The organism is Cronobacter sp. HA18006, assembly GCF_011605445.1.
Classification (GTDB): Bacteria; Pseudomonadota; Gammaproteobacteria; order Enterobacterales; family Enterobacteriaceae; genus Cronobacter; species Cronobacter sakazakii.
In genome coordinates this window covers 1-56,727 of record NZ_JAANQB010000003.1, presented here as the reverse complement: position 1 = coordinate 56,727, position 56,727 = coordinate 1, and the positions used below count along the sequence as shown (strand labels likewise).

Genomic DNA, 56,727 nt, shown 5'->3' with positions numbered 1-56,727 from the left:
TTGATAAGGTTGATGAAAACATTGACGTTATGAAAAGTCTGACGTTGACCGGTGAGGAGCAACGCATATTTGCCAAGGCCGCGCTTGAATATCGTTATGGCGATGAACATAAACCAGTTACCGTTGATCAGGTTCTCGACTGGCGCCGCCGCGACGACAATAAACCAGATATGTGGTCCACAATGAACCGTGTTCAGGAAAATATGATTAAGGGCGGTTTATCGGGTAAATCCAAAAGCGGTAAGCGTACCCGTACACGAGCCATAAACGGAATAGATGGTGACGTGAAACTTAACCGGGCACTCTGGTCCCTTAGCGAAGAAATGATAAAGCTGAAAGCCTGAAAATTTAAAACCCGCCGGATGGCGGGTTTTTTGCTTTCTAACGCTTACTGGTTCCCAAATTTATTATTTCATTTCTCAACGGGTAAGGGCGCTGGCGTGATGGCCGCTGCCGTTCGCTGGCTTTCCGCTCCAGCCTGTTTATCCGCAATGATTTTTCTCGCCAGCAGAACACGGTAAATATTTTTAATGTCCTTCGCGTAGGCGCGCCGTCGCTTGATGAGATTTGGTGAAGCGCCAGTATTATACATTCCTACGCTGTCCCAATTTTTTCCGTAACTTTTAAAGTTTTTGGCCAGCACCCATGCACCCGTGTAAACGCATATACAGGGGTCGGAAAGCAAGTCAGCCCTGCTGATATTAAAAGCTTTTAGCTTACCGTAATGGGAGCTGTTGATTTGCATCCCGCAAACATCTTCCGTTCCGTTGCTGTTGCTCCCGTTGATGGCCGCCGGATTGAGCCTGGACTCTTTTATTGAAATAGCAGTAAGTAGAAGCGGATCGATACCATAATCGCGCCCGGCCTGGTTAAAACACATTTCAGGAGCGGCGCGCGCCGATAATGTCGCGGCCAGAAAAAGTAGCAATAGTTTTCTCATTTTAGGCGATACCATTATAAGAGGGTTCAGAAGCATTATGACGCGCTGGCGTAAAAATACCCTTGCCGATCCCCATTATCAAGAAATTCCTTACAAACGCGCAGGAAGCGCTCCTGATGCAGGCTTTAATGCATACCACGAATAACATACTCAAGGGGTAACGCCCGTATATCAGGCCGCTCTTTACCTAACCCTTAAAACATCACACCCCACGCAAGACGTTGTCTTGCAGATTAAATCTTTAATTTCATCTACATATGGTGAAAAAGTTTCGTCTGTTGGTAGGTTTAAGCTAAAACCATCACACAATCCGACACTAAAAGTTAACACAATCCTGATACCTGTTGGTGTCGATATGTCTCACCTCTATCACACAAAGGTAGATGACTAGAATTTTCATTGAGATGGTTGTCGCATGGTGTCACACTGTCGCACATCACAGAGCCGGATTGTACTACTGTATAAGATGCCAAAGTGTTGGATTGTGCGATACTGGCAGCCTGACTCCAGAAAGAACTTACACAACCAGTTAGCTTTATGTAGTGTCGGTTTCGACACCACCTTACCTGAGAAGAAAATATGGGACGACTTGGTATTTACCTTAAAGATAAAATTGAACGAGAAGTGCGTGATATTGTTGCTAAAGATATTCAGAATGGCGCCTCTCCGGGAGAGGCAAACATCTCAGCAACCTGCAATGAATTAATTCGCCTCGGCCTTCTTGTTTATAAAAATCGCGAGAACGGAGAGGATAAGTTTGACCTGGAAGGCTACCGGCGTGACCTGCTAAGAAAAGCAGCGGGCTCACGAGAGGGCGTGGTGCTCATATCAACACTGGTCGCAGAAATGTATGTGAAGATGATGGGCAAAGAAGGGGAGGGCCGCCTTGAAGATACGCTGGATTTATTGCTGAGCGGAATCAACACAGCAGAGGATGAAGCAGAACAACATCATTTTGTGAAAGGCGAAAGCTAACCCGTTACGGCCGGAACTACCCGGCCGTTAAATTCCGTCAGGCGTCTTTGCTGTCCCACGGCAAAGACCCCTTCTCCGCCTCACTGATTTTTTCAGTCAGATAATCTTCAAACAGAATCGTTAATGCCTTAAGCGCCTGAACATCCTCAGTATGGTCCAGCAGGCGCTCCGTTAAATAACCCAGAGAATCCATTAACCGGGTCAGCATTTCATCATTCAGGCTGCGTTTGTGTAGTCTGGCCATAACGCGAATTTCCTCGGCCAGATTTTCCGGAATTCGCATACTGTAGCCCGATGTTTTACCGGGAATAAAAACACGCTCACCCCTGCGCCACATCCACGCCTCCTCACGGGCGGGTATTTTACCTGCCTGAACCTTCTCCGATATATCCGCGTTCGGCATCAGCGTATCGAGCCACTCTTCAAAACGGGAAGCCAGTGCGATTAATTTTTCTCCTTCAACCGTTTTTATTATCGGGCGCTCCGGCTGGTAATTAAGAGAAATCATCAGACGGGAAATTATTTCATCATTGATGCTTCGCCTACCCACCCTGGCGCATATCCTCAGCTCCATAAGCAAATTGTCAGGGGCACGAAGCCGCCATTCCACAGCCTCACCAGGTCGAAACTTGCGCGGCCTTCCTCGCCGCTCCCACATATTCTCTTTTACTTTCATGACTATAGATCCCGCAAAGGACAGAACGTACTCCTGCCAGACACAGGGTACAGTTCGGATATATTCAGATATTTCTGAATAACTGCTAAAAACGTGACATGGATCACAGTTTTTTTTTTTTAGGGTTATGAGACACTTACGCCTGCGTAAACAGTCACTTACGCAACATCATCTTTGTTTACAAATCCGGAGTAACAACATGGTTCACAAAGGCAATGCTCTTAATGCCAGAAAGGGATGGGCGGTAGCGTCTTTATTTCATAAGGCAAAAGTGGCGGCATTTTCTGTAAGGTCGCGAATATCCAAGCCGAAAAACTTTAAGTTCGCGCTGGCTAATGGCGGGCTGCTTGCCGCACTTATTATTGCTACGCACCCCTCTTTCGCCGGTAGTACTGATTTACTGTCCTCACAGGATGCTACCGTGAGCGGAACATTTGGCCACGGCTCTTCGCTGGAAAAATACTTCTATTACGGTGAAATCATTATGGCCGCATTCACCTATATCAAGGTACGTTCCCCGCTGGTATTTGTTGGCCTGATTATGCTTTTGGTCTTTACCCGCCTCGGCTTTTCTCTGGCAGGTTAAAAATGACCAGGGAAGAAGATAAATATAACTTCCCGGAAACGCTCAACCAACAATCCCGCTTCATTGGTCTCCCACTTGATGAGATTATTATCGTTGCACCCCTCGTGATTCTGGGTGTCATCTATAACATGTCGACAGTGCTTTCCTGTATCGCGGGGTTGTTGTGGTGGCTGGTCAGGTATCTTAAAAAAGGTCAAGGCTCTTACTGGTTGCTTAATTTTTGCTACTGGCATCTTCCTTCCCTTATTTTTCGAATCACCTTCCGCCAGATACCTGATTCCAGTTTCCGGCACTGGAGAGCCTGACCCCAATGAAACTTTCCATAAAAAGCAACCGGGATAAAATCACTGCAATTGTGTTTATATGCCTCCTTGCTTACTCGGCACTGAGTTCTGTCACAAACGTCATCGTCGGTTCTCTGGCGTGGAAATTCTATTTCACCCAGAAAACCATCACGACCCCGATGATGTTTAACCGACCGTTCTCATCCGACAGTCGCAGTGGTGATAGCTCAGCAATGGCTATGTTTGCAAACTCCTTTGCTTATCTTCGCCTGACGGTGAGCCCCGAAACCATCGACAGCCAGCAAAAAACCTTATTGATGTACGTTCCTGCAGAGTCGCGGGACAGCCTTAAAAAACCAATGGACGTTGAGGCGGAGCGCATCAAAAAAAGCGGCATTACTACGCGCTTTGAAGTTAGCGAGATTCGCGAGGTGGAACCTGGTGTGATGGATGTAAGTGGGAAGCTTTCCTCCTCTACAACCAATGGCAACATCAGCACACCTATGAAGGACCTCCAGAAAACCTACCGGATAGAAATGAGTTATGAGAATGGCCTGATAAGCCTTCACAACTTTACAGAACTCATGCCTTCCACCACTCCATAACAAGGTACTGCCAATGAAAACCCGCTTTTCTCTGGCAGCTGCTGCTGTGTTAGTTGTGACCGCGCTACACGCCGGCGGCTTGCGGGCCGCACCCGCACCCGCCGGCATTCCGTTTGAAAACGATGCGTCGTTTACGGTCACGCTCAGCAATACCAACCCCAACAAAATCGTTATTGATGGGGAGCTGATAACCAGCATCAGTGGGCCAGCTGGCGCATACGAAAAGGACACCACTCCTGACGGCGCCCTGTTTATATCACCACTTGTCGGACAGAACTTCACCGTGTTTATCAATACCGCTAACGGTGCCTCTGTCAGTCTGAACGTTCAACCAAAACCCGGCTCTGGCCGCACATTGCGCCTCACCCCTGTTTCGCCGCCGACCCGCCATAATGCCGACGCGAAAGCATGGGAAGAAGCGCAGAGCTACGAGAAAACACTCGTGGGATTATCCCGCGCTATCGTGCAGGGGCAAGCCCCGGAAGATTTCAGTGAATACCCGGTCAGTCGCATGACCAACTATTCACCCTCTGTATCTGTTCAGCTCACGCCTGAGCGACAGTTTGTTGGTACGCACCTGCGCGTAGTCCGGTTCCGCCTCAAAAATTCGGGCTATGTCACTGTTTCACTGCGGGAGCGGGATTTCTGGCAAAAAGACGTCCGCGCCGTGACGCTTTCCACCCGGCAGCTTTACGCTGGCGGAGAGGGTTATGCCTGGGTCATCTTCGCTGCGAATGGAGCGTCATAGCCATGAGCTTCAACATCAATGTGAGCACGCGTCGCAAGCAACTCGCTATCCTGGTTGGCATCATCATTGTCGGCAGCGCCGTAACCACGGGCGTGGTGATGTGGGGTGATGAAAGCAACAATGCCAAGTCGAAACCGCCAGCTCCCACACCGAGCATGGTAGGTGTCGTTACCGCGGCGTTTGATGAACAGGTCAGTCAGGCCGCACTTCAGCAGCAGCAGGCAAAAACCTCGGCGCTTGAGAGTCAGATGAACCAGCTGACTCAGGCGGTAAGCCAAAACAAGCTCGATTTTGAAAGTAAGCTGCAAAAGAAGGATGAAGAAATTCAGCGACTCACTGAACAGCTGAACGCGACTAAAGGCACAGCCCCTGCTCCGGCCGCACCGCAAGGCACCGAAGGTACGCCACTACCTGGTCCGGTTGCGGCCGGGCAAACGAGACCGCCTCAGTACAACGTTATGCCTGCAGGCAGCGCGCAGTATCAGGGTGGCAATATTAACCCGGGACAGGGCGGTGCTTTCTATCCTGCAGGTAGCGGTCGCCAGCTGTCGGGTGGAATGGAAACGTCGACATTTACCTACGCCAACCTCAAAAAGAAACCCACGAAGCTGCCCTGGATACCGACGGGCTCGTTCTCCGATGCCGTCATGATTGAGGGCGCTGATGCCAACGCCAGTGTGACCGGCAATCAGCAGACCACGCCTGTGACATTCCGCCTGCAGGGGAAAGTGCAGATGCCGAACAACCATGAATATGACATGGATGGCTGTTTTGTCAGCGGTGAAATCTGGGGTGACATCTCCAGCGAGCGCGGTGATGTCCGCACCAGTGCTATCAGCTGCATTCTCAAAAACGGCCGTCATGTCGATATGCCGTTTAAGGGACATGTGAGCTACCAGGGTAAAGGCGGAATTAAAGGCAAGCCTGTGATGCGTAACGGCAAAATCATTGGCTACGCTGGGGCAGCTGGTTTCCTTTCAGGTATTGGTGAGGGCGTTAAGTCTGCGGCAACACCCAGCGTAGGGCTGGGCGCTACTGCATCGGTCAGCGGCCTCGATGTACTCAAGCAGGGGTTTGGCGGCGGCTCTGAGAAAGCGGCTGACACACTCAGCCAGTACTGGATAAAGCGTGCCGAGCAATACCACCCGGTGCTCGATATCGGCGCAGGAAACCGCGTGACGGTGGTGTTCCAGGAAGGTTTCCGTCTGGAAACAATAGAGGACGCTGAAGAGAACAAGCTGAGTGCGGAGGTGCAGAAAGCCAGTAACAGCGCACAGAGTGCAACGGAAGGCACAACTGCCACATCATCAACTGCACCGGCAACATCGGGCGGTGTACTCAATCCAGACGAGGTTTTAAAGCAAGCTCGTCAGTTACAGCTCGGGGACACAATCAACTGAGGACTTATGAAAAATAAAGAGGAACAAAACCGAAAAAGAGTGCCTGTTAGTAGCTCTCCTTATTTTGAGCTCATTGCCGGAGCTCTATTCGTTGCCGCAATTGTAGGCGTTTTTTTACTGGCCAAATTCATAACTTACGAGATTAGTTTATCTCTGAAGTGACCCTCTTTTAGAGGACATTTATCCCCTTCCGAATTCACCCGGAGATTCCCATGAATAAAAGCATTATCGGCATGCTGCTTTGCAGCGTGCTGACGGGCTGCGCAGGTATGAATGACGAATTCGACTGCAACAAGACCGCGACGGACCAGTGTTTGACTATGACCGAGGCAAATCGGCTGGCAGCGCAGGGCAAAAGCCTTGATGAAATCGATAAAGCCGTAAAAAAGCCTGCGGGTGAAACCCTGCCGGCACTGAGCAACAGCGCGCCGGTGGTTAACCCCGCCCGGCCGCTGTCTGTATCAGCAACCGGACCGACGGCAGCGAAGCATATCGCGCCCCGGCCCATTTATGCCGCGACGACGGGAAACAACTTCATAACGACCCATGCTCCTAAGCAGACGACTACGCCAGGGGCACAAACTATCCGCTCAGTTTCGGATGCTGGTCAGGTATCCGCACAGCGCGTTCCTGACGCCACGCAAAGATTATGGATAGCGCCCTGGGTCGACACCGATGACAATTTTCATCAGCCGTCTGTCGTGGAATTTGTGAAAAACAAAGCTCACTGGGAAGAGGGCTTTCGCGTTATCAGCGAGGGGGAGGAGTAATGACCACAGCCAGCAGAGCCCGGACTGACCGGGACCCAACTTACTGGCAGGGTGGGCGTCTGCTGTTGACCGGTGAAAAGCCGGCCACCCCGGATGATAACCATGCCCTGCAGGTGCTGATTTTGGATGACGCCGCAGATTGGGATACACGCCGCGGTTTCGATACAAACAGCGAGGCCGGCCTGCGCCGCCTTGCCCTTATTCGTGAAGCGGCCGAGCGCGCGCGCCAGGTTCGCAAAGGAGTACGCCAGTGAGTCAGACCTTCATCGACAGCCTGATGGGGCTCGTGAAAAGCAGCCGTGAAAAGGACGGTGCGCGTACAGCGCGCGCCAACCTGCAGCAGGCATGGGATTACCCCTCAATTACAGCCGCGCTGCCGTGGCGTTACTATGATGACGTTAACGATCTGTTCATCAATGAAGGCTCGGCAGGCTTCATTCTTGAGGCGGCGCCGCTGCCGGGCGCGAACGAACAGGTGGTGGCCGCACTTGACGATATGCTACGTAAAAAACTGGCCCGCAAAATCCCACTTACGGTGATCCTCACCGCAAGTAAATGCGTCGGTGAGCGTATCGAGCAGGGGGTCAGTACAGATATGTGGAAAGGCAAGATGGCTGGCCACCTCAACAAAATCACCCGCTCTTTCTGGGAACGCTCGGCCCTGAAAGGGTTTCATAACAAGCGTGAGTATCCGCTGTATCTGCGAAATTACCGGGTCTTTATCGTTTACGGTCGCCCGGCGAAACGCTTTACGCAGCGTATGACGGATGAACTTATTCAAATCCGCAATACCATCCGCGTATCACTGGAAGCCGCCCGGATAGATAGTATTAATACCGGTGTAAATGAGTTCCTGTCTGTGATGCGCGAGCTGATTAACTACCGTGGCGAGCAGGTGATGCCCTCATCGCGTAGTTATAACGAAGTGGAACACCTTAATAGACAGGTGGTCGATCCCGGCATTGATATAAAAGTGCGGCCAAACCATATTCGTCTGTCTCTTCCAGCTGAACGAGGCGCTGAGCATGAAGAAACGGCCTGCCGCGTTGTTAATATGCAATTGACCAAAAACCCCACCCGCTTTGCGCTATGGCAGGGCGCGGACAATCTGCAGAACCTGCGCTTCCCCGACCTCGGGATTCCGTGTCCGTTTATGCTTACCTGGACTGTGGAGCTTGAGGAGCAGACAAAGAGCCAGGGCGAGGCGCTGCGTAAAGATATGGACCTGTCCAAAAAAGCCAACTCCGCTTACGGACAGCTGTTCCCCGGTACGCGCCGCGCCGCCGATGAATGGCGCCGGATGCGCGAATCGCTTTCCACTAACGAAGCCGCGCTCTGTCGCTTCTACATGAACCTGACGCTGTTCACTCCCGACAACAATACTGATATGCAGACGTGTGAGCTGGCTGCCATTAACGTGTTTCGTAAAAACGAACTGGAAATGGCGACCATTCAGTATCAGCAGATGCGTAACTGGCTGGCCGGAATGCCCTTTGTGATGCAGGAGGGTATGTGGGAAGACATGAAAGCCACCGGAGCCACACTACGTGCTAAAAGCTTTAATGCGGTGAACCTGATGCCTGTGGTGGGGGAGCGGCAGCTTTCTTACCGGGGTATGCCGCTGCCGACCTACCGTAATCAGATCGCCTTCTTTGATATGTTCGGAGAAGAGAACGGTGCCACCAACTTTAACATTGCAGTTACCGGGACATCTGGTGCAGGGAAGTCATTTCTGACGCAGGGTATCCTTCGCGATGTGTTGAATGCCGGCGGCTTCGCCTGGGTCATTGATATGGGGGACAGTTATAAGAACTACTGTCATCAGGCTGGCGGCGTTTACCTCGATGGCGCGATGCTGCGCTTCAATCCGTTTGCAAACGTTAAGGACATAAACCAGTCCGCAGAGGGAATAGTCCGGCTCCTGACGGTACTGGCCAGCCCCACAGATCCCCTCGATGCGGTGTGTGAGGCCATTCTGCAGAAAGCAGTAATGTATGCCTGGGAGCAGCGACAGAACAGAGCGCGCATCGATGAAGTTCACAATTTCCTGACCAGTGAGGAAGTCAATAAGGCATTTGAAGATAAGCCGACCATCATTTCACGTCTCGCAGAACTGGCGATGCTGCTGGAAACGTACTGTACCTGGGGGCCCGACGGCGATTACTTCAACGCCGATAAGCCTACACTCGATGGCGAAACCCGCTTTGCCGTGCTGGAGCTGCTGAGTCTGGAGAACAAACCGAAGCTGCTCAGCGCCATCCTGTTCTCACTGATTCTGGCGATTCAGGAAAAGATGTACCACAGCCCGCGCAGCCTGAAAAAAGTCTGCATTGTCGACGAGGCCTGGAGACTGCTGGGTGGCTCCAACCCGCACGCGGCGAAGTTCATCGAAACCGGCTACCGCACGGTACGCCGTCACCGCGGCTCGTTTGTCACCATCACACAGGGCATCAAGGACTTTACCGCCAGTGCTCAGGCTGAAGCCGCCTGGAACAACAGCGCCACCAAAATCACCCTCCTGCAGGATGCGAAAGCATTCAAACAGTACTTGTCCGATAACCCGGACCAGTTCACCGACATGGAAAAAGAGGTTATCCGCTATTTCCAGCCTGCCAAGGAGAGTGGTTTCAGTTCGTTGCTGATTACGGCCGGGGAATCCAGCTCCTTCCATCGCCTTTTTGTCGATCCTGTCACTCGCGCCATGTTTTCGTCACGCGGTGAGGACTTTGCCTTTATGCAGGAGGCTCAGAAGATGGGCGCTACCGCTGAAGAGGCAGCGTATCTCCTTGCTGAAAAAGAGTTCGGTGATGAACTCAAAGAGCTTGAAGAATGGGCGAAAACCTTACAGGAGGCCGCATGAGCCAGGGGGAAATCGTTAAGTCGAAGGATGCCACGACAACTGGTGATGAGAAAGATAGCTATCAGGGAAAACAACGGCATGGCTTCCGGCTGACCGGATGGGAAGCGGGCCTGCTGTACAGCTTCATCGCGTTTTTAGCGATGATCGCTGTGTCGCTTGTCACTGTGCGCCTGATGCGTACCGAGATTGTCGTATTCGATATGAAGGGAACGATCGATCTGTTCGTGCAGCAGAGTGCACAGCAAAAAATGAATGAAATGCAGATGCAAACGGTGACGAGAAGGTTCAACGAGGCGCTGACAGGAAGTCTGCAAGACTGGCAGTACCATCATCATGCCGTCATCTTTATCGCGCCAGCGGTTGTCAGTGAACAAAGGAATATTACTGATGAGATTCGCGCTGATATTGCCAGACGCATGCGGGAGGAGTAATGAACGTTCGCTGCTTTATGGTGCTCATAATGACGCTTGCTGCATTTCCTCTTACTGCAAAAGACCTGGGAACGGTGGGGCATATGTTTGAGATCTCCGAACCTGACATGCTGCAGTTCATTCAACAGCGACTCAGCGCAATGCAGGACAGCGGTGAGCTGGACAAGTTAAAAAACGAGGCGATTGAACGCGTTAAACGTAATGCGGTAAGACCCCAGCCGGTGCCGGGCCTGACGGCCGCCAGTGAAAACCGGACCTTCATTTTTGACCCGACCTTTACCGTTGCAGAAACCATTACTGACATGAGCGGAAGAATAATCGCCCTTAAGGGCGACAGGGTGAATCCGTTGGACCGTGTGCCATATAACGAAACTCTGTTCTTTATTGACGGTGATAATGCGGATCAGATGGCATGGATAAGAAACGAAATCGGAAAAACCACGGAGTTCAAAGTCATCCTTGTTAACGGAAATATACGTGAGACCAGCGAGGCGCTGGACGAACGGGTCTATTTTGACCAGGCAGGTGTGCTGACCACAAAATTTGGCTTTACGCATACACCGGTTCGAATTACACGGGATGACCGGGCGCTGAAGATCGAAGAAATCGCGCTGAAAGGAGTTAAAAAATAATGTCAGAGAAACAAAAGAAAGACGGCTGCCGTCCTGTTAAACATAACGGATTGAGGGAGCGGGGCAAGAAATTACAGGCAATCTACCCCGAGTTAGCATGCTGGCAGTGCCGCAATGTGGCATTGGCATATGCTAATTACCAGCAAAAAAAAGGGGCGTCATGTTCTGATGCTGAGCGTGATGAAGGTTTTCCTGAATACATTATAAACCTTATAGAAAATAAAATGAGGGAGATGGGGTCGTGGAAATAAACTCTACAGACTACGTATCAAGCCTGGCCTGGTCTATGGTTATTGTGATTCCTGTTGCAATATTGATTTATCATCTTACTAGTTTCTTAATCTTGATATCTGCAAATGAAAAAATTGCGTGCTCAAAAAAGGAAAACAAGACACAACAGGGTTCACGTGAATATTTTGAATCAATATTTAGAATTTGCGTTCCATCTAACTGTAAGCCGCACGACCTCGCTTCTCTGCTAAATAGCCTTCAGGATAGAGTGAGCCTTGCAGCAATCGGTCCTGAAGGTTTTGTTAAAAGAGGGGTAGTAATTCCTGACACTGGCATGTTGTATGAGGTTGAAGTTAGGGAAAAAAACAAAGAGACATTTGCAAGTAATGAAAAACTTCATGATGCTCATCAACGGTTTTTAGGTCGTGAATACGCTGGTTTTCTGGGTAGTGGTCAAAGTTATATTGCAATAATCATGCAGACTCGAAAAGCAGAGCCGTATGGTTTGAGTGAAATGATACGAAAAACCGCAGAGCATATTAGCTCAGGAAAACAAACAGGTTGCTGGTATGAGCAGGATTGCGGATACGCCTTTATGAACGTCAACAGGTCTTGAAGGCAGCCTTCTTCCACTTCTCATATCTTAAAAAATCAACCAGTCCTCCTGAAGGATGTTCGGTGCTCACTTCGCTGCGCTCCGCCTCAGCCTTCAGGAGGACTGGTTTTCTAATTTATCAAGAAGGTTACACCAATGAGAAAAGACCCCGACAGAAAAAGGGCCAAAAAAGAGATTATAACCTCAACGCGATTTGATAATGATGCAATAAATCAGATCGAGGAAATTCTAACTGAAAACCCTTTGTATACACGCCCGGTAATTATACGCGCTTCTGTTCTCGCGCTGTTCCGCCTGAATAAGAAAGAACGCGAGCAAATTATCCTGGAGGCGGCGAACCGCTAACTTTCATTGCCCGCGCTTATTTGACGCCGCCCACTGGATAAAGTGGCTGTGGCTTTGCTATACGAGGAAACCAAATGATTTCAGCAGATGTCATCAGAGAGTTGCCGGTTGTTCGTGATAAATACGGTTACTGGACGCATCCTTGTTTTTTTAATGAGAAAATGAATATTTCCTTTGAAGCCTGGACAACCCAAAACCAGCTCACCTGGAAATTCAGTTTTTTTGAAAACGAGGCGAATGAAAGTGTCTGTGCTTCATACTACAAAGGTGAAGCAGATATTAACGGCTGGGTTCCTTTTAAACCTGCTGGTGATGGGTGGTTTATTGGTTCGATCCACGATACAGAAGAAGGGCCGGTATGCGTTTGGCTTTGCCCAGTCCGGGAGAAAATATGAGGCGTCTGCTGAATCTGATTCTCCTGTTTGTCTCTCTTGGCGTCGGGCTCGGGGCTGGCCCGCAAGCATTGGCCAGTAATGGCAGTAATGCAGGCGATGGCCGATGGGTGAACCCTATCAGCGACGTCTGCTGGAAATGCCTTTTCCCTATGTCTCTTGGGAACGCTCAACTGGCATCCGGACCTGCTCCGGATACGACTAATCCTTCCATGCCGATTCAGATATGCCCTTACGGCATTTTCTACCGGGTTGGGCTGGCCATCGGCTACTGGGAACCTACGGCAATGACGGATGTGACGCGGGAGCCGGGCGTGATGGTCAATATGGGGGGGTTCAAAATCAACCTCGGCCGCACAGGCACCGGCACAGCCGGGCAAAGTGACCGGCCCGCAGCTGGCGCGTTCTACCACGTGCACTGGTACAAGTACCCACTGATCTACTGGCTCAATATCATGACCAGTATGGGTTGCTTTCAGCAGGGTGACATGGATATCGCCTATCTCTCTGAGGTTGATCCCATGTGGAATGACAGCACATTGTCCATGATTATTAATCCTGAAGCGGCTCTGTTTGGCAACCTCATCGCTCAGGCAGCGTGTGCGGCAGACGCGGCAGCAAGCACGGCCGGTCTGCCGCTTTCACCGTTGTTCTGGTGCGCAGGTAGTCAGGGCTCCATGTACCCCTTTACAGGCTATACGAGCGGTGAATTTTCTCCTTTGGAATCCTCACTGCTGGTCAGCGAACGCATGGCCTTTAAGCTGCACCGCGAAGGCTTGGTCATGAATACTGTCGGGGCTGATTACGCTGTCTGTTACGAGTATCCGTCGCCAATAGTACCTAAAGAGCGCTGGCGCTATCAGATGGTCAACATGTATCCGGAAACGACAAGCTGTCATCCGTTCGGCGCAAGCACCCAGCTTTGGGGTACGCCCCATAACTCTCCGCAGTCAAAGAAAAATTTCGGTTATCTCCTCTGGCGCAAACGTAACTGCGTCTATCTCTGAGGCTCTGTTATGAAAATAAGCATTTTACGGACGCTCACCCTGGGCGGGCTGCTTTTTTCCATGTCAGTCCAGGCCAGTGCGCAGAATGATGTGTCTGCCAGCGACCGGGCATGGATGAAACGGCAGCAGGATGAATTGCAGTCTTTTAAGGATTCACTGACCGGGCAAAATATTCAGTTACCGCCAGCGCAGCAGTACCGAATCAGCCAGTCTCAGCAGCAGATGGCAACCGACGGCGCGGTGGCTGATGAGAGCCGCAAGCCTCTGCAGGCGGTTTATTTCGTCAGCCTCGCTATACCACGGGAAGGCCTGGTGCCGATGCTGAAGGATGCTCAGCGTTATCATATCCCTGCAACCATACGTGGACTGGTTAATAACGATATGCGTAAAACGGCGGCGGCAATGTTTGAGCTCAGCAAAATTGATAACAGCCTCGGTGTACAGGTCGATCCCACGCTGTTCAGCGATTATGGAGTAACGGCTGTTCCTGCCCTGGTGGTCACGTGTCCGGGCCACTTTGACGTGATTCGGGGAAGCTTACCTTTACAGCAGGCGCTTGAGCGAGTTGCGCAGGAGGGAGACTGCGCATCCGCAGCCCGTAAGCTGTTGGGAGCAGAACAATGAAATGGTTCGGAATAGCATTAGTGTTAGTCAGTGCCTTTGTGCATGCAGACGCAAACCAGGACGCGTTTAACGCCGGCGCAAGCTTTGGCAAGGGAAGCAAGCAAAGCGCCGGTAGCCTTAAAAACGCAGATACTGTATCCGGCGCTCTGCCTGGATATACCTCTTCTCCCCCGCAAGCTGACTGGTACGGTGGCGTCACAGGGGGGGATGGCGGGTTGGCAGGTAAGGGGCAGGGGGCTCTGCAGGGTAGCGCTGCAGGCCAGGCGGTCATCGACGCAGGCACCAAAAACCCTGCGCCGGTTATCGATCCCAATGCGCCATACATTACCATCGGAAAAAACGCTGAAAGTACAGCAGATGGTGTGCTCAACGATACAGCTCAGCAGTGTAAGGAAACGACTGTATCCAAATCCACGTTTGAGAAGTTCATCTGTGAGCGTGATGTCTGGATTGAACAGAGCTGTACACGTAGCGGCGTTCCTGGCGGTGCCATGAGCGAGCCCATCGTAATTAGTGAAGAGATCAGGGTGAAGGTAACGACAGGAGATCGTCGTATGCATGTCACTATTCCAAAAAGCATGGTAGTAACCAAGGCCCAGCTTTATTTCGGAAGTAACGATAACGCTATAAACCAGACGGGTATGACAGGTTCTTTCATTAATACGAGAATCAAGATTCGTCGAAATGAAAACATACCTTTGAATTTAAGTGGGAATGTTGAGGAGGGGCAGGTATTCACCTCAACCAGTTTCTGTATGGATTTATGTAATGGACATACGGAAAGGGCTACGGAAGATTTATTAAATGAAGCTGATATAGTCCTCATTCTCAACGTGACCACCACAAAAATGGATTTTAAACCCTCTGTTGGCTGGTCTGAAGCGTGTTCTGTCAATAAAGAAAAAGCGGTTAAGACTGGCTCTGTCTGCACTTCGCCTGGAGGTAGCCGACCGGTCACGGTCGATGGCAACACTTACCAGGTAACCAGTGACTGCTGGCAATACACCGATCAGTATCTGGTCCCGTCAGGCTCAAACGGGACGTGCGGTACTTTGATGCAAAACCCCGCCTGCACCGTGAACGGTACAACCTGCCAGAAAAAAAATGGTAGCTACTGTGAACATGAGACTGTCAGCTATGAGTGCCAGAAAGTGTGGTCTTCATCGGGGCTTGTCTGTGGGGGAACCTATTTCTGCAAATCAGGTGACTGCACTGAAACCGACGGCGCAGGGGATAATGGTTTCGACACCGCAGTAGCGAAACTGGCAGGTCTGGCGTCTGCTGCTGAAGACGTGAAGGAAGACCAGATAAATGTACGTGCGTTTACCGGTGACGTGATGAGCTGCCGCAAAGCCGTGGCGGGATTCTCAAACTGTTGTAAAGACAGCGGCTGGGGCTCAGATGCTGGCCTTCAGCAGTGTAACAGCGAAGAACTGGCGCTGGGCAAAGCGAAAGCCAAGAAAGTGACGGTCAGTATTGGAGAGAAATGCGATCATAAAGCGCTTGGCGTATGCCTTCAGAAGAGCATGGTTTACTGCGTTTTCCAGGGCAAGCTGGCGCGCATTATTCAGGAGCAGGGGCGACGGGATCAGCTCCATGTAGGATTCGGCAGCGGTGATAACCCTAACTGCAGGGGGATAACGGTGCCTGAACTGCAGAGCATCGATTTCGACCTTATCAACTTCTCAGATTTTTATGAGGACCTGATGAAGAACCAGAAAATCCCCCAGACCGATGTGATGGTAAAGCAAATTAAGGATCGCATTGCGGCTCAGGTAAATCAGCAGCAAGGGGGGCAAGCAAAATGAGGCGGCTTATCCTGTGCTTACTCCTGGTAATGTCAGGGACAGCTCTCGGTGAGGAGGAAATCGTTCTTAATCCGACTCCCTTTACTGGCTGGCACTGGTATAACGAACCGGTAAAAAAATACCCACCTAAGCCAGAGGAGGCTCCGCCTTCGACGAAACAGGTGCCAGACCTCAGCAAAATGTCCGCTGTTGAACAGGCTAAAGTCCTGCGGGGATACACACTGGAGGCGCTTAACCGCGCCATCCTCTATCCCACCAGAGAAAATACGGCAACGTTCCTGCGCTGGCAGAAGTTCTGGACCGACCGCGGCTCAATGTTCAGCCAGAGTTTCGCGGCCGCGCAGCTTGCGCATCCCGACCTCGATTACAACCTTGAATACCCGCATTACAACAGCATGGCGCCTTTTGTCCAAACGCGGGATCAGCAGGCACAGCAAAACGCTGTGGCACAGTTGTCTCAACAGTACGGTCTCTTCTACTTCTACAGGGGAGGTGACCCCGTTGATGTACAGATGGCTGGCGTGGTGGCTGATTTTGCAAAAAACAACAGTATTTCGCTAATACCGGTCTCAGTAGACGGTCAGGTTGCTGCCTCCGTTCCGCAAAGCAGACCGGACTCGGGGCAGGCACAGGCGATGGGTATTACTCATTTCCCTGCGCTTTTCCTCGTTGATCCGAAAAGCAAGGGCTTCCGCGCATTGTCCTACGGATTTATGACGCAGGATGACCTTTCCAAAAGATTTTTAAACGTTGCGAATGGCTTTAAACCTAACTCCTGAAGGGATTTCTTATGCAAATTAATCGACTCGTTGCTCTTTTTTTCTGGGGCATGGTAGCAAAATGTCTGAGCGAGCTGCTGGATGTCTCGGTACTGTTTACTCAGGATCTGCTGAAATGGTGTGGATACAGTCTCTGGATCATGGCTGTGCTGTTTTTGTTGTATGACATTCTGAAGCCGCACATCCGTACTCGCCGGCAGAAACGGGAGGTAGTGTGAACCGCTTAACCCTAACTGCATTGATAATGCTGCTACCAACTCTCGCATGCGCCAGCGTCCGGGATGATATCCGCGCAATGGATGCGGCCAAAGCGGTCCCTGCAGTGAAAAACGAGCATACCGAGCAGGGTGAGGAACGTAACGGCAGTCAGATGGTTCTGCCGGACGGTCGGCAGGTGAATATGAAAGATTATGCTGTAGTGCTTTTCATGCAGGCGCATTGTCAGTACAGCGCAAAGTTCGATCCAGTGCTGAAGTCATGGGCCGATCAGCATCATATTCGTGTTTACCCGTATACGCTTGATGGCGGGGGCGATACATCCTTTCCGACACCATTGGTTCCACGTAAGACCGATCCTGCGGCACCGATTGCTGATGAGATAGTCACGTTTTTTGGAAACGGGCTGCCGATTGCAACGCCGACGGCTTTCCTGGTCAATGTGAACACGCTCCGGGCATATCCGCTGACACAAGGTGTTATGGAAATTCCGGCGCTTGAAAGTCGCTACGCCAGTTTAATTCTGGCTGATCTGGATAATATCACTCCCCAGCAAATACCTGCTTTACCTGCGAACAACCTCGTTACTCCCCAGTAAGCCCTCAAGGACACGTTATGAAAAATGAGTCTTGCGCATTTTCGCGCATCGAGCGCGCCTGCCTGTTATACGCCATTGCATTCCTGTTGGCCGCCGCGCTTTACAACTTTATCGCCGGGTTAACCCTGCGTGACCCGGGAGGGCTCACCGAAAGTGCCCGCCTGTTATTCGCTCTGAACCGTGAACTACCATCACTGACACTGCTGTGCTTAATGACGGGTTTCGCTGTGGCAGGACTGTGTCATTACGGTATACGCCATGCGCTCAGGCCTTCGCTTATGGAGACTGAAAATTGATTAAATCGCTTGTAGTGGCAGGCGCGGTTTTCCTGTCAGGCCTCACTATGATTTCGGCACAGGCTGATGTGAATGGCGACCTGAACGGTTTTTTTGGCAGTCTCGGTTACAGCGGAAATGTCTCCCAGGCGCAGGCCTGGCAGGGGCAGGCTGCGGGCTATTTTACCGGCGGCTCGGTGTATCTGCGTAACCCCGTCAGGAACGTTCAACTTATCTCTATGCAGTTGCCTTCCCTGAACGCCGGATGTGGCGGCATCGATGCTTATCTCGGCTCTTTCAGCATGATATCTGGCGAAGAAATACAACGCTTTGTTAAGCAGATCATGAGTAACGCTCAGGGGTATGCATTCGACCTGGCGTTACAAACTATGGTGCCCGAGCTTAAGCAGGCGAAAGACTTTCTTCAAAAACTGGCGAGTGATGTTAACTCAAGCAATATGAGCTCCTGTCAGGCGGCGCAAGGGATCATCGGGGGATTATGGCCGGTGACTCAGGTTTCCCAGCAAAAAATCTGTCAGGACATCGCCGGCGAAACGAACATGTTTGCCGACTGGGCGGCATCCCGGCAGGGATGTACGGTGGGGGGGCAAAGTAACAACGTTACCAGCCGGGCCGGTGATGATCAAAAGGACCAGGTGCTGAAAAATAAAAACCTGATCTGGGATGCGCTGGGTCGAAACCGCCTGTTTGACGGCAACCGTCAGCTAAAAGAACTGGTGATGAGTACCGTTGGCTCAATCATCTTCAACAAAAACGGTGACGTCACCATTCTCACTCCGCTCGTCGACAACCGGGATTTAGTTAAGGTTCTGATGCGCGGGGGCACTGCAAAAATATACGGCTGTGATGAGGATACGCTTTGTCTGGGGCCGGTGGTAACCAGCGTGACCATTAGTGAAGGTAATGGACTGGTGACGCTGGTTAAAAACCTCATGCTCTCTATCCAGAACAAGCTGACGGCAGATACGCCGCTAACGGAGCAGGAAAAGGGCTTCATCAACACAACTTCCGTGCCGGTTCTCAAATACCTGACAAACGCACAGAGCATGGGTATGAGCGCAACATACTTAATTCAGGTTTCTGATTTTATAGCGCAGGACCTGATGATCCAGTACCTGCAGGAACTGGTCAAACAGGCCAGCATGTCGCTGGCAGGTAAGAACTTTCCCGAGCAGGCTGCCGCGAAACTTCGCGACAACGTTATACACGCTCAGGGGCTACTCGCGGATATGAAGCTGCAGTCAGCAGCAGACCAGAACGCGCTGGATGGTATCGATCGGAATATGCAGTACCTGCAGCAGCAGGTTTCTACGATTGTATCCGGCTCATATCAAAGTAATTATCACTGGGGGAACCCCTGATGCTTGAGGTATATACCATTTACGGCGGTGATATGTGGCGTCAGGCCTTTAACGCCGTCGTAACCATTCTCGGTACAAGCACGTGGCATACGCTGTTGAGAATAGCGGGTACGTTTTCTGTTCTGGCAGTACTGGCCTCATTTATAAAAGGGCGTAACCCGCTTGTTTTTATTCAGTGGCTGGCAATTTTTATGCTGCTCACATCGGTACTGCTCGTGCCTAAGAGGTCAGTACAGATAATCGATATCACAGATCGCGCTGCGGTTTATGAAGTAGATAATGTCCCGGTCGGCCTGGCGGCCATTGCCTCATTATCAACAGGCATCGGCTTCAGCATGGCGCAAATGTATGACTACGTGATGGCTCGCCCGGACTCCGTTACGTACACAAAGAGCGGTATGCTGTTCGGCTCGCAGATCGTGGCTGAAACCAGTGATTTCAGGACGCAGAATCCGGAGCTGGCACAAATGCTTCCGGACTACGTCGAAAACTGTGTAGTCGGCGATATCCTGCTTAATCATAAATACACTGTGCATGAATTACTGAACAGTACTGATCCTCTTGGACTGATCACCAGTCAGCCAAGCCCGTTAAGGGGGATTTACAAAACTAGCTCTTCAACACGGGAGTTTCTGACCTGCCAGCAGGCAGCGACAGAAATTCGCACGCTTGCTAATACCGACGCGCAGCCAGGCAGTAACACGTTTACCTGGCTTGCACAGAAAGTGTTTGGCAACCGTATGAATGGGACGACGTTACTGGCGAATGCGATGGGCGAGAGCTACGGCTATTTTTATGCCGGTGGGATGAGCGCGTCACAGATCATGAAAAACAATATTACTAATGCTGCCATAAAGCAGGGCGTTAAGGGCTTCGCAGCCCGATCATCCGATACGGCAAACCTACTGAACCTGGCGACAGAAAGCTCGGCAACAAAGCAGCGCCTCAGCTGGGCTGCGGGAAATGTTCTGGCAACGCGTACCTTACCGTTTGCACAGTCGTTGCTAATGCTGATACTGGTTTGCTTGTTTCCACTGGTCATTGCGCTGGCTGCAGCAAACCACTCGCTGTTTGGTCTTACCACGCTGAAACTGTATATCTGTGGTTTCCTCTACTTTCAGATGTGGCCCGTAATGTTCGCCATTCTGAATTTCGCCTCCACATTCTGGCTACAAACCCAGACAGGTGGAACCCCACTGGTATTGTCGAATAGCGATCAGGTTGCGCTCCAGCATTCGGACGTGGCGAACCTGGCAGGTTATTTGTCGCTTTCCATACCGGTGTTGTCGTTTTACCTGACCAAAGGCGCGGCTTCGGTGGGCTCGCAGGTGGCCGGCAACGTGTTCAGCTCGATGGCGTTCGGCTCGGCCGGGCAGGCATCCACCACAGCGGACGGAAACTGGTCATTTAACAACATGTCGATGGATAACGTCAGTCAGAACAAGATGGACACCAATCTGATGCAACGACAGGGGCAGCAGACGTGGCAGGCGGATAACGGCTCCACGCATACCGTGACAGCCGGTGGTCAGAACGTTATCGACAGCGCGGGGGCAATGTCCAATCTGCCGGTAAACATGCGACTGAGTCAGCTTGCCAGCAGCGGCTTCCAGGAACAGGCGCGACATTCGCAGGTTCAGGCGCAGACTGCTTTGGATGGATACAACCACAGCGTTACCAGTGGTTGGTCTCAGCTATCACAGGTGGCGCGTCAGTCTGGAAGCAGTGACAGCCTGATCCAGGGAAGCGATAACAGTCAGGCAACTAATGCCACCCTTGGGGCAACCAAGATGCTATCCGCTGCTGAAAGTTATGCAAAAGCTAATAATATTTCTACCCAAGAAGCGTATAACCAGCTGATGGATATAACTAACCAGGGCAGTGCGACCGGAGGAGTGAAAGGTAGTGTCGGCGGTGGGATCAACCTCGGTGTCGTGAAAGCAGGTGCTGAAGTATATGGCGCAGCAGAAATGCGCCACGCAACAGGAAGCTCACGAGGGATTCAGGATGCAAATAGCCACGGCACAGATATGCGACATGATAAGAATAGCCAGGCGGTTCAGGACTTCCGACAAGGAATGGACATGGTCACCAGTAGTCGCGTAAGTGATGCTGGCAACCATACTGACAATGCAGGTACAAGTAACGTTGAACAGTTTGCCGCGACCCTTAATGACGCCAAGAGTCAGTACCAGCAATTCACTTCAAGTTCTACTCAAAGTGATGAGTTCAGCCGTATGGCCACTCTCGCTCAAAGCCAAAGCGCAAGCCTTGATACCAATTACAATCAGGAATTTGTTAACTGGGCATCTGACAAATATGGCGATAAGGCTCAGCAGATCCTTACAAGTGCGCCGTCTGCACGGGAAGCAGCCGTTGAATTTGTCGAGGAGCGGCTTAAACCTGAAATTATGGGAGATTACAAGCAAGCTCAAACGGACCTTAAGGACGGGGCAGATCACAATTCTTTTAATGCTGGAGAGGCAGCGGGTTCTATAAGAACGCTGTCAAATGGTGTTTCAAGCGCAAGCTATTCAGTAGCAAAAAACAGCCCGACAGATGGAGAGGGAAGCCTTCGCAGTTTAACAAGTGACTCTCAGCGCGGTGAGGTGAATTCCTCAACTACGCTCAACAGTTCGGGAGTACATAGCATCCCTGGAAGCGCTGACCAACATGATGGAAGAGTTAACGCAGAAAACAACTCGTCTCATTCATATGGCCATCAGGCGATGGACCGCAATGTTTCAATGAGTGGAACAGAGCCTTTCTCGAAGGCTACGGGCAAGCCTGCCCATCATACATCGGTCATAAATGCAGGAAGCTCAGAGCATACCAGTCAGGGAGATATGAAAGCCGATTTCCAACGCAACCAGGATGCGTTAAAAGAACATGCCGAAGCGGACTTTAGTGCTCAAAACAGAATTGCGGAGCGTGTGGCAGCACAAAGATCTGCAAACGAGCAAAATATCCACAGTTCTGCTGCCGATATTAATAAAAATCAATCCACTGTCCGTACATCCAGTGATAATATGAAAGGAGAAATGGATAATGCCAGTAGCAAATTTGCTGAAGGACGTAAAGCAGCGGAAATAGACCAGCAAATGCCTGTCATTGATAGCGACAAAAAGAAAGAGCTCGAAGAACAGCTAGCTGACTTAAGAAGAAAACATGGGTAGGTGAACTATGAAACGTAAAGCCGCTACATCAATACTATATGCACCACTTTTATTGATGTTTTTTGGGGTGCCTTTAATTCACGATTTAATACCCAATTCTGCAGTGTATAAAGGCGAGGACTGGTTAGCCTTTCTATTGATATATGTCGTTGGGTTTATATTTGCCTCTCCTTTGTTCTATCTAATTTTCAAAGTGGAAGCAAAGACCGTTGAGTTAACCAAAAGAGCGGCTATTTGTTTCGGCTTTTGTATTCTCATTATTACGTTTGTAGTAATCACTTGTTGGAACAAAACAGGTATCCTCTATGTGGGCCTGGCGCTTACTATGCTGGCCAGTTATCTTGTGATGTATTTCGGAAGAACGGACCTGACGGTACGTAAGTTGATTGTCCGGGATAAAGATACAGGTGCCATGTATAAAGTAGAAAGGGGGCGCATGTCCCAAATGACTCCAAATGAAATAGCTGATTTTAATGCAAGAGCTCTTAGCAGATCAGTTAACTTAGTAGAGATATCACCAAGTAAGATGGAGGGGCTTGATACGTTTACTGCCTTTACAGCAGATAACGGTCACCCAGTGTCACTGTATTTGAATCCAGCGAATGGCTTACCAATGATAGGTGGTGCTTCCGGACTGGATATTAACGGAAATACATGGGGAACAAACTTTAATGACCCCTCTGCCTACCATTCATCCTTCGATCCGCATCGCGGATATTAAGATTTTCATCCAACCCTTGGGGAGCAATGCTCCCCTTTTTTACAGGTAAATTTCATGAAAAAAAATAAGCTGGCAGCTGTCGGAGTAACCCTGTCTGTCGTTTTGCTTTGCGGATGTGGAGCTATGTCCACTGCGGTTAAAAAAAGGAATCTGGACGTGAAAACCCAGATGAGCGAAACCATCTGGCTGGAGCCGTCATCAGAAAGAACGGTATATCTGCAGGTGCGCAATACTTCAGATAAGGATATGAGTGACCTGCAGGCTATTTTAGCAAAAGACCTGACAGCTAAAGGGTATCGTGTTACCGCATCGCCGGATGAGGCCTATTACTGGGTGCAGGCAAACGTGCTGAAAGCTGAAAAAATGGACCTGCGCCAGGCACAGGGCTTACTTAGTAGTGGCTATGAAGGGGCAGTGACTGGCGCTGCGCTCGGTGCCGGTATCACGGCGTATAATAGTACCTCTGCCGGTGCTACGTTGGGCGTGGGCCTGGCCTCCGGGCTGATAGGTCTGGCCGCTGACGCAATGGTGGAAGACACCAACTATACGATGGTCACTGACCTGCAGATCTCGGAGCGCAGTCGGGTGGAGGTGACCACAGACAACGTGGCAGCGCTGAAGCAGGGCAGCTCCGGTATGAAATTGCAGACCAGTACGGAGCAGGGCAAGCGCCTGAAGTACCAGACCCGCGTCGTATCTAATGCCAACAAAGTTAACCTGAAGTTTGAAGAGGCGAAACCGGTTCTTGAAGCGCAGTTGGCAAAATCTGTAGCTGGCATCCTCTGACATAACTCCCTCGTGGCATCCCGCCACTTCTTGCAGATCTGACCCCAAAACCTGCTGGTATTCCACACTGGCCGGGGTGCGTCTGTGCTTTCTGTATACAAGGTGACATTTCGCTTCCTCACAGGACAGCGCGCTTCGTGCTGTCCTGTCTGCGGCGAGCGCCTGTTTTATAAAACCTCACGCTGTCCGGGTTGCCGGGCGGCAACACTACGGCCGGATAACCTCTATGAGCTTTTCAGGTAAATACCTTACCCAGGGCGGTCAGATGACCGCCTACCGGTGGCGCATGTTTCTTCAGGTCAACAACTGGATTGGCTTCTGGGTACTCATGCTGTTCATCGGGCTAGGTGCCATTATTTTTCTGCTCAAAACCCCGCAAGAGCTGCTTGAAAATGGGGCGTGGTATTGGTTCGCAAATATGAATTCCACTTTCGCGGATCTTATGCCAGCCGGGAACGGCAGGTTTTACGACATCCATTATTTCTACGCGCCGGCAAATCGCACGCTGACGCTTAAAATGACGCTTCAACAGATGCTCACAGATCCGTATATGACGGTAATGGGGGAGCGCTTTGCCGCAAATATTAAAATGGCCGCTACGGCAAGTGGCATCTTCTGTCTGTGTGTATTTTTCGCGGTTACCTGGTTTATTACGCGCATCGGGCGCAGGGAAAGTGAAGACGAATACATTTCGGGGATGCAGCTCACCGACAAGCCAGCTGAAGTGAACAAACTTCTGCGCCAGAACGGTGAGCTTTCCGATCTGCGAGTGGGTGACCTGCATATGGTTAAGCGGGCCGAGGTCATGAATTTTCTGATACATGGCACCATTGGCGTCGGGAAGTCGACGCTTATCCGATGGCTGCTGGATCACATACGTAAACGCGGCGACCGGGCAATCATCTACGACTCCGGTTGTACCTTCACCGAAACTCACTATAACCCGCAGACCGACATTATCCTGAACTCCCACGACGAGCGCTGCGCGAACTGGCAGATGTGGGGAGAATGCATTGATACGGTGGATTACGAGAACCTGGCGGCAAGCCTTATTCCGGTCGAAGGCGACTCCGACCCGTTCTGGGTATCCAGCTCCCGCACCATCTTTTCGGATCTGGCCATCCGCATGTCAGTCGACCCGGAGCGAAGCATTGAAAAGTTCCTGATGACGCTGCTGTCGCTCTCGATGAAAAGTCTGCGTGAATACCTGGCTAACACACCTTCTGCCAACCTGGTGGAAGAGAAAATCGAAAAAACGGCCATCTCTATCCGCTCGGTGGTCACCAACTACGCCAAAGCGCTACGTTACCTGCAGGGGCTGGATGACGGCACGAAGCCGCCGTTCACTATCCGCGAGTGGATGACAAGCGGGCGCTACGACAACAGCTGGCTTTTTATCTCCACTCAAGCCCGACACCGCAAAAGCGTGCGGCCGCTGATATCGATGTGGCTTTCCATGACCACGCTGCTGCTGCAGAGCATGGGCGAGAACAGCGAGCGACGTGTCTGGTTCATCATCGATGAGAAAACCAGCCTGCAGCGTATTCCTGAATTTGCGGAAACTCTGGCTGAAGCGCGTAAATTCGGCGGTTGTTTCGTCATCGGTATCCAGAACATGGCGCAGCTCACCCACGTCTATGGTCGCGAAATGGCCAGAAGTATCTTTGACCTTTTAAACACCCGCATGTACGGCCGCTCTCCCAGCGCGGAAATGGCAAAAGTGGTTGAAGAAGATTTAGGTAACCAGCGCCGCAAGGAAGCCCGCGAGCAGAACAGCTACGGTCTGGACCAGGTACGTGATGGTATCTCGATCGGCAAAGACAAGGTGAACCAGCCGGTCGTCGATTACGAACAAATCATGCGCCTGCCGAACCTCAACTTTTATGTGCGGCTGCCGGGGGAATACCCGGTGGTGCGCCTCGGCCTGAAGTACCGGCCTCAGAAGAAGCGCAACGCCGGTCTGATGGAACGCAATATCCGCGATGCGTTGAGCCCGGAGCTGGAGAAGGTCATCCGGGAGAACGAGCGCACCGCAGCGGCAGCCGGCCTGAAATTCCCGACCGGGGACGAAGTGCTGGAAGGCCAGCAGGTCACGCCGTCACCGGAAATAGTGCCTGAAGCGGCGAAACCTGCCGCGCAAGCGGTACAGCCCCGACCGGAGAAAAAAGCCGCCGCGCAGACAACAGACAAACCGGCCGCACCTGAACAGGCAACCGCTGAGCCTGCACTGGCGTCGCAGGTCTCAGATTCAGCACCCGTGGCTCAGCAAAGCGCAGCCAGAACTGTACCCGCACCGCAGGAAGGTAAGACCGCAGAACCAGCCCGGTCAACCGTCCCGCAGCGTTCAGACAATGTGGTTTCCCTTCGCCCGGCAACCACGCCTCCGGCACCCGCCGTGGACGCTATAAAACCTGGCATTTCTTCCCGCCCGCTACCGGCGGCCTCTCGTGGTGTCGTGACCGGTAGCGCGCTGGAAATGCTGCAGCGCCGTGTCCGCCAGTCAGATAACCAGAACAGCGAAGAAGATGCACCGCAGGAAGGCGGTGAAACAATGAACCTCGATATGACCGTCACGCAACTGCCGGACGGTGGCCTGCAGCTCACCACGACCGGCAACACGCCGGATGAACACAGCGTGCCGGCAAACGGCCGTGCCGGTCACCGCATGGCCCAGGAAGAAGAAAACATTCTGCGCCACCGCGAGCAGGGCGATCCGGGTCCGTGGGACGCGTATGACCATGATTTTGAACACGACGACGGAGAATACGAACGATGATGTCAGTCGCACCGGTGGCCTCTGCAGGCGGGGCCGCACAGTATTACAGCAATGCTGATAACTATTACTTCCTCGGCAACCTGCAAAGTCTGTGGATGGGGGAAGGCGCTAAAAAGCTCGGACTGGAAGGTCCGGTCAGGGGCGAGGCGCTGACGGCAATACTGGAAGGCCGCCTGCCGGACGGCTCCCGGCTGGGTAAGGAGATTAACGGCAACCACGTCCACCGCCCGGGCCATGACCTGACTTTTTCAGCGCCCAAAAGCGTCTCGCTGCTGGTTCTTGTCGGCAACGACAAAGCACTGCTGGACGCGCATAACCACGCGGTCCGGGTGGCGGCTGGCTATGTTGAAAAGCTGATATCCGCCCGCGACACAAAAGATGGCGTCACCTCCATCGTACCGACCGGCAAAATGGTGGCCGCGGCGTTCACCCATGACACCTCGCGTAATCTCGATCCGCAGCTGCACACGCACCTGCTGGTCGCCAATATGACGGAGTCAAACGGCAAGTGGAAGGCGCTCGCCACGGACTACATTCACGGTGCCGGTTTTATTGAGACGGTAATGAAGATGCAGGTCACGCTCGGCAAGATTTATCGCCAGGCGCTGCGCGAGCAGGTGGAAGCGCTGGGCCATAAAGTGGAGAGCGTCGGGAAAAACGGCCTGTGGGAAATCAAAGGCGTGCCGGAAGTGGTGCGCGAAGAGTTTTCTTCCCGTGGCAAGGAGATTGAAGGCGCTGTGGGCGCTGAGGCCACCCTACGCAGCCGGGATGTGGCCGCAAAGGACACGCGCCAGGCCAAAGTCGATCCGTCCCGGCTGCGCCTGCGTGAGCGTTGGCTCGGCCAGATGAAAGATCTCGGCTGGGATATGCAGGAATATCAGAACAGCCTGCGCTCCCCTGAGAAGGACGGCGCGGCGGAACCTGCGTTAACTCAGGCGGAAGGCCCAGTCGCACCGGAAAAAAAGGATGCCGTTCCGCAAACCAGCCTTCCTGAAAAGGGTAACGCCGGGAAAGAAAAACCTGAAGCGGCGACGGTGCGCGACGTGCCGGCAGTCTCTGAACGGACTGACCGTGAACAATCGGTACAGCCGGAGAAAGCAGATCCCGGCCCGGAAATCAGCATGCCTGAAAAGGGTAACGCCGGGAAAGAAAAACCTGAACCGGCGACGGTGCGTGACGAGCCGGCAGTCTATGAACGGACTGATCGTGAACAATCGGTACAGCCGGAGAAAGCAGATCCCGGCCCGGAAATCAGCATGCCTGAGCAACCCGAACCGCTTCATGGAAAGCCGGCAGGGAAAGAGCCTGAGCCCCGCCCGGAGGTCACTGACGCCGTCAGGATGGCGGTTTCCCAGTTGAGCGACAGCAAGACCCGTTTTACCTGGGGCGAGCTGATGCTCACCGCCACGGAATTCAGTGAAAAGCTGCCCGACATGAAGGAGCTGCGCCTGGCCATCGATGCGTCACTGAAGGACGGGCTTATCGTGCCGCTGGACAGCGAAAAAGGGGTGTTCACCTCCCGCATCCACCTGCTCGATGAGCTATCCCTGCAGGCGGTCAGCCAGGAGCTGCTGAAAGAGGGCCGTGTGGTGAGCTTCACGCGCCCGGAAACTTATGCGCCGTCTGCCCTTGAGCCGGTGGAAAAGGACGCGCTGGTCCTGATGAACGCGCCCGCTGGCGTGGCAGGTATCCGGGAACTGGCCGAACAGGTGACAGCCCTTTCCACCGCCCACGGCCGTGAAGTGAAAGTACTGGCGAGCTCCGCAGAGCGCGCTACGTCCCTTGCCCGTTCGGACACACTTAAGGAGCGGTTAATCAGCCGGCAGCAGGTACTGAGTGGGGATTTTTCCCTGAAACCGCAGAGCACGCTGGTTATTGAGGGTGCTGAAAAACTCGGGCTTAAGGAAACCCTTATTCTTGCCGGCGAGGCCCGGGCGCAGGGCGCGCAGCTGGTCTTTCTCGACAGCGCCGGCCGCCAGGCAAACGGCAATGCCATGTCGGTGCTGGAAGCCGCAGGGGTGAAGCGCAGCCGACGTACTGAACCGGCCCCCGGGCTGGAGACAGCTGTTATCAGCCTGCCGGACAAACGGGTGCGCTATGAGGCGCTTGCCAACCGTTACGCTGAACTTAGCGCTGGCAGCGAACCGGTCACAGCGGTGGTGCTGGGCCAGCGCGAGCAGAAACACCTGACCGGCCTCATTCGGGATGCGCTGCAGAACGCAGGCCAGCTTGAGCGTGACGGTGTCACCGTGGAAGCCCGCACGCCGGTTTGGCTGGACAGTAAAACCCGCCGCCAGCCCGGCTCATACCGCGCCGGGCAGGTACTGGAAGATCGCAGCGATGCCAGAGAGGTGAAGCATTATGTGATTGACCGCGTCCATGAGGACACGCGCATGCTGTCACTGGTGGACGGTGACGGCGTGCTGTCCCGCCACAAAATCAGCAGCCTCACGGCGGACTGGCGGCTCTACAACAGCGAGCAACTGAATATCAGCGAGGGGGAAAAACTGCTGGCCGTGGCCGCAGACCGTTCCACCGGGCTTAAGGCAAAAGACCGCCTGCAGGTCACGGCAATCACACCGGCAAGTATTGAGGTGCAGCGTGACGGTAAAACCCTGACGCTGCCGGTCGACCGGCCGCTGTATGTCACCCACGGCTACGTGGCCGCACCGGGCGGGCGGGACAATGAGTCAGGCGCGGTACTGGCCGCGCTTAACAGCCGCGACATCACCGCGCAGATGATGAACACGCTAGCGCAGAGCGGGAGCCGGGCGGAAGTTTTTACAGCCGAAACTCAGGACCGGGCGGAAGCCCGCCTGCAGCGCATGCGGCACAGCAGTTCACCTGTCCAGTTGGTACGCAACCTGAGCGGTAAGGACGACGTCAGCGACGCAGTAAACACCCTGCGTGACGGCGTTAAGGGCGAGGCTGCGCTGGCCGTAGCCCGCGCCATTGCCGAACAGCGGGAGGTGTCATTCAGTGAACTGAAACTCACCACTGCCGCAACGGCGCTCCATAACGATATCAGCGCCATCGGCGAGGAGATTGCCGCTCAGGTGAAAAGCGGGGAGCTGCTGACCGCTACTGTACGCGGCGAAACCCGGCTGATTGCCCGTTCGACCTGGGAGATGGAGAAGGCCATCATCCGCGTTATCGACGAGGGCAAGAACACGCAGCAGCCGCTGCTGGAGCAGGTCGATCCGAAATTGCTGGCCGGGCTGACCGCCGGGCAGAAACAGGCCACGCAGATGGTGCTCGGCAGTCGCGACCAGTTTATCGGCGTGCAGGGCTACGCCGGTGTTGGTAAAACCACCCAGGTCCGGGCATTAAAATCCGCTATTGAAACCCTGCCGAAAGCCGGGCGCCCTGAGCTGCTGGGGCTGGCACCCACGCACCAGGCGGTGAAGGAAATGAGTGAGGTGGGTGTGGTGGCGCAGACGGTGAAATCCTTCCTGGTGGAGCATGATCAGCGCGTGGCTGGCGGGGAAAAACCTGATTACCAGGGGCGTATGTTCCTGATTGACGAGTCCTCGATGGTGGGGAACCAGGACACGGCCGCCCTGTACCAGGCCATCCGCGCTGGCGGGGGCCGTGCCGTCTCGATGGGGGATACCGCCCAGTTCGAGGCGGTGGACTCAGGTGCGCCGTTTAAGCTTGTTCAGGAGCGCAGCCCGATGGACGTGGCCATCATGAAAGAGATTGTGCGCCAGCGTGACATGCAACTGAAAAGTGCAGTGTCGGACATTATCGATAACCGTATTGACGCGGCGCTATCGCGTATTGCCTCCGTCACGCCCGACCGCGTACCACGGGAAACAGGAGCGGCGCTTCCGGCAGCATCAGTCCAGGAAACGGACTCGCCGGTGGCGGCCATTGTCACGGACTGGCTGGGGCGCAACCCGGATGCGCGCAGCCGTACTATCATCATCACCCAGTTGAACCGCGACCGTCAGGCCGTGAATGCCGGCATTCACGCGGCGCTGAGCGCACGCGGCGAGCTGGGGCAGGAAGCTGTCACCGTACCGGTGCTGGAAAAAATCAGCCACACCCGCCATGAATTTAATAAAACCTCAGCCTGGCAGCCTGGCATGGTGGTGAAACGGGGCGATCGCTATCAGGATGTGGTCGCCGTGGACAAAAACGGATCGCTGGTCACAGTGCGGGATGAGGAAGGCAAAATTGCCCTCATCTCGCCGCGCGAGCTCGTTGTGGGCGACGTGGAGCTGTTCAGCCGCAGCAGTATGGAGGTACGTGCTGGCGATCAGCTGCGCTTTACCGCCACCGACCGCGAGCGCGGGCAGGCCGGTAACCAGAAATTCACTGTGGAGGCGGTGAAGGATAACGGTGATGTGGTGCTGAACGGCGCGGCCGGGCGCAAGATTATTAACCCGAAAGAGGTGCTGGCCGAACAGCATATCGATTACGCCTGGGCGGTCACCGGCTACGGCGCACAGGGCGCCAGCAGTGATTACGTCATTTCACTGGAAGGAACGCAAGACGGTCGTAAGGCGCTGGCGTCGCAGCGGGCATTCTACATTACCGCCTCCCGTGCGAAAGACCATGTACAGATTTACACGGACGGTCTGGCGGACTGGACAAAAGCCGTAAAAATGCCGGAGCGTGAAGCCAAAACAGCTCACGATGCGTTGAAGCCTGAAACGCAGCGCCAGCAGGCACGGGCCATCTGGGCGATGGGGCAATCGCTGCCCCGGACCGCGATCGGGCGCACCTGGCTGCGTCATCAGGGGATTGATGCACAGGCCATGACGGCACGCATTATCCCTGCCACAAAACGTTATCCGGAGCCGGCACTGGCGTTGCCGCTGTATGACAATAACGGCAAGAGCTCCGGACTGGCGCTCGTCCCGATTGTAGCCGGTGACAATGGGCGTCTGACTCAGGGTGAAGTCCGGATGGTTGCAACCGATGGTTCGCGGGGCGCGGTCCTGCAGCGCAGCAACAACGGTAAAACGGTGGTGGTGCGCAGCCTTCAGGAAGCCCTGGATACCGTCAGGGTACGGCCGCAGGATGGGGTGGTGTGGCAAACCGGGGAGGAAAAGCCTTCAATTCACCTGCTGAAACTCTCCCGTGGTCAGGCGGATGATTCCGCGACACTGGCATCTACTGTACTGAATGCGCAGGAGCAGGAGAGACTGGCAGAGCAGGCCCGGGCCGAAGCGGCCCGCCAGAGAGAAATGCAGCTGCGCGACGGACAGGAAAAAATCCGGCTGCCGGAAGAGCAACCTATTATCCTGCCAGCTGACGAGAAATCTGCCCGGGAAGCGGCACTGCCGGTTATCCCGGATGCCGGTGTACTTCGCCGTGTGGCCGGTGAAACACAGCCCACCGGTGGCGACCAGAACGCCGTTAAGCAGGCGCTGCTGCAGGAAGGCGGAGAGGTGCTGATGCAGAACAGAGGCAAAACAGTGGACATGCAGCAGATTGCCGGGCGGGTGGCTTCAGAACTGGCAGAACAGAGCCGTGCTGAACTGCCCCGCCAGGAATCCGCGACCGAACGCGGCCGCCAGCCAGAGCAGGAAGAGCGCGGGCATACCCGACATATTCAGAAAGAACGTTAATCCAAGGAAAATTATGACACATACCATTCTGGCCGCGGCTGGCGCGGCTTTTTTATTATTTGCTGGTAGCGTAGCAGCTGCACAGGCACCCGTTTTCACGCCGGAGCAGGAGGCCCGTATCGGCCAGATAGCAGCCGACTATATGCTGAACCATCCAGAAATTCTGGTGCAGGTCAGCCAGAAACTGCAGGCGCAGCAGCAGGAGCGCCAGCAAAAAATGTACGCGCTGAGCGTCATGGGAAACCAGGAGGCGCTGCTACGTGATTCAGACACGCCGGCATATGGCCCGGAAAACGCGAAAGTAGCCGTCATCGAGTTCTTTGACTACCAGTGCATCTGGTGCAGCAAACTGGCGCCGGAAATCGAGAAGGCTATGAAGGCGAACCCGGATGTGCGTTTCGTCTTTAAGGAATGGCCCATCTTCGCCGGAAAATGGGCGGAATCTGAGCAGGCCGCGCAGCGCGGCCTGGCGGTGTGGAAAGCAAAAGGCGAACAGGCTTATATGACCTATCACAACAGCATTTATCATACCGGTCATGCGGAAGGGGAACTCACCACAGTGGATATTGATACCGCAGCAAAAGCAGCGGGCTTTATGGAAAACAGCATACCGGATAACAGCGCTGTGCTGACGCGCAACGATGCGCTCGCACAGCAGCTGGGGCTTACCGGCACGCCAGGTCTTATCATCATGCCGGTGACTGGTGCGAAGCCAGCCAACATTACCGTGTTGTCAGGAGGAACCACGGCCGCACAGATTCAGTTAGCCATCAAAAAAGCTGAACAGACGTCGCGATAATTTTAAAGGTCTGGCTGCGTATGATGGCATTTCCGCCAGAATCAACATTCTTAACGCAGTGCGTCCCTCCCTCTCATTCAGCCTGAGTTCCCTTGCGCTTCCTCGCTCAGACCGTTCACGGTCTGAGTCTGCGGCGAGCCCTCCCGGTTTTTTCCTACAGGTTTTGATACCGCCTTCTGAAGCCTGAAAGGAGATGCCGGTCACGGTATTTTTCCCGGAGCATGAAAATTTTCAGCAGTCGCACACTTGCTGAGCGGTGACAGGTAGAAAATTAGCAGGCAAAGCGGTAGACTTCTGCGAGCCGGGACGCCTGTGGTGAGGTATCTGGCTGATATATTTTATATTTCTGACTTAACTGAAATTGCCCGCTCGGGACTGGTGTGGTGACCGGAAATGAGCGGATGCGGTGAAAGCCTGTGGTGAGGCTGAAGCCGGACAGATAAGGCGGAAAAACTTCTGCGTTCGTTAATGCGACCGGGCGGAGAAGGAAGGACAAAAGGATTGGGCGCGTCCGTAAGACGCTCAGGAGCGGGAAAGGCAGTTGCCGGAACCCGAATGCAAAAACCCCCTGAAATCTGCTCACGAACTTGGCGGAACGTACAGATATTCAGGGGGCCCAAAAGCAGGCTGGTAGCCTGTGAAGGATTATAACGCATGCATTACATAACACAACACCCGGCCGCCATAAGAAAAGGCCGGCGTGAATGATAATCAGATCCCCCGCGCCGACCGGCGCCACCGTGGCTTCCATTCCACGGCCTGCAAATGTCCTGACCCGGTTTACCTGCGTCCGGCACATTACAAACCCCTGAGTGGTGAACACGGCCGCGCGCTGCGTAACCTCATGCTGCACGATCGTAAAACGGGTCACTGGCAGGTACGCCGTCGCGTGTCTGCCGATATTCGCTTTGTGATACTGCGCCATGCCTGCGGCCGCAAACGCGCCCTTCGCCCGGAGATGCGCCGCCTGATCGATGCCCTGTTTGTGGTGTTCGTTAACGCGGCGGACCTGGCCACCGATATCATCACCCTTAATGTCTCCAGACTGGCGGAAGCCCTGAGCCCGCGTGACGAGAACGGCACCATCATCCGTGAAAAGGCGGTGACCGTTTCCCGTGTGTCCCGGGCCATACGGCTGCTCTGCCTGTTCGGCGTCATCGATGCGCCGGCGACCGAGTGGGACCTGATGAACGGCTGTCGTTTCCCGAAACATGTCCTGCTCACCGAGGCGGGCTGGCAGCTGACCGGCATTAACATGGACAGGCTTCGCGCCGAGCAGGAAGCGCGCCGGCAGGCCATCCGCGACGGTATGCTGCAGCCAGGCGAAACCCTGAGCCTGAAGGCCGCCCGCCGCCGCTGGTATGAGAGCTGCCGCAACCGGACTGTCCTGAGTCGCCGCACGCGTGCGCTGGAAGGCAAACAGCGACGTCGTCTGGAGCAGCTGCCGTTCGATGAGCGCAAGCGCCAGGTGGCAGAGCGCCTCTACCGCAGCCTCGGGGAGCGTGCCGGCATGGTTTCATCACAGCAGTTTGAAAAGATGGTCTGGCAGCAGCTCTATCAGCTCGAACTGGTGAATCTGGACGCACCGGCCGCGGCGCCACCTCTCCACTGACCCCGTTTTTTGATTCTCCGCTTTGCTGCGGAGGCTTCCCCACGTCCGCACACTTTCACTGCACAAAAAACACCCGAACGTTATGGCCGTCGTTACCCGTTCCGGCGGAATTATCCCGCCGGCAGCCGCGCAGATGATGTTATCCACACTTATCCGCAAACAGGAAAAGGGGTTTAGCTGCAACCAGCGTCGTGTTAGGCGCAATTCAATCAGGGGTTTCACCCCTTACTTATATTCATAAGAGAACCCTTATTTCAGCCCACTTATCCCGTGGATAACGGGGAAAACCAGAAGTAGCTCCCTGCGCTGCGCGCCGGGCACGGGGCCGGTGCACAGCAGCGGGTTTAGTTACAACACACAAAGCAATTAAGTAGTTTATGCCCCGGCGGCACCATCGCCGTTCTGAAACCACGGTGCCGCGTCCGGCCACGCTGAAACCCTCGCGCCGTACCTGAACGCAGGGAGCCCGCATCCACCCACTAAAAAGCCGCGCCCGCCCCGGGCCGGAGGCCCGGAACAGGAGCCGCTTTAGCGAATGTTGTAACTACGCCGCTAAGCGGCCCCTGACGGGCCCGCCAAGCCGGAGATACGGCCGGACTACGTCCGTCCCACTCCGAAGGCGCAGGGAGGCGTTTACGTGGTTTTAAGGGGGTTCTGGCTTTGCAGGACGGGGGGGTGGCTTGTGGCATATGATAGTAAGCAGGGCCCGGCGGTTTGAAGGCAGCGCCATATGGAAGGTCTGTGAGCCGCCTTTTATGCCCTTCGGGCATGGTCCTGAACGTGGGGATGAGCTGTACCAGCTGACTTATTTTCTTTTAGGGGGCGCATTACCTCTGTCGCGACCGGAGGGATTACCTGTTGTGCTTGGCCAGTTCCCGCCCTGTCCCGGATGACTTGATGGACCGCGACCACCCGTTTTCGTTGTGCCTGAATTGCCGGATTTTGACATCGTTTCTCTCCTGGTTTTGGTTGTCTGGCTAACGAACATGGCCATCACTTATACAGCCATTTACCAGATCTGACAGATGAGACCAGCATGTTGATGGTTAACGGAATTTCTTCTCCACGCCGGCGAGGGTAGTAAACATTGAGATCAACATCATCAGGATTAAGACCAAATTCTTTAAACAGGGTCACCAGTAACTCGGCCGTGTCTTCCGGGTCCAGATTCAGTGTCATATTGAGAGAGGTTTCACCGGTAAGCTCAGGCGTTCTGCGTGTCAGCCAGCTTCGGCCGCACCAGGGCTTTATCAGCTCATAAATGCGTTGTTCTGTTCGGTCTACCATAATTTGTCATCCCCGCGCGCTATCGAGTTATATACCGTGACGGTGTTGAACATAATCTCTGACACATCTTTTGCCAGGATGACCCAGCCAACCACAGGAATGGCTCGTCCGACAAATGTGCCAATTTTACGGGTCATGTGCATTCTGAGTGTGAACGGAGGGAAACCGATAAGTGTAGGCAGCTTGATGCCCAACGGGAATTTGCGGGTGCCAAATACCCTGCGTGCTGCCTTTGAGGCCCGTGATGTTCCATCAAGCGCGTCGGCCGGTTTTGTCCGCGTTTTAATATCTCTCCTTCCGCTGACCACAGCCACTATCGCGCCGAAATCATCCACTCCCAGCTGTTCGGCAAACTGTTCACAAAAAATCATGAACAAAAGGCCGCTGGCCGTCAGATTGGATCTGCCTGCGTAAAAATATGTCCCGTTAAGCTCTTCTGTCGTGTCCATAAGAAGCGTCCCTGAGTAGATACGTTGTATGTTGTACACTTCGTACACATCCATAATATCCCTCTGTTTCCGGCCACCACATAATTCCCGAAGTATTTCAGATTATTCCCTGCAGCACTCTCCTGCTGGCTCTAACGCTGGCCTGAAGCAGTCACAGGCCATACAGAAGATACTTGCAGCTGCATGACGCAGAACCTGTCCGTCCGGCTGCTGTTCGCCTGGCTGGAGAAGCGCAGAAAGGAGCTTACAGGCTGTCAGCTTCAGGTTTTATCGATTCCTGTTCGCGTTCTGCTTCAGATAGGGGAAAGCTCGCGGCAATCAGCATCCGAATTTTCGACAGCCTTTCATCAGCACGGCGGAGGATGCGAGTCTGCAGAATAAAAAAATACATGGCTGCAGCAAACAGCAGCATCTGCATAATATTTTTCAGTATCTCACCAGAGATCATAACGTTGACGGTATTTCGCCAGCTGTGTTCAAACGCAAGCCCTAAAAGCTGCCAGTAGGCATATGAGAACAAAGCCGCAAAAAAATAACTAAAAAAATACACCCAAACATTGTATTTCGTCGTTTGGAAGGATTGCTTAACGCAGCAGCATACCTGACAACAGGCTGGCCTCCTGCCACACCGATATCAAACAAATCCAGAACCCGTCTCCCGGATGAAACCAGATCAATTATTTCCATTGAGTGGCTGCATGGCAGCACTATTTTCAGAAATTGCCAGGAAAGGGGGCGTATATTATGAATTCGGGATACACAGGACTCCACCAGGTAAGCACTGGGCTCCTTTTTGTCCAGTTCGCGGGCGAGCAGTTCTAATAAGGCGAGTTTATTTTTATCACCATTCTGGCGGTACGTCAGGAACCCATTAATGTTCTCCAGTATTTGCTTGAAGAATGGAATCGAACAGACAAACACGAGCAATTTTAAAATAATGTCCCACATACATTAATCCTGTTATTGCAAGCAGTAAGCGTCGCGCACTGGCAGATTGTGTTTAACATCTTGTTAAGTTGTTATCATAACAAGGAATAGCTGATATTAAGCTGTGAAAGCGCACAGGTACGCTTATGGTTTTAAAATCTCAGTCGTCAGATGCACAAGCCTCGCTGAATCTGGATTATTCTGGTTTTTTGTAAGACCGAGCCACAGTTCAAAAGCGCCACATGCTGCTGCATAACACGCCGCCTTTTTCTCAGGCGATTCTCTTGCTGAGGCCGCGTACCCGGCAATAAGCCGCTCGGTTTCATTAGTCACTGTTTCATACGTGAAGACAACGTCATCGCTTCGCATCAGATCGCCTTTTTAATGGTTTATCCGACCTGTAGAGAACAGGCAGACCTCTTCTGTTTAAACAAAATACACTATCGTTCCGGCGAGCAGGAGATGCCCGGCATATACCGGATAAAAGAACCGGGCCGGAAGCCAGCGCCGGTGTTTGTCCGCCATGAGCTGCTGTGCGGCAGTCACGACCATCCAGGGAAAAAGACACGTCGGTAACGTGGCAAACACAAGTGTCGCCACAGGCATGGTGGCAAGATGTGAGGCGCCGTTGAGGGTGACCAGCGACAGGAAAACTGCCCAGCCGGCACAGTACCGGACCTGCGCTGATGCGCTGCCGGCGATTACAGCCAGCCCCACCGTCAGAATTTCGCCCTGCAGACCATAGCTTGCCGGCGACAATGGCCAGGCAAGTACCGCCAGCAGAGCTGTCCCTGCGGCGACGCCACAGGTTCCGGACTGCCGGTGCCAGGCAAGGAGTTGTGTTGTGCCGGCGAACACGAAGAGAATATTCAGCGCATACCACGGATCGTGTTGGCGAAATGCCAGCATGAATACCGGCTGGGTTACTAGTGCCCACAGCCATAACCGGTTTGCCTGAAACTGCAGACGTTCCGGCTTCCGGTTGACGTTGATGGCCCAGATCAGACTGAACAGCGGGAAGGCCGCTCTGCCGAGCGCATACAGTTCCGGCCGCAGCGGGCTCAGAAACAGCGTGTTGAAGTGATCGAGAAGCATGGCCAGCATCGCCAGGAGCTTCACAAGATCCACCGCAGCGGAATTCAGCACAGTCATCCGCCGCAGTATTCTGAAAGGCATTTCGTGAATGGTTGACAGTACCTTCAAGCGTATTCTCCTGCTCACTGCGACAGGCAGTATAAATATAACTCTGCACCCAGTTCCAGAATATCCGACCGGTGCATGCCGGCACACGTATACGTGCCTTTTCCATTATTTTTCTGGCCGCAAACTCTGATTTATCCCGAAGGACCAGCATAGCCTGAATTTTGTTTCTCTGCGAAAGATAAATACTGAAAAGATGAAAGTCGTTCATAATCTGAAGCCGATTTCTGAATGAATAAGAGCTTAGCTTATTATCGGCGAGAGGATTATTTACTTTATATGTAATACCGGCATAAAAGCATCGTCTGAGTCTGTTTGCTCTTTTTTTAAACTTACCGCCCGGTAATATAACAAACCGGGACAACCAGATTAAAAATTGACTTGTGACCTGGCTTGAAAAAGGATTTACATTTCATTTTGTGTCGGCCTTTCGTCTGCGGAGAGTTTATGTAATCGACTTAATTTTGTAGCTGTGTTCTGGCACCAACAATATTGTTAATAATATTTAACGCATGGCTTATATTGAGTGTTGTCATGTTTGCGTTCAACCGGGACAGCATGCCAGCATTGCTCTCAGCCACATACGGCAGCAGCGCTCCTGAATACTTCTGCGAGGTCACCACTGTCAGCTGCACCTGAGCAGAATCCAGCGCGTCAAGACCCGTAACGATGTCTTTCTCAGCCGCACTGATATAAACCGGCGAGCCTGCAATAACAAAGCAGTCTCCCGGATATCTGCTCATCAGCTCCGCTATAGAGGCACAGCGCTCGGGAAGCGGTGGCTGCGTCGTCAGGCTTTTCCATACGGCCTCTGGCGCATGCGTCATCGCGTGAAATGTCGCTTCATACGGCAACGCCGGATCGGAGGCATGCCGTAGCCCCAGACCTGCAGATATTACCCACAACTGGGTTTCCGGCCAGCATGACATTGCAGTCAGAGCCCGTTTCCAGTGTGTACCGCGGTAGAGTTCTGCGGTTGTGAGTTTAGCGTCGCTGCTTTCACTGTTCAGCAGAGCCCGCCAGGTTGCCATTGCGCCGCTGAGATCGGTATTGTGATAAGGAAACACCCTGCTTCCTGGGGCGGCTGCTTTACTGCTGCTGCACGTCGTGATGAGATGTATGGCCATATCATATTCCAATGCGCGAGACGTCGCGCAGCACACGCATCAGCTCTCCTGATACGTTTGTACTTTTTCCAGCTGCTGTGCATGTTTTTCGCGGATTTCTTTCGCGGCAGGCTGCCAGCGCTTTGCCCACTCTTCATCCAGACGGCCTTCACTCACAATTTTCAGTGCGATGGCGTAAGGGGTTCGGCCCTGCTTCTCTGACAGCCACAGCACCTGGTTATCGATCTCTTCATCAGGGATGCCATCGATGATGCCGTGTATCAAATCGAGATCTTCACTGGCCCAGGGCTTTCCGCTACGCGGAAACACCAGGTCGGGTTCGCGCGGTTTTTTGGGCGGTTTTTCGGACTTCGCCTGTTTGCGTGCTTCTTTTTCTGCCGCCGCCTGACGTATCCGCTCGTTAAGACCGCCAATGGTGGCTACGGTCATCACCATATTTTCGCGCTGTTCCCGCGTCAGTAACCCTTCCTCACAGATAAGGTCATTTAGGGTGGAGAGTAGCGTGTTAATCCGCGTTTCCGTGAGTTTAATACTCATTAACGTATACCTTTTGACTTAATGTCCTGACGTCAATGGCAGTAAAGGGCCTGTCATTCAGGATAAAATTAAATTTATTAACTTCTTTTGCCTTCGTTACCTGGCAGCTGGTAATTCGTAACACTGTCGTTACTGGCCAGGGTTCTTTTAGAACTCCATAAACGCCCTTTGTAAGCAATCCAGCCAAGCTTTTTCCATTCACTGACTTTACTGGGGGCCACGCCCATCGCTTCGGCAAAATCTTTATGGCTGCCGTTATAATGAAGTTTAATATAACGTTCCAGCTCCATCGCTTCACTGCTGAAAATAAGCATATCATGCTCCAGCAGCCCGACTTTCTTCATCTCAGCGGCAGTCAGAGCAATCAGTTCCCCGCCAACCATTCCACCCATGATGCGCGCCTTCGCGTAGGCATCATAATCATTCATAATATTTTCCAGCAGAGCAATTACCTGTACTGAGGCCCGGTAGGTATTACCCTGCGGAATTTCCTGATATTCCGTTACGAATTCATTCATAAGGCCGAACGCAATGCGCTTATTGCTGAGACGAATACCGTGTTTAAATAGCTCTTCTGCGACATCGTCTGAATCATCAATGCGTTGCATGTCATTCAGGAGGGGAATGACCTTTTTGCCATAAATGCTGATGAGAATATCACTGGCGGAGCGACCGGAGAGCATTGCGAGCGCAATAGCGTTCCGTTGCTTGTCAGTTGGTTTCTGATATCCCGTCATACCGGTAATCGTGTTACAGATATTACCGATCTCCGGGTCGCAGTGATTCATAGCAAACGCCAGCATTTCAGGCTCAAGACACCAGTTTTTGATGAAGAGGAAATCGGCCTTTTCACCAAACTTTTCATGAAAAGAGACATAAGACTCCACGGCAAATTCATAATGCATTGCACAATCTCCTGTTGAGAAGATTTAATATTACCGTTTATCGGTAATCACTCAAGCTTTTCTTACTGTTTTTCGGTAATTTGTGGTTTAGGAAAGGACGGGGTACCCTGCCGATGTCTGATAATGAAAATGCACTTACTTCCGCAGCATGGGCCGCCGCTCTGAACGCGCTGTTCACTGATGAGCAGGATGAAATCCGGTTCCTTCTCTCCGACGCAGAAACAGAGACCGTGTGCTTCCTGCATCCAGACGAATGGCCATCAACAGGGCAGACCCAAATCAACTGGGACCTGTCTGTTCAGGGACGAGAGCACACATTTTCTGCTCCAGATAAAAGGATACTGCAGCCCATAGACTGTGAACATTTCAGGCCAGACGTTCTGGTCCTGGGCAGAGCGCTCTTTTCAGATCTGGAGCCGCTGCTGCATCCGGATTTTCGTCACAGCTCTGACAACGTGTGGAACCTTGATATCCGTAAGCTTTCGAGGGCAATAATTCACATTGCAAAGGGATGGCCTGTGTCTCCTGGTCATCTGTGCATCCATGAAGCCGGAGGATTTTTCTGGGGGGAAGGCAATCACCGCTATGAAGTCCTGAAGCGATCGGGAAGCCCCTGTTTTTATTTTCTGGCTTTGCCGGATGATGTGGTCAGCATTGAGTCCCGACTGGCTGTTGAATGGACGCAGGGTTGCTCCGCGCGATCGTCGTGACGCCATAATCTGGCGCAACACTTTCTTATATGGAGCGCAGTCAATGAACAAGAGACATCATGAAGTCGTATCCCGCATGCTGTTAACCCGGGAACCATCACAGCTTACTGGCAGCGAGGCACTGGAATTTTCAGATGAGTGCTGGTCGGAAGGAATTCGTCTGGCGCCAAGCCCCTTCGTACACTATCAGATGGTGATGGACATCATTCGCAGAATGCAGAGCAGGTAAGAACCACCAAAGGTCTTCCCTGCTCCGCGTCAACTACCCCGTTTCTCTGGTAAAATACGGGTAACCCATCGCCGCTGCGTTATAGGAAATCAACTTCATTCAGGGAATGCAGATAGAATTATCTGAGCCGATGGTGAGTACCGTCTGACCATCCTTTACAATCCGTATGAATTCATTTTTTTCAAGAACTTTAATTAATTTGTTGATTCCTTTACCGCCACGTGAAATTTTTATCTGAGCTTTAATTTTTTCAGGGGCAATATAGCTGTTAAGACCGTCCACTGAGCACAAGGCATAGAATCTCAGGTTAGCCGAGTGGCTCAGAAAATTCGTTTTTCGGTCGGGACTCATCCAGCCGATCATATCCAGGATGTCGTCGTAATGTTTCCTCAGCAGACTGCAGCTGGCTTGTGTACCGTATACAGGTTTTGAGTAATCCGTTTTTCCAGTCGCGGGATTTCTTTGGTGGAATTTCCACACCGCTTCATGATGCGACAGACGGTTTCTCAGCTCCTTTATTTGAAAAAATGCGGCACAAATATCTGCGCGTGTGTACCCTGCCGGGGCATTCGGAAATACATGTGAGGTCAATGTAGGCCAGAGTAACCGGTCCCCGTGGGGATCTTCATAGGGGAGCGTCAACAACGTGGTCCAGAAACCAAAAGTTAGTCCGGCGATGATCCTGTCAGGGGTTGGTTTTTTACCTTCCTTACTAATCTGGATTTTGGCTTGAGCTACCAGATTTTCTTCATTCAATGTTCTCGCCAGTATCCTGTTGCTCCATTTATCCAGTAGATAGCCAGCAGCATCCTGACGTTCTTTACTATTTCTGGCTCGTTTGTAGCGTTCCGAAGAATTGATTCTGTTATCACCCATATATTTCGGAAGACTGGTCACCCAGTTTGTGTTGGTCTCCCACAAACCTTTAGCTCCCGCAGGCGGGAAAGTCTGGATCGCGGTGTTAATCGCATTGCGAAGCGTTACCTCAAGGCACTGCATAGCGGGAAGCAACGCGCCAGCAAGCGCTTTGTTCCAGTGATAAGCAGCCATAACCTGAGCGGGTTTAACTTTAAGGTGCTTTCTGTATATATCCAGTCTTTCTGTTGTGATGTAGTGTTGTGCAGTCATGAATGAAGTCCTGAAAATACTATTGACGACGCCGTCACTTTATGGCGTAATTAGTTCATCAAGGCGGAGTCGCCTCTTTCAGAGGTCTCACGCGGAAAAAGTAGTCTGGAAAAGCCATCCCTCGGGATGGCTTTTCTCGTTTCAGAGCGTCAGAAAGCTGGCCGTTCCAGGCGCGGCAGGCGCAGCGCTTCCCGTATCTGGTCGACCATGCTCAGAAAATCTTCCTCTTTCTGCAGGAAGAACAGTTCGTTATGCACTTTGATTAGCGTCGGTAAATCACGACGAGCTGCCTCAATGAAAAGTGCAAACGCCAGTGACGTGCCATGCGGTATATGCGTGATGTCAGGCAGCTGTGCGGCCCGCAGTTCAAGCAGGGGAACACCGTTACGCATGATCTGCTGCAGATCTTCTTCTTTATAAATTCCCAGCAACCGACACCAGGCACGGTTCTCAGCCAGCGTCTGTGCGCTGTCATACCAGTAATCGGCAAGACCTGCATTCATCATTTTGGCCACATCTTTATCCATCAGCGCCACGAGACCATTTCCGCGCATAAAGTTACCGATCAGATCCCCGAAGGACGCTGAGAGGAACTCTTTTACAAAATCGCTTTTTGATTTACCAGCCGCCCTCGCCTGTTCTGTGATTTCAATATCAACATCAATTGGCATGTTCCGCACGGTCAGCGTGCGTGTGAATCCTTTCTCAGTATCTTCATTCTGGTCAGTCATTTTGAACTCCAGAGATTTTGAAAAATTCAAAATCAATCATGTGCTTTTAATGTAATGGCTATAGCGACAAATTATTACATTTGAATTCATATTGCAATTACTGCATCAAAAAATAGAATGTGGCGCTAATGATGTAATATTTAATCATTTGTAAACCATGTGCATTATTGGCAGCACACAGATCCGAAAAAAGGCAAAGTCGGATCGACTCAATCCTTGTTCCTGGTATGAACACCTCGGAGGGGTGAAAACTATGGTACAAACGAAACGTATTATGTATCTGCATCACGGCATGTGGGCACATATTGCGGCAGGATATGAAGTCCCCCTGAATAACTGGCAAAGGACAGACAAATGGACATTGAAATACGCCACTGCAATAACATCGTACGAGCCCGTATCACCCTTACGGCCGATAAACTGAACATAAAGTTTGCGCCAAATGGTACCGGCAAAAGCACGCTGTCACGGGCCATAAGCTGTGCGGCGCGGGACGACACTCAGGGACTGCAGGCACTGATGCCCTTCCGGCTGCGCGGAGATAACCCCGATAACGCCGGGCCCATTGTCATTGGTGCTGAAGGGATTGGGGACGTGATGTGCTTTAACGAGGAGTACGTTGGTCAGTTTACGTTCCAGCCGGACGAGCTCATCAATGACAGCTTTAATATTCTTATCCGCAATGAAGCCCATGCGGAAAGAGAGCGTGAAATAGAAGAGATGACGCAAACGATCCGGGCGGTTTTCACGGATCACGCCGAGCTGAACTCGCTGATAGACCATCTGCAGGAACTCAGCAATGCTTTCAAATCAACCAGTTCCGGGATTTCACGTTCTTCAACCGGCATGAGAGGACTGTCAGGCGGAAATAAAATACACCACATTCCGGTTGGTCTTGAGAACTATCAACCCTACATCCGCAGTGAACGTCGCGTGGAATGGATTGACTGGCAGACAAAGGGACTCGAGTTCTCCCCCCTTTCAGATGGCTGCTGTCCGTTCTGTACCGGTGATATCAGGGAAAAGGAAGGGCAAATCCGCAAGGTCAGCGAGGAATACGATAAATCCACCATTAAGAACCTGACCGCTATCATCAGACTGGTGGAAAATCTCGGTAATTACCTGACGGAGGACGCCAGAGAACGCCTCCTGGCCATCACCCTGCTTCAGAATGGTCCGGAAGCCGAACATATCGAGTACCTGGTGGCGCTGAAACGCCAGACCGACACGCTGACAGAGAAGCTCACTGCGCTGAGAGGCCTGAATGTTTTCAGCCTGCAGGAACAGCAGAACGTTCGGGAGGTGCTCACTGCCAGGCTGATTGACCTGCAGTTCTTCCCCGATCTGCAATGCGAACTCACGCAGGGGATCACCGACAGGCTGAACGCGGCCCTTCAGGACCTGATAAACCTGGCCGGACCGTTGCAGGGAAGGATTAACCGGCACCGGGACAGCATGGTCCGGCTGATCGCACAGCACAAAACAAACATCAATAATTTTCTCACCTATGCCGGCTATAAATACAGGGTGGATATTGCCGGTGAGGGGGAGCAGAGAAAACTCAGGCTACGACACATGGATTTTGACGGGTACGTCAGCGGCGGCAGCCAGCATCTCAGCTATGGAGAACGGAACGCCTTTGCGATTGTGTTGTTCATGTATGAATGCCTGTCAAAAAATCCGGGCCTGATTATCCTTGATGATCCCATCTCCTCTTTTGACAAAAACAAGAAGTTCGCCATTCTCGAAATGCTGTTCAGACGCGCAAGCGGTGAATGCCTGAAGAACCGGACTGTACTCATGCTGACGCATGACGTGGAGCCTGTGATTGACACGCTGAAGTCAGTCAGAAAGCTGTTCAGTAATCTGGTGACCGCCTCCTGCCTGCGCCTGTCTGCCGGAGTTATAGAGGAGTTACCCGTTAGCGACGGCGATATCATGACGTTCATGCAGATTTGCAAATCCATAACCGCGTCAGCAGACTGTGAGGAAATCATTAAGCTTATCTATCTTCGCCGCTACTTTGAAATCGTTGACGAACGTGGCGATGCTTATCAGCTCCTGTCCAACCTGTTCCATCGACGCGTCGTCCCGCTGGATCATCGCGAGCCTGCCGCTGCGGGCACGGGCTACCCCGAAATGGTGCCAGAGAAAATTCAGCAGGCCCGGCGGGATATCCGGGAGTATGTGGACAGCTTTGATTACCCGCGACTTCAGGCTCTCGTCAGCAGCACGGATGAAATAAAAAATCTGTACCGTCGCTGTCGTAACGGCTATGAAAAACTGCAGGTATTCCGTTTACTGGAAATGGATCAGGACCATCCGGTAATACGAAAATTCGTTAACGAAACGTACCACATTGAAAATGAGTTCATCTGTCAGCTGGATCCGTCCAGATTCGATCTCATCCCGGAGTACGTGATTATGGAATGTGACAAGCTCATCGCCCTGCCACCGGCAGCAAACCAGAGCTCGGTTGCCCGTACCGCCTGATCCACTGCTATTACCGCCATAGTTCCGGAAGAGAGGCCTTCACTCCCTGATAGTCTGCTCTTTGAAGACAGGACAGCTTGCTGTAGATATCCACTAAAACAGCCCGTATACGGGCTGTTTTAGTGGAGCCCTTACCTCCTGACGTTGAAAAGAGTGGCTTACTTCACCCAGTCTTCGAGTACCAGGCCCGGCACCCGCTCAAACTCCCGCACATTATTCGTCACCAGCACCGCGCCGGCGGCGATGGCGTGCCCGGCGATCGCCGTGTCGTTCGCGCCTATCGGCGTCCCGGCGAGGCGCAGCGCCACCTTTATCTCCGTGGTCGCATCCACCGCGGCGCGGTCCCAGGGCAGGATGGCATCGAGGCGGGTGCAGAACGCGTCAACCAGCTGCACGTGTCGGGGCGAGGCCTTCGGGCCGGTGGCACCGAAGCGCATCTCGGAGTAGGTAATGGCCGAAACCACGATACGGTGGCCGCGCAGCACCGCCTGCTCAAGGCGCTTCAGGACGGCTTCCGGCTGCTCGCGCATGATGAACGAGCAGATGTTCGTGTCGAGCATATAGATCCTGTTCACAGGTTAACCCGTCCTTCGTCGCTGACAACGTCCTCGCGCTCCGCCATAAAGTCCGGGTCAGCTTTTTCGAGCTGCGCGAATGAGCCCCAGGTCGGCCGGACGGGACGCAGAATGATGCTGTCCCCTTCCCGGACGATCTCCAGCTCGCTCACTCCCTCAAAATCCAGATCGCGGGGCAGACGAATGGCGCGGTTATTGCCGTTTTTAAAAATGGATACGGTTCTCATTATTTCCTCCTGGCCGACCGGCCTTTATGCATATGTTCAGTATAGGCAGATGTAAAGCATATGTATAGATATAGCATATGCAGATGCCAGGCATATGGATATGCTTTACATATTCTTTCTTCTCTCTTTTTCCGGTCAGATCCGAAAAAAGGAAGAGGCGGATCTGCGCACACCGCCCCGCCGGGCAGACGCCCGGAAACACAAGATATGCCACTCCGTCAGCTGCCTTTTAATCCATATGTTGTGTTATCCCCCGTTCCGTGACGCGGCGCGCAGCCGCAGATACCGCCGCAGCGTTAAGATAATGAACGTGGTACACTTCCGGAAAAGCGTAAATACGGAAAAAATCGGATCATACAAGAACGGCCGTCCGGTAATTTATATATGTTACATTAACTTTGATTACTATTTGAGTGCTTAATATATCAGTGAGTGATAATGCGAACGCAAAGAGACTACGACGGCCGGTGATGATTTCAGCGCGGGATAATTTGAATGTTTACCTTAAGGGCAAGGCTATGGTTGAAATCATCAGTAGTGAAGAACATCTATTGAGAATCGTGTTTCTGATTCTGTTGAATAACCACGAAGCAAGATATCGCCGGTCAATTGATGCCGAAGGAAATGACTACCACCTTATTATTAACGAGCATGGTGATGAGGTCGCAGAGTGGGATGATCAGCTCTGTGAATGGCATCTTGTCATTCCCCCCCGGAAGACCCGTGACACAATGAATTCGATTGACCTGGCCCCAGTGGTAGCACGCATCGAAAAGCAGATACTTAAAATGAGGACCAAGACACAGTGCACCTCCCCTGCGGAATGTGCGAAGCGTCTGTGATCGTGACCGCAACCGCACCTCTGGGTTCATTGCAGGCGGGATTTCTCAACAATGCAGCGTGACAAGTAAGGAGTTAAGAGTGGGACGTTCAATACCTGTAAGGATTGGCGGCAGGGAATTCAAATCCAAAAAAGCCGCTGTGGACCATTTTATGAGTCAGCGAGAGGCCGTGAAAAAGTCAGGCATTGTTCGTGATGGGCAGTTATTTGAGGAACTCACTGAGCTCTACACACGCTATTGTGAACTTACAAAATGGGAACTAAGTAACCGGGAAATTTACGCCTTCAGCGTGGACTATGAACCCCGTCATACCAACCAGAACTATGGCTCACAGCTGTGTTACTGGGTGCAGTTTTCACCAGAACAGAAATGGTCCTTTTCTGTCCCAAAAGCTGTGGATGAGATCGCGAAAGCATCTTCAGCGGGACAGCTGTGAAAACTAGCAAGACTTATCGGGTCCCCTTTAAGCCAGTTAACAGGAAACCAGATGAACAGAACCAATGACGACCCGCAGTCAGAAAAGGACATGATGGTCACCGCCTTCAGCACCATGAGAAAGTACGGCAGTAATATCATCAACGTTACGCAGTTTATGGATGTTAATACTAACGTGAAATCCGATCCGCGGATGCCTAGAACGCGGCTGCGCCGCTACCTCGGGCAGTACGGCCTGCGCGGTGAGGCACTGAGCAGGGAGCTCAGGCGTATCGTCGCTGGCCCTGAGCGACCAGATAACACGCTGCACGCCGGAATCTACTATACGTGGCCCTATGGCTGGGAGCCTGCGGATTTCACGCCAATGATGCGGCGCATTTTCAAGGGAAAGCACACCCGTCATGTGATGTTGTTTGATGATATGCCGTTTGGCAAATAAGGGAATAACGGGATGAACAATTGCCCGTAGCTGTTCCTGGATGGTGAGAAAACGTATCGCCATGCACATTAACTCGGGGCGCAACACAGCGCAGATATCGCTCGCTGAGGTCAAAAAAGGAGCTTTAGTTATGATCACTATTGTGAATGAAGGACAGGCCATTAAACATACGGACTACTGGCAGACTGAGCAGGCCAGAGCCGGGTATCTTTTTCTGAGCTGGAATGCCGGCGCCGCGCGCTTACTGGTTCCGTATGCCTCTGAAGCGCTCCTGAAAGAGATGCGCGGCGCGCAGTACGTCATTATCAGCAAAGGTAAGCTTGATGGCCGTGCCGCGCTGGAACTGCTGTTTGAAGACGGCAGCGATGCGCCGTTCGTGGTACACATGCTTCTGGAGCAGTCTGATCGGCCGCTGCCGGAGGATGAGCAGGGTGGAGACTTTGTGGTGACGGTATGGACGCGCGCAGGTAGCCAGCTGCAATATCCTGGCAAATACAGGGTCGTGGGCTCGCTGCCCGACCTGTCGCCGTGGCAGGCCCACTGAGATTTAATCCAGAGCCGCCGCATTCCGGTTGGCGGCTTTCATTCCTGCAATATCTGCCTTCAGTAACCATCAGGATTTTAACCACGTGACCATGAACAACTATCCTGCCCTGTCGTCGCAGGCAGTATCGTTACCCGTTGCCATCGATTATCCGGCCGCGCTGGCGCTGCGTCAGATGGCGCTCGTTCAGGATGAACTGCCGAAATACCTGCTGGCACCGGAGGTCAGCGCCCTGCTCCACTATGTGCCGGATCTGCACCGCAAGATGCTGCTGGCAACCCTCTGGAACACCGGCGCGCGCATTAACGAGGCGCTGGCGCTTACCCGGAGTGATTTCTCGCTGACGTCATCCCTGCCTTTCGTTCAGCTGGCAACCCTTAAACAGCGCGCGGAGAAAGCTGCGCGGACGGCAGGTCGGGCACCGGCCGGCAGCCAGGCGCATCGCCTGGTGCCACTGTCAGATCAGCATTACGTCAGCCAGCTGCAGATGATGGTGGCCACCCTGAAAATTCCGCTGGAGCGCCGTAATAAGCGCACAGGCAGAACCGAAAAAGCGCGCATCTGGGAAATCACTGACCGCACCGTGCGCACATGGATTAACGAGGCCGTTGATGCTGCTGCCGATGATGGTGTCACGTTCTCGGTGCCGGTAACACCGCACACGTTCCGGCACTCGTATGCCATGCACATGCTGTACGCTGGCATTCCGCTGAAGGTACTGCAGAGCCTGATGGGGCATAAGTCGGTGAGCTCGACGGAGGTATACACGAAGGTGTTTGCTCTCGATGTGGCCGCCCGTCACCGGGTACAGTTTCTGATGCCGGAACAAGACGCGCTGGCGATGTTAAAAAAATTCTAAGGCGCCATCCAAACGCATGAAGGCCGCGCATATGCGGCCCTCTGAGTTATTTCCTGTAACTGGGTGGAAGAAGATATTTAAAAAGACAACGGTCGAATGTAATTTTCGATTCTCGTTGCCAGTTTAGTGGATCAGTAATAAGTTCTCCAATTTGCTTCATAAGATGGTGCTGCTCAGCTTTCCTTGCCACGTATTCCGCATCAGTGGACCCCATTGTTTCAACAACGATAATTCTGTCCGGATGCTGTTCCTGTTGGGCTGTTATGAGGAAATCGGGAAGCACATAGCCTTTTTCGTTGCTTAGCGGGTCTGTTACTTCCTGATCGCATACCGGCTTCTCCACATGCATCGAAAAGCCCTCAATTTTTTTCTTGTTAACCCACTCAGCCGTATAGTTAATCGTTCTTAGTGTTTCCCTCTCAAGTTCACTATCAACCGGCACAGGATAGCTGGGATCAAACATTGCATGTGCGTATCCATCCCGGCATTCAACCTTTTGGGTTAGCTTATTCCTTTCAAATCGGACAATCACCCAGTAAGGCGGCCGCCTGCCAGCCCCTGCTTCTCCGTTAATTTTGAAGCGCTTAGTTGGCTTAAATTCGTATTCTTTGGGATGGTCATCCCCTTTGAATTGCACGGAAAATACAGCGGCTTCCTCCGTCACTTTCTCAGAGGTGAAGATCATCCATAACTGACGTTCCCGTCCGACGAGCCATTGTGCATCCTCTAAATTTCGCATCATCGTGTCAATCTGTCTGTCAGTCATCCACGGTTTGAGAGTAATGACTTCTGACAAATAGTGGCCACGCATGAATTGCGTAGTATCGAGTACCGCTTGAAGCTGGTTGAGTCTGGCTTTTAGTTTTGAAGTTTTAGCCGGATAATCAAATGGCAGCGAAAGCACATGAAGTTGAGCATCTCCAATCAGTGACAGTAGTAACCTTGCCAGCCGAGGAATGCGTTTACGGCTTCTTAATGGCCTTTTTTCATCATCGTCTTCGCCAGGCTCCGCAGCAGGCTTAGCAAGCCGAGAATCCCTCGGGAGAAGGCTGGCATAAGAAATCTTCTTAAGCGCAGCCTTTTTCCGGGCACCACTCTCGGTTCTTTCAATACCATCACTTTTATGTCCCTTAAGGGGACAAATGTTGCTGTGCTCAGCATCGCGATTTATGTTACGGAAATAAAGTGAGTTGAATTCAGTATTGTGTACTGGGGTAAGCTCAGGACAATGTGGTGCATTGCAGCTGCACTGAAGCCATAAATCTTCATTGTGGGCTTCCCAAAAGACCTGAAGCGCTATCCGATGAATCTCTTCTGATGCGCTTAGCCTTACACCGAATCCAAAAACATTCTCTACCGCCTCAGCTTCACTGTCGGTAAGTTTCCTTTTCAGGCGACGGGTATATTTGTGAACCAGTTGCATTATCAGCTCCTTTCAAAGCGAACCATGAAGCAGATGATTTAACAAGATAACAACCGAACATCATAACAACAGGTTATCTTGTTATCTTAATAAGATAGCAAAACTCATTGCAGCTTAGCTTGACTGATGAGTAAGGAAATCTCCTCGGAAGATAACTGTTCAAGGCCCATTATGGCAGCGCGCACTACGTCGGAGCGGTTAACACGTACACTCCCTTTCGATGCTTCACTGGCGATGTAGCTGTCAATCAAAGCTAAGTTTTCTTCAGACAGAGATATGCTGACCGGTTTAGCCTTGGAGGTTTTCTTTATTTCTTTAGACGGGGTGCTAGAAGCGGTAGCAGTGCCCGCATTAATAAACGCATTTTCATCACGGACGGGGGTTTGAGCTCGGTTTCTCACAGGATTACCTCTTTAACGAGATTCTCAATTTCTTCTTTAGCCTTCTCGTTGCCCGTTTCAAAAATCGTCATAGACTCTGCCCAGGCGTCTCGATGTGCCTTTCGGTCACAAACGCGGGTGGTAGCCAGAGACATTTCAGGGAATTCGGCCAGTACTTCAGCAGCCTGATTTGCTTCATTTACAAACATGTTAGTTGGCGTCATGTTAAGGACTAGGTAGCCCCGGACAGACTCATTGAAATCTTTCGCTGCTGAGAAAACTTTACAAGTATGGGGAACTACATCGAGATCCATTTGCGATGGACGTAAGGGAGATATAAAAACATCAGCAGCCATAAGACCACTACGCATTTCAGAACTATCACGGCCAGCGCAATCAGCTATCACGAAGTCATAAGTTTTGGCGTGTTCTTTAAGCATAGCTTTGATATTACCCGTAGCTCCGGTAACCGGGATATGCGGTAGAGACTCAGGACGACTGTTGTACCAGGTCAAAACTGAACGCTGATCATCTGCGTCAACAATGATAACGCTCTTACCCAAGCTCATAAGGTACGAAGCGATAGAAACCGCTAACGTACTTTTGCCAACGCCACCTTTCTGGCTACCGAGAACAATAATCATTTTTTGCTCCATCCGTACAATAAGGATTCAAGATAAGAAGATGATAACCAAACAATTAATAAAATAACAACCTAACAGGTTAACATCAAGTTATCTTGTTATATTAATAAGATGTTATGTTGGTATCATAACATCTTGCAGTAGAGAAGGAAGGCATAGAGATAAACATGACAATTTACCCTCAGTGAATAGAAAGAGGCCAGAAACGTGACAAAGTGCCCTTAGGTTCGGCAAACGTGACAAACAGCCCTCAAGCTCGTCTTTCACAGCACAAGAATGTGTGACAAATTGCCCTGAGAAAGGGGCACTGTTGCAAAGTTAGCGATGAGGCAGCCTTTTGTCTTATTCAAAGGCCTTACATTTCAAAAACTCTGCTTACCAGGCGCATTTCGCCCAGGGGATCACCATAATAAAATGCTGAGGCCTGGCCTTTGCGTAGTGCACGCATCACCTCAATACCTTTGATGGTGGCGTAAGCCGTCTTCATGGATTTAAATCCCAGCGTGGCGCCGATTATCCGTTTCAGTTTGCCATGATCGCATTCAATCACGTTGTTCCGGTACTTAATCTGTCGGTGTTCAACGTCAGACGGGCACCGGCCTTCGCGTTTGAGCAGAGCAAGCGCGCGACCATAGGCGGGCGCTTTATCCGTGTTGATGAATCGCGGGATCTGCCACTTCTTCACGTTGTTGAGGATTTTACCCAGAAACCGGTATGCAGCTTTGCTGTTACGACGGGAGGAGAGATAAAAATCGACAGTGCGGCCCCGGCTGTCGACGGCCCGGTACAGATACGCCCAGCGGCCATTGACCTTCACGTAGGTTTCATCCATGTGCCACGGGCAAAGATCGGAAGGGTTACGCCAGTACCAGCGCAGCCGTTTTTCCATTTCAGGCGCATAACGCTGAACCCAGCGGTAAATCGTGGAGTGATCGACATTCACTCCGCGTTCAGCCAGCATCTCCTGCAGCTCACGGTAACTGATGCCGTATTTGCAGTACCAGCGTACGGCCCACAGAATGATGTCACGCTGAAAATGCCGGCCTTTGAATGGGTTCATGTGCAGCTCCATCAGCAAAAGGGGATGATAAGTTTATCACCACCGACTATTTGCAACAGTGCCGTTTATAGTACCGCAGTCTCTCCCCTTTATTTTTACTGAAGAGCAGACAGAAACCATAAATACCGGCTTTGACATGCCGGGGAAGTCCTTATAGTACAATAATTTTCGATATCCAAACTGACCCCATAGTGGTGGATGACCTTGGTTATGTCAAACGCGACAACGCTGAAACGGGCGTGCTGTTCGAGTTAATCGCGCATCGGTACGAACGCGGGAGCCTGGTGATCACCAGTAACCATCCGTTCAGCACGTGGGGCAGCATCTTCGTGGATGAGACAATGGCGGTGGCCGCTGCAGACCGGTTGATCCATCACGGATATATGTTCGAACTGAATGGAGAAAGTTACAGGAAAAAGACGGCAAAGGCAGTAACCAGCGCGGCTTAACGCCGCACTAAAGGATGCGGCCAGCATAGTTGGCACCAGTCGGCAAAACTAGTTGACGTCTAATACCCTCAGCCCGCTCCCACAGGCACACTTAACGCGTCATATAGCGGAATTCAAAATCGCTGGCTAACTCTGCCAGGGTGACGTTTTCGAGTCGTTTCAACAGCAACGACTGCGCCGCGTCGAGCGCTTCGGTTAACGCGGCGTTCACCGTCTGCTCAACCAGGCACTCCGGATGATCGGTCGACAAGCCGATCGCGAACAGTGAAGAGGAGCCCAGCGCCTTATGAATGTCCAGTAAGGTGATATCCGCCAGCGGCTTCGCTAGCGTCCAGCCACCCCGATGGCCTTTTTCCGAACGCACATAGCCCTTTTCTTTCAGCAGCGCCATGGTGCGCCTCACCACCACTGGGTTGGTATTAAGCATCTCCGCGATGTTATCCGACGTGGCGGGCCGGTCATGCCGGGACATGTGGATCAATACGTGCAACATGCGGGAGAGACGGGTGTCATTTCTCATGTCTATCGCTTCCTGAAGAACTGTCGATGAGTATAACTCGAAACAGTATAAGTTACGAGAGTATTGACACCCCATCATCAAGTAACTTATGTTGTTTCTAACTCACTCGGCCATTGTAGATTTCAGGAGTGCAAGATGGTTTATGACACGATTATCGTCGGTGGCAGCTACGCCGGTATTTCCGCAGGTCTGCAGCTCGCACGGGCGCGCCGGCAGATTTTGATCATTGATGCAGGGCAACGCCGCAATCGCTTTGCTGACAGCTCGCACGGCTTTCTGGGGCAGGACGGAGTGAATCCCGGCGCGATAGCCAGCAAGGCGCGCGAGCAGCTGATGGCCTATCCCACGGTCGAATGGGTGACGGACACCGCCATCCATGCAAAAGCGGAGCAAGAGGGCTATGCCATCTCTGTCGGATCCGGGCTGTCGTTTGCGGCTCGGCGCCTGATTCTGGCAACGGGGGTGAAGGATGAGCTGCCGGCCATCCCTGGACTGACCGCGCTGTGGGGAAAGAAGATTTTTCACTGTCCCTATTGCCACGGGTATGAACTGAACGGCGGAATGATCGGCGTGCTGGCGTCATCACCGCTGGCTATCCATCAGGCGCTGATGCTGCCGGACTGGGGGCCAACCACACTGCTCCTCAATGAGGCCTACACACCGGATGCCGCGCAACTCGCCCAGCTGGCCCAACGTGGCGTAACGGTAGAAGCCGAGCCGGTTTTGTCCATCGGGGAAGATCAGGCTGATATAACCCTCGCTAGCGGGCGAATCATCAGGCTTGCCGGGCTGTTTATTCAGCCCAGGACACGCCTGAGTTCTCCTTTAGCCGTTCAGCTCGGATGTGAGCTGGAAGCAGGGGCAACCGGAGAGTTTATTAAGGTGGATACTATGCGCGAAACGAACGTTCCCGGTGTATTTGCCTGCGGGGATGCGGCGGTTGCCGCAGGTAACGTGGCCATTGCCGTCGGCGACGGCGCGCGCGCAGGCACCGCCGCTCATCAGTCTCTGATATTTCGCTGAAAGCGAGGGCAGTTAATGGAGCAGGGTGCGGACAAGGGCTAGCAGATACGCATTCTTCATCCAAAGTGAAAAACGCCGCTGCGTGTGCCGTCATGGAAATCTTCCTGTTGATTATACACGATGGACATCTTAACTTAGCCCAGAGGGAGTGCGGACATTGCAACTTTGCTGTTACAAACGGCGAACTCACGCCCTTCTGAGTTAACGTGAGTTCGTCACAATGCTGATAGTAGTACCAACTTAACGGTGACTACGAATGAAGTGACTCAATCATTCTCAAACCCGCTACGCGATTAGATAAACGACCTATCCCGCTGATTTCAACTTCGATAGTGTCACCCTCCTGCATAAATAACGGTGGGGTTCTTTTTTTACCCACACCGCCGGGTGAACCGGTGATAATCACATCCCCTGGGTTGAGCGGGCTGAAGCGGGAAATATAAGCAATCAGCTCCGCAACCGAACGCACCATATTTTGCGTGGAATCATGCTGCACCCGTTGCCCGTTCAACCAGGTGTTGATGGATAGCGTCTGCGGGTTTTCAATCTCATCGCGGGTGACCATCCAGGGGCCAAATGCGCCAGTTCTCTGCCAGTTTTTTCCTGACGTAAACCAGGTGTACTGCATATCCCGCACAGAACCATCCATAAAACAGCTATAACCTGCCACATATTGCAGCGCGTTATCGCAGCTTACATTACTGGCGTGCTTGCCCATAATCACCGCCAGCTCACCTTCATAATCAAATTCATTACTGCTTTCCGGTTTGCACAGCTCTGCGCTGTGTGCCGTTAGCGAATCAGGGAAACGGACAAACAACGTCGGCGGGCACTGTTGCAAAGTTAGCGATGAGGCAGCCTTTTGTCTTATTCAAAGGCCTTACATTTCAAAAACTCTGCTTACCAGGCGCATTTCGCCCAGGGGATCACCATAATAAAATGCTGAGGCCTGGCC

59 protein-coding genes and 3 pseudogenes (1 of these 62 only partly in view) are annotated in these 56,727 nt (G+C 52.5%); 40 read left to right on the top strand and 22 right to left on the bottom strand.

What is annotated here, in order from left to right:
• Nucleotides 1-344, top strand: the 3' portion of a protein-coding gene (locus G9X48_RS01130) for a DUF932 domain-containing protein (RefSeq protein WP_007853443.1). It extends 478 nt beyond the left edge of the window; 344 of the gene's 822 nt are visible here — the last part of the coding sequence; its start codon lies beyond the left edge, outside the window; the stop codon is at nucleotides 342-344.
• A 68-nt stretch (nucleotides 345-412) separates the two neighbouring features.
• On the opposite strand, the gene G9X48_RS01125 is transcribed toward G9X48_RS01130, so the two are convergent.
• Complete coding sequence (locus tag G9X48_RS01125) at nucleotides 413-940, bottom strand: lytic transglycosylase domain-containing protein (protein WP_054622687.1); 528 nt, start codon at nucleotides 938-940, stop codon at nucleotides 413-415.
• A gap of 579 nt (nucleotides 941-1,519) precedes the next feature.
• Between G9X48_RS01125 and G9X48_RS01120 the strand changes: the two genes are divergently transcribed.
• Nucleotides 1,520-1,915, top strand: a complete 396-nt coding sequence (locus G9X48_RS01120) for a relaxosome protein TraM (RefSeq protein ID WP_007853440.1) — start codon at nucleotides 1,520-1,522, stop codon at nucleotides 1,913-1,915.
• A 37-nt stretch (nucleotides 1,916-1,952) separates the two neighbouring features.
• Here G9X48_RS01120 and G9X48_RS01115 read toward each other — a convergent pair whose 3' ends face one another.
• Entirely contained in the window at nucleotides 1,953-2,591 is a 639-nt protein-coding gene (locus G9X48_RS01115) for an Arc family DNA-binding protein (RefSeq protein ID WP_054622684.1), read from the bottom strand.
• A gap of 199 nt (nucleotides 2,592-2,790) precedes the next feature.
• On the opposite strand from G9X48_RS01115, the gene G9X48_RS01110 reads away from it, so the two are divergent.
• The 29 genes from G9X48_RS01110 (at nucleotide 2,791) to repA (ending at nucleotide 34,629) form a co-directional block, all read left to right on the top strand.
• On the top strand, nucleotides 2,791-3,177 hold the full coding sequence (locus G9X48_RS01110; protein WP_071990012.1) for a type IV conjugative transfer system pilin TraA: 387 nt from the start codon (nucleotides 2,791-2,793) through the stop codon (nucleotides 3,175-3,177).
• Nucleotides 3,178-3,179: 2 nt separating this feature from the next.
• A complete protein-coding gene (traL, locus tag G9X48_RS01105) occupies nucleotides 3,180-3,482 on the top strand; it encodes a type IV conjugative transfer system protein TraL (RefSeq protein WP_007873081.1) in 303 nt (100 codons plus the stop codon).
• A 5-nt stretch (nucleotides 3,483-3,487) separates the two neighbouring features.
• The gene (locus G9X48_RS01100; protein ID WP_007873078.1) at nucleotides 3,488-4,066 is read left to right on the top strand and encodes a TraE/TraK family type IV conjugative transfer system protein; all 579 of its coding nucleotides are present in this window, start codon (nucleotides 3,488-3,490) and stop codon (nucleotides 4,064-4,066) included.
• Between the two features lie 13 nt (nucleotides 4,067-4,079).
• Nucleotides 4,080-4,814, top strand: a complete 735-nt coding sequence (gene traK, locus G9X48_RS01095) for a type-F conjugative transfer system secretin TraK (RefSeq protein ID WP_007853435.1) — start codon at nucleotides 4,080-4,082, stop codon at nucleotides 4,812-4,814.
• 2 nt (nucleotides 4,815-4,816) lie between these two features.
• Entirely contained in the window at nucleotides 4,817-6,214 is a 1,398-nt protein-coding gene (traB, locus tag G9X48_RS01090; RefSeq protein WP_007853431.1) for an F-type conjugal transfer pilus assembly protein TraB, read from the top strand.
• Between the two features lie 212 nt (nucleotides 6,215-6,426).
• Nucleotides 6,427-6,984 carry a type IV conjugative transfer system lipoprotein TraV gene (gene traV / locus G9X48_RS01085; RefSeq protein ID WP_007853428.1) on the top strand — a complete coding sequence of 186 codons (558 nt, stop codon included), beginning with the start codon at nucleotides 6,427-6,429 and terminating at the stop codon, nucleotides 6,982-6,984.
• Nucleotides 6,984-7,238 (top strand): hypothetical protein, encoded by a 255-nt coding sequence (locus G9X48_RS01080; protein ID WP_044593650.1) that lies wholly within the window; start codon nucleotides 6,984-6,986, stop codon nucleotides 7,236-7,238. Before traV ends, G9X48_RS01080 begins: the two co-directional genes overlap by 1 nt.
• Nucleotides 7,235-9,844: a type IV secretion system protein TraC gene (gene traC / locus G9X48_RS01075; protein WP_007873068.1), complete on the top strand. Its 2,610-nt coding sequence runs from the start codon at nucleotides 7,235-7,237 to the stop codon at nucleotides 9,842-9,844. Before G9X48_RS01080 ends, traC begins: the two co-directional genes overlap by 4 nt.
• Nucleotides 9,841-10,275, top strand: coding sequence for a type-F conjugative transfer system protein TrbI (trbI, locus tag G9X48_RS01070; RefSeq protein WP_007853422.1), 435 nt, complete (start codon nucleotides 9,841-9,843; stop codon nucleotides 10,273-10,275). The genes traC and trbI overlap by 4 nt, the downstream gene beginning before the upstream one ends.
• Nucleotides 10,275-10,907 (top strand): type-F conjugative transfer system protein TraW, encoded by a 633-nt coding sequence (gene traW / locus G9X48_RS01065; RefSeq protein ID WP_072185303.1) that lies wholly within the window; start codon nucleotides 10,275-10,277, stop codon nucleotides 10,905-10,907. The genes trbI and traW overlap by 1 nt, the downstream gene beginning before the upstream one ends.
• The gene (locus tag G9X48_RS01060) at nucleotides 10,907-11,158 is read left to right on the top strand and encodes a hypothetical protein (protein ID WP_044593649.1); all 252 of its coding nucleotides are present in this window, start codon (nucleotides 10,907-10,909) and stop codon (nucleotides 11,156-11,158) included. Before traW ends, G9X48_RS01060 begins: the two co-directional genes overlap by 1 nt.
• Nucleotides 11,149-11,754 carry a hypothetical protein gene (locus tag G9X48_RS01055; protein WP_139153195.1) on the top strand — a complete coding sequence of 202 codons (606 nt, stop codon included), beginning with the start codon at nucleotides 11,149-11,151 and terminating at the stop codon, nucleotides 11,752-11,754. The genes G9X48_RS01060 and G9X48_RS01055 overlap by 10 nt, the downstream gene beginning before the upstream one ends.
• Before the next feature lie 135 nt (nucleotides 11,755-11,889).
• Nucleotides 11,890-12,099: a hypothetical protein gene (locus G9X48_RS01050; protein WP_044593647.1), complete on the top strand. Its 210-nt coding sequence runs from the start codon at nucleotides 11,890-11,892 to the stop codon at nucleotides 12,097-12,099.
• A gap of 74 nt (nucleotides 12,100-12,173) precedes the next feature.
• A complete protein-coding gene (locus tag G9X48_RS01045; protein WP_007853418.1) occupies nucleotides 12,174-12,494 on the top strand; it encodes a hypothetical protein in 321 nt (106 codons plus the stop codon).
• Nucleotides 12,491-13,498 (top strand): conjugal transfer pilus assembly protein TraU, encoded by a 1,008-nt coding sequence (gene traU, locus G9X48_RS01040; protein ID WP_007853415.1) that lies wholly within the window; start codon nucleotides 12,491-12,493, stop codon nucleotides 13,496-13,498. The genes G9X48_RS01045 and traU overlap by 4 nt, the downstream gene beginning before the upstream one ends.
• 9 nt (nucleotides 13,499-13,507) lie before the next feature.
• Entirely contained in the window at nucleotides 13,508-14,122 is a 615-nt protein-coding gene (gene trbC / locus G9X48_RS01035) for a type-F conjugative transfer system pilin assembly protein TrbC (protein WP_007853412.1), read from the top strand.
• Nucleotides 14,119-15,930, top strand: coding sequence for a type-F conjugative transfer system mating-pair stabilization protein TraN (gene traN, locus G9X48_RS01030; protein WP_007853408.1), 1,812 nt, complete (start codon nucleotides 14,119-14,121; stop codon nucleotides 15,928-15,930). The genes trbC and traN overlap by 4 nt, the downstream gene beginning before the upstream one ends.
• Entirely contained in the window at nucleotides 15,927-16,709 is a 783-nt protein-coding gene (gene traF / locus G9X48_RS01025) for a type-F conjugative transfer system pilin assembly protein TraF (protein WP_044593646.1), read from the top strand. The genes traN and traF overlap by 4 nt, the downstream gene beginning before the upstream one ends.
• Before the next feature lie 11 nt (nucleotides 16,710-16,720).
• Nucleotides 16,721-16,927 (top strand): hypothetical protein, encoded by a 207-nt coding sequence (locus G9X48_RS01020; RefSeq protein ID WP_007853395.1) that lies wholly within the window; start codon nucleotides 16,721-16,723, stop codon nucleotides 16,925-16,927.
• Nucleotides 16,924-17,523: a type-F conjugative transfer system pilin assembly thiol-disulfide isomerase TrbB gene (trbB, locus tag G9X48_RS01015; protein WP_007853392.1), complete on the top strand. Its 600-nt coding sequence runs from the start codon at nucleotides 16,924-16,926 to the stop codon at nucleotides 17,521-17,523. The genes G9X48_RS01020 and trbB overlap by 4 nt, the downstream gene beginning before the upstream one ends.
• 17 nt (nucleotides 17,524-17,540) lie before the next feature.
• On the top strand, nucleotides 17,541-17,819 hold the full coding sequence (locus G9X48_RS01010; RefSeq protein ID WP_044593645.1) for a hypothetical protein: 279 nt from the start codon (nucleotides 17,541-17,543) through the stop codon (nucleotides 17,817-17,819).
• Nucleotides 17,816-19,180: a conjugal transfer pilus assembly protein TraH gene (gene traH / locus G9X48_RS01005; RefSeq protein WP_054622683.1), complete on the top strand. Its 1,365-nt coding sequence runs from the start codon at nucleotides 17,816-17,818 to the stop codon at nucleotides 19,178-19,180. Before G9X48_RS01010 ends, traH begins: the two co-directional genes overlap by 4 nt.
• Complete coding sequence (gene traG / locus G9X48_RS01000) at nucleotides 19,180-22,356, top strand: conjugal transfer mating-pair stabilization protein TraG (RefSeq protein WP_007853387.1); 3,177 nt, start codon at nucleotides 19,180-19,182, stop codon at nucleotides 22,354-22,356. The genes traH and traG overlap by 1 nt, the downstream gene beginning before the upstream one ends.
• A 7-nt stretch (nucleotides 22,357-22,363) precedes the next feature.
• On the top strand, nucleotides 22,364-23,077 hold the full coding sequence (locus G9X48_RS00995) for a hypothetical protein (RefSeq protein ID WP_044593644.1): 714 nt from the start codon (nucleotides 22,364-22,366) through the stop codon (nucleotides 23,075-23,077).
• Nucleotides 23,078-23,131: 54 nt separating this feature from the next.
• Nucleotides 23,132-23,863 carry a complement resistance protein TraT gene (gene traT, locus G9X48_RS00990; protein ID WP_044593643.1) on the top strand — a complete coding sequence of 244 codons (732 nt, stop codon included), beginning with the start codon at nucleotides 23,132-23,134 and terminating at the stop codon, nucleotides 23,861-23,863.
• A gap of 226 nt (nucleotides 23,864-24,089) precedes the next feature.
• On the top strand, nucleotides 24,090-26,639 hold the full coding sequence (gene traD, locus G9X48_RS00985) for a type IV conjugative transfer system coupling protein TraD (RefSeq protein WP_007853373.1): 2,550 nt from the start codon (nucleotides 24,090-24,092) through the stop codon (nucleotides 26,637-26,639).
• Nucleotides 26,636-32,218, top strand: a complete 5,583-nt coding sequence (gene traI, locus G9X48_RS00980; RefSeq protein WP_054622682.1) for a conjugative transfer relaxase/helicase TraI — start codon at nucleotides 26,636-26,638, stop codon at nucleotides 32,216-32,218. Before traD ends, traI begins: the two co-directional genes overlap by 4 nt.
• A gap of 13 nt (nucleotides 32,219-32,231) precedes the next feature.
• Nucleotides 32,232-33,017: a DsbA family protein gene (locus G9X48_RS00975; protein ID WP_054622681.1), complete on the top strand. Its 786-nt coding sequence runs from the start codon at nucleotides 32,232-32,234 to the stop codon at nucleotides 33,015-33,017.
• Between the two features lie 700 nt (nucleotides 33,018-33,717).
• On the top strand, nucleotides 33,718-34,629 hold the full coding sequence (gene repA, locus G9X48_RS00970) for a plasmid replication initiator RepA (RefSeq protein ID WP_054622680.1): 912 nt from the start codon (nucleotides 33,718-33,720) through the stop codon (nucleotides 34,627-34,629).
• 993 nt (nucleotides 34,630-35,622) lie between these two features.
• On the opposite strand, the gene G9X48_RS00965 is transcribed toward repA, so the two are convergent.
• From G9X48_RS00965 to G9X48_RS00925, 9 genes are all read right to left on the bottom strand, one after another.
• Nucleotides 35,623-35,916, bottom strand: coding sequence for a DUF1493 family protein (locus G9X48_RS00965; RefSeq protein WP_007853370.1), 294 nt, complete (start codon nucleotides 35,914-35,916; stop codon nucleotides 35,623-35,625).
• On the bottom strand, nucleotides 35,910-36,365 hold the full coding sequence (locus G9X48_RS00960; RefSeq protein WP_007853369.1) for an STM2901 family protein: 456 nt from the start codon (nucleotides 36,363-36,365) through the stop codon (nucleotides 35,910-35,912). The genes G9X48_RS00965 and G9X48_RS00960 overlap by 7 nt, the downstream gene beginning before the upstream one ends.
• Before the next feature lie 244 nt (nucleotides 36,366-36,609).
• The gene (locus G9X48_RS21350; RefSeq protein ID WP_225806269.1) at nucleotides 36,610-36,783 is read right to left on the bottom strand and encodes a hypothetical protein; all 174 of its coding nucleotides are present in this window, start codon (nucleotides 36,781-36,783) and stop codon (nucleotides 36,610-36,612) included.
• Between the two features lie 71 nt (nucleotides 36,784-36,854).
• On the bottom strand, nucleotides 36,855-37,313 hold the full coding sequence (locus G9X48_RS00950; RefSeq protein WP_176686720.1) for a hypothetical protein: 459 nt from the start codon (nucleotides 37,311-37,313) through the stop codon (nucleotides 36,855-36,857).
• A 123-nt stretch (nucleotides 37,314-37,436) separates the two neighbouring features.
• Nucleotides 37,437-37,661 carry a hypothetical protein gene (locus G9X48_RS00945; protein ID WP_044594857.1) on the bottom strand — a complete coding sequence of 75 codons (225 nt, stop codon included), beginning with the start codon at nucleotides 37,659-37,661 and terminating at the stop codon, nucleotides 37,437-37,439.
• A 57-nt stretch (nucleotides 37,662-37,718) separates the two neighbouring features.
• Complete coding sequence (locus G9X48_RS00940; RefSeq protein WP_306681844.1) at nucleotides 37,719-38,495, bottom strand: TraX family protein; 777 nt, start codon at nucleotides 38,493-38,495, stop codon at nucleotides 37,719-37,721.
• Between the two features lie 455 nt (nucleotides 38,496-38,950).
• Entirely contained in the window at nucleotides 38,951-39,559 is a 609-nt protein-coding gene (locus tag G9X48_RS21345) for a hypothetical protein (protein WP_007853362.1), read from the bottom strand.
• A 99-nt stretch (nucleotides 39,560-39,658) separates the two neighbouring features.
• A complete protein-coding gene (locus G9X48_RS00930; protein WP_007853360.1) occupies nucleotides 39,659-40,156 on the bottom strand; it encodes a hypothetical protein in 498 nt (165 codons plus the stop codon).
• Between the two features lie 77 nt (nucleotides 40,157-40,233).
• Nucleotides 40,234-41,061: a hypothetical protein gene (locus G9X48_RS00925; RefSeq protein ID WP_007853358.1), complete on the bottom strand. Its 828-nt coding sequence runs from the start codon at nucleotides 41,059-41,061 to the stop codon at nucleotides 40,234-40,236.
• A 113-nt stretch (nucleotides 41,062-41,174) separates the two neighbouring features.
• Here G9X48_RS00925 and G9X48_RS00920 point away from each other — a divergent pair, with 113 nt between their 5' ends.
• Nucleotides 41,175-41,771, top strand: a complete 597-nt coding sequence (locus tag G9X48_RS00920; protein ID WP_044593639.1) for a hypothetical protein — start codon at nucleotides 41,175-41,177, stop codon at nucleotides 41,769-41,771.
• A gap of 328 nt (nucleotides 41,772-42,099) precedes the next feature.
• Here G9X48_RS00920 and G9X48_RS00915 read toward each other — a convergent pair whose 3' ends face one another.
• Nucleotides 42,100-43,128, bottom strand: a complete 1,029-nt coding sequence (locus G9X48_RS00915; RefSeq protein ID WP_007853356.1) for an Abi family protein — start codon at nucleotides 43,126-43,128, stop codon at nucleotides 42,100-42,102.
• A gap of 149 nt (nucleotides 43,129-43,277) precedes the next feature.
• Nucleotides 43,278-43,859, bottom strand: a complete 582-nt coding sequence (locus tag G9X48_RS00910) for a hypothetical protein (RefSeq protein WP_007873049.1) — start codon at nucleotides 43,857-43,859, stop codon at nucleotides 43,278-43,280.
• Between the two features lie 354 nt (nucleotides 43,860-44,213).
• Between G9X48_RS00910 and G9X48_RS00905 the strand changes: the two genes are divergently transcribed.
• Complete coding sequence (locus tag G9X48_RS00905) at nucleotides 44,214-46,352, top strand: AAA family ATPase (RefSeq protein WP_007853352.1); 2,139 nt, start codon at nucleotides 44,214-44,216, stop codon at nucleotides 46,350-46,352.
• Between the two features lie 158 nt (nucleotides 46,353-46,510).
• Here the strand turns inward: G9X48_RS00905 and G9X48_RS00900 are convergent, their stop codons facing one another.
• Entirely contained in the window at nucleotides 46,511-46,927 is a 417-nt protein-coding gene (locus G9X48_RS00900; RefSeq protein ID WP_044266737.1) for a type II toxin-antitoxin system VapC family toxin, read from the bottom strand.
• The gene (vapB, locus tag G9X48_RS00895; protein ID WP_007853351.1) at nucleotides 46,924-47,154 is read right to left on the bottom strand and encodes a type II toxin-antitoxin system VapB family antitoxin; all 231 of its coding nucleotides are present in this window, start codon (nucleotides 47,152-47,154) and stop codon (nucleotides 46,924-46,926) included. Before vapB ends, G9X48_RS00900 begins: the two co-directional genes overlap by 4 nt.
• A 518-nt stretch (nucleotides 47,155-47,672) precedes the next feature.
• Here vapB and G9X48_RS00890 point away from each other — a divergent pair.
• The 5 genes from G9X48_RS00890 (at nucleotide 47,673) to G9X48_RS00870 (ending at nucleotide 50,273) form a co-directional block, all read left to right on the top strand.
• The gene (locus tag G9X48_RS00890; protein WP_133052149.1) at nucleotides 47,673-47,996 is read left to right on the top strand and encodes a hypothetical protein; all 324 of its coding nucleotides are present in this window, start codon (nucleotides 47,673-47,675) and stop codon (nucleotides 47,994-47,996) included.
• A 79-nt stretch (nucleotides 47,997-48,075) separates the two neighbouring features.
• Nucleotides 48,076-48,432: a hypothetical protein gene (locus tag G9X48_RS00885; protein WP_044593552.1), complete on the top strand. Its 357-nt coding sequence runs from the start codon at nucleotides 48,076-48,078 to the stop codon at nucleotides 48,430-48,432.
• 93 nt (nucleotides 48,433-48,525) lie between these two features.
• The gene (locus tag G9X48_RS00880) at nucleotides 48,526-48,870 is read left to right on the top strand and encodes a hypothetical protein (RefSeq protein WP_044593967.1); all 345 of its coding nucleotides are present in this window, start codon (nucleotides 48,526-48,528) and stop codon (nucleotides 48,868-48,870) included.
• 130 nt (nucleotides 48,871-49,000) lie between these two features.
• Nucleotides 49,001-49,414 carry a hypothetical protein gene (locus G9X48_RS00875; protein ID WP_007853335.1) on the top strand — a complete coding sequence of 138 codons (414 nt, stop codon included), beginning with the start codon at nucleotides 49,001-49,003 and terminating at the stop codon, nucleotides 49,412-49,414.
• Between the two features lie 91 nt (nucleotides 49,415-49,505).
• Entirely contained in the window at nucleotides 49,506-50,273 is a 768-nt protein-coding gene (locus G9X48_RS00870; RefSeq protein ID WP_044595214.1) for a site-specific integrase, read from the top strand.
• A gap of 46 nt (nucleotides 50,274-50,319) precedes the next feature.
• On the opposite strand, the gene G9X48_RS00865 is transcribed toward G9X48_RS00870, so the two are convergent.
• From G9X48_RS00865 to G9X48_RS00850, 4 genes are all read right to left on the bottom strand, one after another.
• Nucleotides 50,320-51,696 (bottom strand): hypothetical protein, encoded by a 1,377-nt coding sequence (locus tag G9X48_RS00865; protein WP_054622642.1) that lies wholly within the window; start codon nucleotides 51,694-51,696, stop codon nucleotides 50,320-50,322.
• Nucleotides 51,697-51,800: 104 nt separating this feature from the next.
• Complete coding sequence (locus G9X48_RS00860) at nucleotides 51,801-52,097, bottom strand: hypothetical protein (RefSeq protein WP_044593554.1); 297 nt, start codon at nucleotides 52,095-52,097, stop codon at nucleotides 51,801-51,803.
• Nucleotides 52,094-52,720, bottom strand: coding sequence for a ParA family plasmid-partitioning AAA ATPase (locus tag G9X48_RS00855; protein WP_044593555.1), 627 nt, complete (start codon nucleotides 52,718-52,720; stop codon nucleotides 52,094-52,096). The genes G9X48_RS00860 and G9X48_RS00855 overlap by 4 nt, the downstream gene beginning before the upstream one ends.
• Nucleotides 52,721-53,075: 355 nt before the next feature.
• On the bottom strand, nucleotides 53,076-53,780 hold the full coding sequence (locus tag G9X48_RS00850) for an IS6-like element IS26 family transposase (RefSeq protein ID WP_001067855.1): 705 nt from the start codon (nucleotides 53,778-53,780) through the stop codon (nucleotides 53,076-53,078).
• Between the two features lie 188 nt (nucleotides 53,781-53,968).
• Between G9X48_RS00850 and istB the strand changes: the two are divergent.
• A pseudogene (istB, locus tag G9X48_RS00845) lies at nucleotides 53,969-54,229 on the top strand (IS21-like element ISEc10 family helper ATPase IstB); the annotation flags it as partial.
• A 91-nt stretch (nucleotides 54,230-54,320) separates the two neighbouring features.
• Here istB and G9X48_RS00840 read toward each other — a convergent pair.
• The gene (locus tag G9X48_RS00840; RefSeq protein WP_007871808.1) at nucleotides 54,321-54,749 is read right to left on the bottom strand and encodes an Rrf2 family transcriptional regulator; all 429 of its coding nucleotides are present in this window, start codon (nucleotides 54,747-54,749) and stop codon (nucleotides 54,321-54,323) included.
• Between the two features lie 135 nt (nucleotides 54,750-54,884).
• Here G9X48_RS00840 and G9X48_RS00835 point away from each other — a divergent pair, with 135 nt between their 5' ends.
• Nucleotides 54,885-55,772 carry an NAD(P)/FAD-dependent oxidoreductase gene (locus tag G9X48_RS00835; protein WP_007871810.1) on the top strand — a complete coding sequence of 296 codons (888 nt, stop codon included), beginning with the start codon at nucleotides 54,885-54,887 and terminating at the stop codon, nucleotides 55,770-55,772.
• Between the two features lie 250 nt (nucleotides 55,773-56,022).
• On the opposite strand, the pseudogene G9X48_RS00830 reads toward G9X48_RS00835, so the two are convergent.
• Both G9X48_RS00830 and G9X48_RS00825 read right to left on the bottom strand, forming a co-directional pair.
• A pseudogene (locus G9X48_RS00830) lies at nucleotides 56,023-56,622 on the bottom strand (fumarylacetoacetate hydrolase family protein); the annotation flags it as partial.
• Between the two features lie 30 nt (nucleotides 56,623-56,652).
• Nucleotides 56,653-56,727, bottom strand: a pseudogene (locus G9X48_RS00825) (IS6 family transposase); the annotation flags it as partial.

Bases quoted from the DNA above. Each gene is read 5' to 3' on its own strand.
- G9X48_RS00870 (WP_044595214.1), top strand. From the start codon at position 49,506: ATGAACAACTATCCTGCCCTGTCGTCGCAGGCAGTATCGTTACCCGTT.
- G9X48_RS00945 (WP_044594857.1), bottom strand. From the start codon at position 37,661: ATGCGAAGCGATGACGTTGTCTTCACGTATGAAACAGTGACTAATGAA.
- G9X48_RS00915 (WP_007853356.1), bottom strand. From the start codon at position 43,128: ATGACTGCACAACACTACATCACAACAGAAAGACTGGATATATACAGA.
- G9X48_RS00835 (WP_007871810.1), top strand. From the start codon at position 54,885: ATGGTTTATGACACGATTATCGTCGGTGGCAGCTACGCCGGTATTTCC.
- G9X48_RS00920 (WP_044593639.1), top strand. From the start codon at position 41,175: ATGTCTGATAATGAAAATGCACTTACTTCCGCAGCATGGGCCGCCGCT.
- traF (WP_044593646.1), top strand. From the start codon at position 15,927: ATGAGGCGGCTTATCCTGTGCTTACTCCTGGTAATGTCAGGGACAGCT.
- G9X48_RS01120 (WP_007853440.1), top strand. From the start codon at position 1,520: ATGGGACGACTTGGTATTTACCTTAAAGATAAAATTGAACGAGAAGTG.
- G9X48_RS01045 (WP_007853418.1), top strand. From the start codon at position 12,174: ATGATTTCAGCAGATGTCATCAGAGAGTTGCCGGTTGTTCGTGATAAA.
- G9X48_RS00910 (WP_007873049.1), bottom strand. From the start codon at position 43,859: ATGACTGACCAGAATGAAGATACTGAGAAAGGATTCACACGCACGCTG.
- G9X48_RS01110 (WP_071990012.1), top strand. From the start codon at position 2,791: ATGGTTCACAAAGGCAATGCTCTTAATGCCAGAAAGGGATGGGCGGTA.
- G9X48_RS01115 (WP_054622684.1), bottom strand. From the start codon at position 2,591: ATGAAAGTAAAAGAGAATATGTGGGAGCGGCGAGGAAGGCCGCGCAAG.
- G9X48_RS01080 (WP_044593650.1), top strand. From the start codon at position 6,984: ATGACCACAGCCAGCAGAGCCCGGACTGACCGGGACCCAACTTACTGG.
- G9X48_RS01010 (WP_044593645.1), top strand. From the start codon at position 17,541: ATGAAAAATGAGTCTTGCGCATTTTCGCGCATCGAGCGCGCCTGCCTG.
- G9X48_RS00905 (WP_007853352.1), top strand. From the start codon at position 44,214: ATGGACATTGAAATACGCCACTGCAATAACATCGTACGAGCCCGTATC.
- traN (WP_007853408.1), top strand. From the start codon at position 14,119: ATGAAATGGTTCGGAATAGCATTAGTGTTAGTCAGTGCCTTTGTGCAT.
- traG (WP_007853387.1), top strand. From the start codon at position 19,180: ATGCTTGAGGTATATACCATTTACGGCGGTGATATGTGGCGTCAGGCC.
- G9X48_RS00865 (WP_054622642.1), bottom strand. From the start codon at position 51,696: ATGCAACTGGTTCACAAATATACCCGTCGCCTGAAAAGGAAACTTACC.
- traU (WP_007853415.1), top strand. From the start codon at position 12,491: ATGAGGCGTCTGCTGAATCTGATTCTCCTGTTTGTCTCTCTTGGCGTC.
- G9X48_RS00890 (WP_133052149.1), top strand. From the start codon at position 47,673: ATGGTTGAAATCATCAGTAGTGAAGAACATCTATTGAGAATCGTGTTT.
- traW (WP_072185303.1), top strand. From the start codon at position 10,275: ATGAACGTTCGCTGCTTTATGGTGCTCATAATGACGCTTGCTGCATTT.
- G9X48_RS00975 (WP_054622681.1), top strand. From the start codon at position 32,232: ATGACACATACCATTCTGGCCGCGGCTGGCGCGGCTTTTTTATTATTT.
- traL (WP_007873081.1), top strand. From the start codon at position 3,180: ATGACCAGGGAAGAAGATAAATATAACTTCCCGGAAACGCTCAACCAA.
- G9X48_RS00965 (WP_007853370.1), bottom strand. From the start codon at position 35,916: ATGGTAGACCGAACAGAACAACGCATTTATGAGCTGATAAAGCCCTGG.
- G9X48_RS00950 (WP_176686720.1), bottom strand. From the start codon at position 37,313: ATGTGGGACATTATTTTAAAATTGCTCGTGTTTGTCTGTTCGATTCCA.
- G9X48_RS01060 (WP_044593649.1), top strand. From the start codon at position 10,907: ATGTCAGAGAAACAAAAGAAAGACGGCTGCCGTCCTGTTAAACATAAC.
- G9X48_RS00840 (WP_007871808.1), bottom strand. From the start codon at position 54,749: ATGAGAAATGACACCCGTCTCTCCCGCATGTTGCACGTATTGATCCAC.
- G9X48_RS01020 (WP_007853395.1), top strand. From the start codon at position 16,721: ATGCAAATTAATCGACTCGTTGCTCTTTTTTTCTGGGGCATGGTAGCA.
- G9X48_RS00875 (WP_007853335.1), top strand. From the start codon at position 49,001: ATGATCACTATTGTGAATGAAGGACAGGCCATTAAACATACGGACTAC.
- G9X48_RS00850 (WP_001067855.1), bottom strand. From the start codon at position 53,780: ATGAACCCATTCAAAGGCCGGCATTTTCAGCGTGACATCATTCTGTGG.
- G9X48_RS00880 (WP_044593967.1), top strand. From the start codon at position 48,526: ATGGTCACCGCCTTCAGCACCATGAGAAAGTACGGCAGTAATATCATC.
- G9X48_RS01050 (WP_044593647.1), top strand. From the start codon at position 11,890: ATGAGAAAAGACCCCGACAGAAAAAGGGCCAAAAAAGAGATTATAACC.
- G9X48_RS00930 (WP_007853360.1), bottom strand. From the start codon at position 40,156: ATGAGTATTAAACTCACGGAAACGCGGATTAACACGCTACTCTCCACC.
- vapB (WP_007853351.1), bottom strand. From the start codon at position 47,154: ATGAGAACCGTATCCATTTTTAAAAACGGCAATAACCGCGCCATTCGT.
- G9X48_RS01100 (WP_007873078.1), top strand. From the start codon at position 3,488: ATGAAACTTTCCATAAAAAGCAACCGGGATAAAATCACTGCAATTGTG.
- traT (WP_044593643.1), top strand. From the start codon at position 23,132: ATGAAAAAAAATAAGCTGGCAGCTGTCGGAGTAACCCTGTCTGTCGTT.
- G9X48_RS01125 (WP_054622687.1), bottom strand. From the start codon at position 940: ATGAGAAAACTATTGCTACTTTTTCTGGCCGCGACATTATCGGCGCGC.
- G9X48_RS21350 (WP_225806269.1), bottom strand. From the start codon at position 36,783: ATGCAGATGCTGCTGTTTGCTGCAGCCATGTATTTTTTTATTCTGCAG.
- traV (WP_007853428.1), top strand. From the start codon at position 6,427: ATGAATAAAAGCATTATCGGCATGCTGCTTTGCAGCGTGCTGACGGGC.
- traB (WP_007853431.1), top strand. From the start codon at position 4,817: ATGAGCTTCAACATCAATGTGAGCACGCGTCGCAAGCAACTCGCTATC.
- G9X48_RS00855 (WP_044593555.1), bottom strand. From the start codon at position 52,720: ATGATTATTGTTCTCGGTAGCCAGAAAGGTGGCGTTGGCAAAAGTACG.
- trbI (WP_007853422.1), top strand. From the start codon at position 9,841: ATGAGCCAGGGGGAAATCGTTAAGTCGAAGGATGCCACGACAACTGGT.
- trbC (WP_007853412.1), top strand. From the start codon at position 13,508: ATGAAAATAAGCATTTTACGGACGCTCACCCTGGGCGGGCTGCTTTTT.
- G9X48_RS00925 (WP_007853358.1), bottom strand. From the start codon at position 41,061: ATGCATTATGAATTTGCCGTGGAGTCTTATGTCTCTTTTCATGAAAAG.
- traI (WP_054622682.1), top strand. From the start codon at position 26,636: ATGATGTCAGTCGCACCGGTGGCCTCTGCAGGCGGGGCCGCACAGTAT.
- traK (WP_007853435.1), top strand. From the start codon at position 4,080: ATGAAAACCCGCTTTTCTCTGGCAGCTGCTGCTGTGTTAGTTGTGACC.
- traD (WP_007853373.1), top strand. From the start codon at position 24,090: ATGAGCTTTTCAGGTAAATACCTTACCCAGGGCGGTCAGATGACCGCC.
- G9X48_RS00995 (WP_044593644.1), top strand. From the start codon at position 22,364: ATGAAACGTAAAGCCGCTACATCAATACTATATGCACCACTTTTATTG.
- G9X48_RS00960 (WP_007853369.1), bottom strand. From the start codon at position 36,365: ATGGACACGACAGAAGAGCTTAACGGGACATATTTTTACGCAGGCAGA.